Source organism: Amycolatopsis sp. NPDC034160 (assembly GCF_055575355.1).
Map to the genome: position 1 here is coordinate 109,478 of NZ_JBVISU010000018.1, position 54,455 is coordinate 163,932.

Consider the following 54,455-nt stretch of genomic DNA (forward strand, 5'->3'; position numbering starts at 1 on the left):
GTTGCGCTTGGGGAGGGTGGGTGGGGGGTGGGGTTTGGGTCAAACCCCCGACCCCCCCCCCACGACCACCCTGACCCACCCCTCACCGGAAGCCTCAGACGCCACGTTTGCCTCACCCCCCAATAACCCTCATTGCCACTCACGAGCCGGGAGACCGAAGGATGCCTTCCGCGAGGCCCGGCGCAACGTCGCGAGTACGGCGGGCCCCAGCACCAGGATCGCCACCGCGTTGGTGATCGCCCGCCCGGTATCCCATCCGGCCGTCGAAGTCAGCAGCGTGAACACGGCGAACCGGTGCAGATTCTCCAGCACCGGGGCGCCGGGCACGTAGGAGATGTGGCCGTCGTGGTACGGCACTTCGGCGGCGGTGATGAACGGCCAGAACCACAGGTTCATCAAGAATCCGAACACATACGCGACGAAGATCCCGTAGCCGACCAGCATCGCGATCTCGGCCTTGCCGGTGACACGGCGCGGCAGCAGTCCCGCGCCCATCCCGATCCACGCCGAGCACATCATCTGGAACGGCAACCACGGCCCGACGCCGGCGGTCAGCAACGCGGAAGCGAACATCGACGTACAGCCCAGCACGAAACCGAATCCGGGCCCGAGCACCCGCCCTGCCAGCACCAGGATGAAGAACACGGTCTCGATCCCCGCGGTCCCCGCCCCCAGTGGACGCAACGCCGCGTTCACCGCCGAAAGCACCCCGAGCATCGCGAGGGCCTTGGAATCCATGCCCCCTTCGGACATCTCGGCCAGCACGATGACGATCAGGACCGGGAGGAGCCCGATGAACACGAACGGCGCGTCCGTGCTGTGCTGCGTCGCCTGCGGTTCGACGCGGACCAGGAGCGGCCACAGGAACATCATCGATCCCGCGAGCGACGCGAGCGCGAGCACCAGCGCCGAGCGCGGCCCCAGCCGGACCGCGGGCGCGGTGGTCACCCGACCTCCTGTGCGAGCGCCGAGCGGACGTCGTCGACGGTGAGCCACGGTTCGCCGAGGATCTTGGCGACCTGCGTCGCGAACGCCGGCGAGCCGCCCAGCACCTCGGCGGTCGGGCCGTCGGAGACGATCTCTCCTTCCGCCATCACGACGACGCGCCGCGCGACCGTCGCGACGAACTCGACGTCGTGCGTGGCCACGACGACCGCTTTGCCCTCGGCGGTCAGTGACGCGATCATCTGCGCCAGCGCGGCTTTCGCCGTGTAGTCGAGGCCTCGGGTGGGTTCGTCCAGCAGCATGATCCGGGGCGCGGCCGACAACTGCACCGCGAGCACGAGCGCGAGCCGTTGCCCCTCCGAGAGGTCGCGCGGATGCGAGTCGGGATCGATCCCCGGAGCGAGCCTGTCGAGCAGCGCGCGGCAACAACCCGGTTCCGCCCCCGATTCCGCGTCGGCGGCCTCGCATTCGGCGGCGACGGTCTGCAGGTAGAGCAGGTTGCTCGCGGTCTGCGGCACCATTCCGACGAGTGCGCGGGCCGCCGAGCTGCTCAACGTCTTCGGATCCTTGCCCTCGACGGTGACCTTGCCGCCCTGCCGTGGGCCCGAGCCCTGTACCGCCCACAGCAGCGACGACTTGCCGGATCCGTTGCGGCCCATCATCGCCAGCACCTCGCCCGCCCGCAGGGCGAGATCGATCTCCCGCACCGCGACCTTCGGCCCGTACCGGACCACGATCCCGGACGCGGCGAGCACCTCCTCGCCCTCACTCGCGGTCCGGACCGGCGGAGTCCCCAGTGACAGCGAGGAAGCGCGTCGGCGGGCATCGCGCACCGTCATCGGCAGCGGATCCCATCCCGCCATTCGTCCTAATTGGACGATGGGCGGCGCGATGGGCATGTCCCTCAGCACCTCGGGCGGCGGGCCGTCCACCACTCCCCCGGTACCCGGAAGGTAGATCATCCGGTCCGCGAACGGGATGACGCGTTCCATGCGGTGTTCGGCCATCAGCACCGTCGTGCCGAGGTCCTCGACCAGCCTGGCCAGCGTCGCCAGCACCTCCTCGGCCGCGGTCGGGTCCAGCGCGGACGTCGGTTCGTCCAGCACGAGCACCTTCGGATGGGTGGTGAGCACCGAGCCGATCGCCACTCGCTGCTGCTGCCCGCCGGACAGGGTCCGCAACGCGCGCCTGCGCAGTTCCGCGATGCCGAGGAGGTCCAGCGTCTCCTCGACGCGGCGGCGCATCACCTGCGGATCGAGGCCGAGCTGTTCCATGCCGTACGCCAATTCGTCCTCGACGGTGTCGGTGACGAAGCCCGCGAGCGGGTCCTGTCCGACCACGCCGACCAGATGAGCGAACTCGCGTGGCGGCCGCGACCTCGTCGTGACGCCGTCGACGGACACCGTGCCTTCGAGATGGCCGCCGGTGAAATGCGGGACGAGGCCGTTGATCGTGCCGAGCAGCGTCGATTTGCCCGCCCCGGTCTGGCCGGCGAAGAGCACGAGTTCGCCCTCACCGATGGACAGCGTCACGTCGGACAGCACCGGTTCGGAGCGGCCGCGGTAAGTGAAGGAGACCTGATTCAGTTCGATCATGCGTGCACTTCTTCTTCGAGCGCGGCGTACGGAGGTTCGGGGACCGGGGTGAGGAAGGCGGGCAGCACTCCGGCCAGTACCCCGAACAACGGCCCCCACGACAGCGACGGCCAGGACAGGTGGAGCAGCGACGGGTTGAGGTCCATCGGGTTCACGCTGGAGGTCATGAACAGGACGCCCGCGACCCCGATTCCGCTCGCGGCGACGACGAGTTCCGCCAGGTGCCAGCGATCGGTCCGGTAGCAGGTGCGCTGGACCCGTTTGCCCGCGGACCAGAATCCGGCGAGCCCGATCACCACGCCGGCGGAAAGCACCGGTGCGGCCAGGAATCTGGGGGTCGAGCCGTCCAAAGTGGCGTAAACGCCGACGCAGACCCCGAGCAGGCCGACGATCATCAGCGTGCCGGTCAGCAGCCGGGCGCGCGCTTCGAGCGTCCCCGCCCGTCCGTAGCCGCGCGAGTCCATCGAGGCGGCGAGCTGCAGCGAGCGGGACAGCGCGTCCTCCAGGACCGGGATCAGAACGGCGTGCAAGGCCTTCATCTTCTTGCCCGAACCGCCCCGCAGTTTGCGGGCACGCCGGACCCGCAGCACGCTCTCGGCCAGCTGCGGGAACACCGACAGCGCGACGATCACCGCGGTACCCACCTCGTACAACGCGGGCGGCATCGCCTTGAGCAGGCGTTTCGGGTTCGCCAGCGCGTTGGCCGCGCCGAGGCAGATCACCATCGCGGCCAGCCGCATCCCGTCGTAGAGCCCGCCCAGCAACGATTCCGCGGAAACGTCGCCGAACAGCCGGATACCCGCCGCCCACGCGGGCAGCGGGATTTCGGGCAGCCGCAGGATGATCGTGGAGCCTTCGGCACCGCCGAACACCAACCGGAAGAACACCCGGACCGCCACGATGATCGCGCCGAGGTAGAGGTAGAGCCGGAACGCCAAGGCCCACGGAGCCTCGGTGCGCCGGGCCACGACGACGTATCCCGCGACCGCCACAATGGTCAGCAGCAGCCACGGATTCGTCGTCCTGGCCGCCGCGACGGCGAGGCCCAGCGCCCACACCCACCAGGCGGCCGGATGCAGGTCGCGCGGCAGGAAGTACGACGTCATCAGTTTCCCTGTGCGCGTTTACGGCTGCGTGCCACCAGGAATCCGGCCACGCACAACGCCAGGACGGCCGCGACCGCCGCCCAGGGTGCCCAGTCGCTCGCACCGGATTCGTGGTCGATCATCGCGGTGACGTCCTCGGCGTTCTCCCCACCGGTGAACGCGACGTTGCCCGAAGGGTCGTTCGCCTTCGGCCGCGCCGACGCGCTCGGACGCGGCTTGGGCGGCGGCAGCGCGCCGGCACTTTGCCCCGCGGCAGGCGGCTCGCCCGCACCCTGGCCCGCGGTCGGTTGTTCCCCTTGGCCCGGCTCCTGCCCGTTTCCGGCCTGCGGCCGTTGGCCCTGCCGTTCGGCGGGATCACCGGTGGCCGGCTTCGCCTCCTCAGGTGGCGCGCAGGGCTGGCTCTCGGTACCCGGTCGCACCGCGGAGATCCGCGGGACCGGGTTGTTCGCCGTGGTGGCGTTCAGCGAGAATGACCAGCCCTCGAACCCGCCGGGGATGAAGTCACGGTTCTTCACCCCCCATTGGCTGTAGTCCCACGCGCAGTTGTTCGAAGCTTGCCAATAGGACCAGTACGCCCCGACGGGAGGCGTGTCGACGCACATCTCGCGGTACTGCTCGCGCCCGGCGACCGGAAGCTGCTCGGTCGCGGACGGCCGGTTCTCGATCCGGCAGACGAACGACTCACCCCAGCGCTGCACACCGGCGATCTGGAAACCCGCGCCCTTGAGCGCGTCCAGCCCGGTGCCGCGGGTGGGCTGGGGATTGCAGCGCACGATGGTCGTGCCGCCGAGCTGCTGGAAGTCGACGACCACGGTGACCCCGGTGCCGTCCTTGCAGAAGCCGGGATGCCCCTTGCCCTGGTCGATCGCGTGCGCGGACGGCGAAGTGGCGACGATCAGGAAGATCGCCGCCACCGCACCGAAGATACTCCTCATTGGACGGTGCGAGCCGGGTTCGACGGCGTGACCCCGGGCGGCGGGTTGGTCGAAGAGGACTTGTTCAGCGAGAACGACCAGCCTTCGAAGCCGCCGGGAACGACGGTGCGGTTGAGCGCGCCCTGGCTGCTGTAGGTCCATGCGGAACCGGAACCGTCGGCGTACCAGTAACCCCAGTACGCGACCGGCGACGGGGTGAGCACGCACGCTTCCTTGTAGTTCGGGTTGGTCGAGAGCGGAAGGGTTTCCGTCGCGGCCGGGCGGCCCTCCAGGCGGCAGACGAAACCGAGGCCCCACTTCGCGGTGCCGGCGACGGCGATTCCCGCGTCCTGCAAGGCTTTGATGCCGGTGCGGGCGGTGCCGGGGCTGGCGTTGGGCGAGCAGCGCGTGATCGTCGGCGCGGCGGTGCCGCCGTTGCCGTCCAGTTCCTGGAAGTCGACGACGACGGTGACCCCGGTGCGGGCGTCGGCGCCGGTGCAGACCCCGTTGTAGCCCTTGGCCGGGTCGACCGCCTGCGCGGTCGCGGGTACGGCGATCGTCAGTCCGATGAGGACGGACGTGACGGCGAGCAGTTTTCTCATGACGAGACCCCCTTGGTCTTGATGAATCGGCGAAGCAGGAAAATTAAGGCGATCGCCGCGAGCAGCAGCGATCCGGCCAGTCCGGTCAGGCCCCACATCAGCCAGGACGGCCAGGCGGGCTGAGCGGTGGCTTGCAACTGTGTGCCGGAAGCGGCGTCGGCTTCCGAAAGCGGCAGCCGGAGCGCGGGCGACAACGGCGAATCGGCGGCGGTGAGCCACGACCGGCCCGCGACACCCGGCGCGGCGGCCAGGCTCGTCGCAAAATCGGTGAATCCGCCGTCGGCCTGTACGAGCTTGGCCAGCGAACGCGCGGTGCCGCTCGCGTCCAGCCCCGCCACTTGCCGGGCGGCGGCCACCGAAGCGCTGAGCGCGACGTCCGGTTGCCCCGCCTCGCCGGTCACCAATCCCTCGCCGGTCGGCCGGACGCCGAGCGCCTTCACCGCGGAGACCACGGCCGACACGCGCCGCTCGGACCAGCCGTCCGGTCGTTTCGTGGCGGGTGCGGCGTCGGTGAACGGCCGGGCGGCCAGCGCCGTGACCGCCGAGGCCGTCGCGTCGAGATCGCCGGAGCCGCACTCGATGGTGTCGAGGTGCTTCGGGAACGTGCCGTCGGCGCACTGGCGTGAAAGGAGCAGTTCGACCGCGGCACCGGGATCGGCGGCGGTGGCGAGGAGGGCCCACGTGTGGCGTTCGACCGTCTCGTCCGCGTCGGCGAAGGAACCGGTATCGGTGAATGTGCCGTCCTCGCTACGGAGTTTCACCAGCTCGGCCCGCAACTGAAGCGCGAGGTCGGCCGACTTCGCGAACTCGGCGACGAGCACGAGCTTCGCGAGCGGTTCGGCGTAGGACGCCCCACCTTGTTCATACGGTGCGCCGTGCGCGTAGGCCTGCACGGCTTCCGGCGTGAGCAGGAATCGCGACGCGCGAACGACCGCGTCCGGCTGCTCGTCCAGTGCCCGCAACGCGAGTACGAGATCCGCGGTGGCGTCGTAATCGACGTAGGTCTTGCCGTCCTCGGTGACCTCGACGTGGTCGCCGCCGGTCAGGTGGTTCGCCAGGTAGGCGCCCAGCCGGGCGGCGGGTGTCGCCGCGGACGGCGAGACCACCGTGCCTGGGGCCGCCTTCAGCACGGTGGTCTTCTTCGGTGCCGACGTGCTGTTCTTTTGCGCGCGTGCGGTTTTCGGCTTGGCCATCGGCGGTGTGACGGTGATCGTGGCCGGTTCCGCCACGCTGCTCGCCGGCGGCGGCCCGGCGCCCTTCGCCAGCGCGTAGAACCCGGTCTGCGCCAGCCCGAGCGAGGCCTGGGCGCCGGAGCGGATCCACGTGTCGAGCCCGCTGATCCCGGTGGTGCGCGCGGCTTCGTAAGCCGCCGGATCGTAAGCGATCGCGCCGAGATCGCGGGCGAGGGAGTTCCCGGCGTCGGCCGCGGCGGTCGCCTGCGCGGACTTGAGGAAACGCACCCCGCGGTCCACCGCCGCATCCGCGCCGCCGGCGTCGGCGAGCGCTTGGACGATCAGGCCGGTGCTGTTGGTGTTCGGGGCTTCAGTGCCGACGCCGCCACCCCAGCCGCCGTCCGCGCTTTGGTGCGCGGTGAGCCAGGAGACGGTTCTGGCGATCGGCCCGTCGAGCCCGGTCGCACCCGCCTTCCGCGCGGCCACCAGTGCCGACAGCGCGAGTCCGGTGGCGTCGCCGTCCGGCGAGGACTGGTCGAACGGCTTGCCCTCGTCACAGGTCGAGATCTTGAAGCCACCCGGCTTGACGTGGTCGCCGACCTCGGTCGTCTTGACTTCGCCGAAGAACACGCGGAAGTAGCCCTCGGAACACTGCTGGGTCAGCAGTTTGTCGATGGCGAGCCGATCGTTCTCACCCGCCGCCGCGAGCCCGATGACACCGAGCGCCTGCGCGAACATGTTGGCGTTGTTGGTCACGGCGTCGGCCAGAGCGGGGTCTTTCGAGTAATCGCTGACCCGGCCCTTGTCGGGGCCCTTGCGCATGATCGCGGCCTTGGTCTCGGCGACCATGTCGTGGCCGTCGAAGTTTCGCGGGTCGCGGCCGGAGATCTGGGCGGCGACCAGCGTTTTCGCCACCGCGCCGCCGACGATGACCGCGTCGTACCCGGCACCGGGGACCAACCCGTCCCAGGTGAAGAAGTCGGTGGCGTGTCCCTGGTCGTCGAGGAACTTCACGATCGGTTCGGCGCGCGTCCCTTCGCCCGACGCGTACATCGCGAACAGCACGTCGAGCATCAGCCCGTGGTCGGGCAACGCCCCGCCGTGGGGATCGTCCAGGGTGCCGTCCGGCTTCAGTTTCGTCGCGAGCCAGCGGGAATTCGCCTGCGCCGCGTCACGGTCGCTCGCGGCCGTCGCCGTGCCCGTGAGCAGCGCGGCGACCAGGCCGACGCTGACGGCGAAGGACAAGGCGGCCAGATATCCGCGGCGCATGTACTCCTCCTTTGCGGGCACGAAGGAGGACAGGCGCGGACGCCGCGGTCACCCCTGTTTATCGCGACAGTGGTTCGGACTTCTGGTCGTTCATCCGCCCGTTCGGTATCCCGGCTCGCCCCGGTTAAGGGGCCCACGGTTGCGCGACAGCGCCGGATTTCGACCGGCTTCCCCGTCACGGGCGGCGGTGTTGAGTTGTCGAGCCCGCCGAGGTTAACACCCGATCACCGGCGGCAGGCACCGCTGACCAGGTCGTTGCCAGGATCACATCGCCGCTCGCGCCCGGCGGTACCGCGGGACCCCGCGAGGATGAGACTCTTCGGATCGTCCGATTCAGCGCGGTCGTGGGGGAAGTCCGGTGAGAGTCCGGCGCTGTCCCGCAACGGTATGCCTTCCCGGCGAGCCCGGTCACCCACGTCGCGCGGTGTCACCACCGACTCCTGTCGTGGAAATGCGGGAAAGGGTTCTCATGAGACGTTTGGTCCTCGCCGTCGCCATGCTGTGCGGCATCGGGCTGGTCGCCGCTCCGGCGGCCGCGGCCACCCAGAACAAGGCGGACGCCGCCGCGGGCTGGCTCGCCAGGCAGCTGATCGACGGGGAACGGTTCGAAGCCGACTTCGGCGGCCAGAAGTTCCCCGACCAGGGCCTGACGATCGACGCCGTCTTCGCGTTCGCCGCCGCCGGGGTGTCGGACACGAACGCGGGCAAGGCGATCGCGTGGCTGGCGAAGCCGGAGATCACCACCGGCTACATCGGAAGCGGCAACGAGGCGTACGCGGGCGCGCACGCCAAACTGATGCTCGCCGCGCAGATCCGGGGCGAGAACCCGGCGTCGTTCGGCGGCGCCGACCTGAAGGCGGGGCTGCTCTCGCTGCTCACGCCGTCCGGCCGGTTCTCCGACCGGTCCGGATTCGGTGACTACTCCAACGCTCTTTCGCAGTCGCTCGCGTTGCTCGCGCTAGACCGCACTCCCGGCGGTGCTCCAGCGTCCGCCGTCACCTTCCTCGCGGGCGCGCAATGCGCGGACGGCGGTTTCCCGCAGAACTTCGGCGAGGAGACGTGCACGAGCGACGTCGACGCGACCGCGACGGTCGTGCAGGCGTTGCGCGCCACCGGTGACGCGGTGAACGCCGCCGAAGGCACCGCGTGGCTGGTCACCAAGCAGCACGCGAACGGCGGTTTCGGCTTCGGCACCAACGCGCCCAACGCCAACAGCACCGGCCTCGCCGCCCAAGCGCTGGCGGGTCACCGTCCCGCCGCCGCGGTCAAGGCCCGCGAATTCCTGCGTTCGCTGCAGATCGGCTGCACCGGCGCGGCGGCGGACCGCGGCGCGATCGCCTACGACGCCACCGGCCTGAACCCGTCGACCGCCCCGCGCGCGACCGCGCAGGCGATCCTCGGCCTGGCGAGGGTTCCGTTGAGCGACCTGCACGGCGACGGCCGTCCGCAGGCGCCGGTGCTCGCCTGCCCCCGCGTTTAGTCCTCTAAATGCGGTGAACGCGCAGCCCACCTCCCGCATCTAGAGGACTAAACGCGGCAGGTGGGGCCCGTGCGGCCCTGATTCTGGGAGCCAACCGGGCTTCAGTGTCCACAAAGGACACATAGTGGCGACTGGATGCCCGATTGGCATCACTTTGTCCGATTCCACGCGGGGTCGTGAGTGATAATGAGGGTTAGAAGACCCAAATCACTCACGACCCCACCGCGAAACCGCGCAAACCGCCTGAAACGGGCGTCAAAGTCGCGAGAAGTGTCTCTTATGGACAGTCAAGAGCCGGCTGATCCTCGCCGGGTGTGACGAGGTGGCGACGGTGAAGGAATCGGGACGTCGAGTGTCCCGATTCCTTCACCGTCGATCTCGGCATCCGCTGAACCGTCACCCTCGCGCAGGTCAGGGTAGGGAAGGAGGCCTTCACGGAGACGAGACGGCATGCCTACCCTCGCATTTAGTCCTCTAAATGCGGTGAACGCGCAGCCCACCTCCCGCGTTTAGTCCTCTAAATGCGCGGGTCACGCGTCGGTGACGCGGCGCGCGAGTTCCACGCGTGAGCGCACGCCCAGCGCGGTGAAGATGTTGCGCAGGTGGTGATCGACGGTCCGGTGGCTGATCACCAGCCGCCGCGCGATCTCCTTGTTCGTCTCCCCCGCCGCGACCAGCCGGGTGATGGCGTCTTGCTGCGGGGTGAGCCCAGCGAGCGATCGGTGCGGCGTGGAGACGGTCTCGCCGGTCGCCCGCAGCCCGGCGCGGGCCCGTTCGGCGAACCGGGTCGCGCCGACGCTTTCGAAGCCGCGCAAGGCATCGCGGAACTGATCGCGCGCGTCCCGGGTCCGCCGGTGACGGCGCAGCGACGTGGCATACGCGAAGCGGGTCCTGGCGAGCTCCACCGCACCGCCTGCCCGACGGTGAGCTTCGATGGCCCGCTGAAATTGTTGTTCTCCCACGGCGGGGTCCGTCGCGGTCAGCGCGTGACATCGGTGGCTCAGCGCGAGCCAGCAGGGTTCCGCGCCGGCCAGCGTCCACTGGTCGAACACCGCCAGCGCCGTGAGCGCACGTTCGGGCCGCCCGGCGAGCACGGCGGCTTCGACCAGTTGCGGGGTGGCGAGCACGCGAATCACCGGCTGGTCGCCGGAAACCCCCGACGCGAGGTCTTCGAGCCTGCTCAGCGCGTCGTCCGGCCGGTCGTCCGCGAGGTCGAGGCAGGCGTTCGCCCACGCGGCGACGGCGGCGGGCCTGCCGAGACCGCGTTCGGCGATCCCCTCGGTGGCCTCGTCCAGTTCGGGGGCCCGTTCACCCAGGAGCGCGGCGGCGAGCCCGAGCAGGGTGAGGTGCTCCATCCGCAGGTTGTGCGGCGCGAGCAGGCCCTCACGCGACGCCGCCCGTGCGCACGGGATGCGGTCGAGCGCGATGGCCGAAAGCGAGAGGTAGATCAGCGCCCACGGCAGTTCCGCGTGCCGTCTGCCGAGCCGCGCGCGGCTCACGGCCGCCGCCGCGTACTCGTGGGCTCGTTCGGCGTGTCCACGCGCGAAGGCGGCTTCGGCGGCCCAGACGGCTCCGGCGACGTCGTCGTCGGCCATCCCCCTGCGGACGGCGTCATCCAACGGCTCGACGGCGTCGTCGTGACGGCCCGCGTAGACCGAAGTGAGACCGCTGAAATGCGAGAAGGCCAGCCCCTCTCCGGCGGGGACCGTCCGCGCCAGTTTCCGGTACCCGCTCAGGTCGCCGCCGAGCCGCCGTGCCTCGCCCGCCATCAGGAGTGCCTCGGCCGGATCGGGCAGCAGTTCCGCCGCCGTGCCCAGTTCATGGGTGGCGACCGCGGGATCGCCGTCGCGCAGTTCGATCTCTCCGTGCAGCAACGCCACGGCGCCCGGTTCGGCGTCGACCCGCGACAGCAACAGCCGTGCCCAGCCCGGCCTGCCCGCCTGCCAGGCGGCGTCGGCGGCGGCCAGCAACCTGGTCGCCCGCACCCGTGGGTCGGCGGTCAAGGCGGCGGCGCGTTCGAGCTGACGCGCCGAAGCCGCGTGATCCGCCGCGGGTGCGGCGGCGAGCGCGTCGGCGAGGGGCACGGACGGCGCGTCGGTCGCCATCGCGCGGTGCCAGAGCACCTCCGGCCCTTCACCGTCGGAAGCCAGCCGCGCGTGCGCCGCCCGGCGATCCGCCGGTGACGCCGCCGCGGACCACGTCGCTTGAGTCACCACGCTCGCCGCGGAATCCAGGAAACCGGCCAAGAACCGGACGCGTTCGCCCGAGGGCATCGCGTCCAGCCGGGCCGCGTAACCCGCCAGCCGTTCCCGCAGGACCGGCGACACCGGCTCCCGGCCCGCGGCCTGCGCCGGGGTGAGCTGCGCCGCCAACGCGACCAGGTCCGCCGGGTTCCCGCCGCCCAGTTCGACCAGCTGCGGACGCACCCCGCCGGGCACGCCTCGGTCGCGCAGCAGCAGATCCGCCGCTTCATCGGTCAGCGGGGCCAGTTCCACGCACTCGAACTCGTCGGATCCGGACCGTGACGCGAGCACCATCCCGACCGAGGATCCGGCCAGCCTCCGGGCCGCGAAACCCAACGCCGCCAAGGACTCCGCGTCGACCCATTGCGCGTCGTCCACCCAGCAGATCGCCGGTTCCGGAAGCTCGCTCAGCCGCCGATACGCTTCCTCGCCGCCGGAGACCGCGGCCCCGAAGAGGCGGTGCAGCGCCCCGAACGGCAGCGACCGCTCCGCCCGCATCCCCCGCACGCCGAGCAGGCGGACACCGGACGCGCCACGCAGCTCAGTGAGCAGCGCCGATTTGCCGAGGCCTTCCGCGCCGCGGACCAGCACGGCCTGCCCGGCGACCGACCGCAGCCCACCGAAGAGGTCGTCCCTGCCCCGCAGCGGGTACACGACGTCCCGGACGGGCATCGGCGCCTCCTCGAAATCCCCCTCGATGAAACACCAGGCGCAAGTGTTTCACAAGGTCTTCACGGGAAGGTCTTTCACGGGATCTTGCTCGGCACCCGGCCTTCCACGAGTGCGCCGAGCAGCGTCGACGCCGCGTCGAGATCGGGTGTCCGTGCCGCGAGGACGTCCGAATACAGGAACGCCTCCCCCAGCCGGACGATCGCGTAGCAGAGGCTGTCCAGGCTGACCGCGGGCACGAATCCGCCGTCGTCGACGTCGCGGCGCAGCAGGTCGACGTGCGCCGCGATCACCCTCGGCTGGACCCGCCCGTGCGGGTCGGTGAGCAGCCGGATCGCCAGCACCGGCTCGTCGTCGAGGAAGCGCCGGAACCCGGTGCTCGCCGCCAGTGCCGACCGGTAGTCGCGCATGATCGCGAGACAGCGCAGTTCACCCGCCGCATTGCGCACCACATCGCCCTCTTCGCGCTCCCAGGTGCGCACGGCGGCCGTCAGGGTGCGCTCGGACAGGTAATAGAGGGCATCACCCAGCAGGTCTTCCCGGTTGCCGACGCGACGGAACAGGGTGCTGCGCGAGATGCCAAGGTCTTGGGCGAAGGCGGAGGTGTCGACGCGGAGTCCGCGGTCGATCCACCGCGCCGCCGTGCGGACTATGTCCTCGGCTGAGGGATTCACGATCGCCGATCGTACGGGCGGTGAGCCCGGCGGGCGTGGCCGCGGACGAAGACTGGCGATTTCACCGATGCAGCCCCCGGTGCCCGTTTGCCACAGTCCATCACCACGGACTGTGTTCAATGGCGAACGGAGAGGGCACTATGCGTAATACGACCCGGATCCTTTGTGGACTGGCGACGGTCGCCGCGCTCGCTATCGCTCCAACGGCGCACGCGGCCGACAACCCCTACGAGCGGGGGCCGGCCCCGACGGAAAGCAGCATCGAAGCCTCCCGCGGCTCGTTCGCGGTGTCCGAGGTTTCGGTCTCCCGCGTTTCCGTCACCGGTTTCGGCGGCGGCACCATCTACTACCCGACCAGCACCGCGCAGGGCACCTTCGGCGCTGTCGCCGTCTCGCCGGGCTACACCGCGAGCCAGTCGAGCATCGCGTGGATCGGCCCGCGGCTGGCGTCGCAAGGTTTCGTCGTGTTCACCATCGACACCAACTCGATCTACGACCAGCCCGAGAGCCGGGGCAACCAGCTACTGGCCGCCCTCGACTACCTGACCCAGCGCAGCACCGTCCGCTCGCGCATCGACAACACCCGCCTCGCGGTCGCGGGGCACTCGATGGGCGGCGGCGGCTCGCTCGAGGCGGCACAGGATCGGCCGTCGCTGCAGGCGGCCGTCCCGCTCGCGCCGTGGAACACGCAGAAGTCGTGGTCCTCGCTGCGGGTGCCGACGTTCATCATCGGCGGTGAATCCGACAGCGTCGCACCGGTGTCTTCGCATTCGATCCCGTTCTACACCAGCATTCCCGCCTCGGCGGAGAAGGCGTACATGGAACTGGACAACGCGAGCCACTTCTTCCCGAACACCTCGAACACGACCATGGCCAAGTACACGATCTCGTGGCTGAAGCGGTTCGTGGACAACGACACCCGCTACGAGCAGTTCCTCTGCCCGGCGCCGGACGACCGCACGATCAGCGACTACCGGGACACCTGCCCGCACGCCTGAAAAACGTCAGGTCCCGGCGCGTCCGCGCCGGGACCTGATCTCCATCCCCGTCCCCTTCCGCCGTTGGGAGCTCCTGCGTGACCCTGTCGACCTTCGAGATGTCCGGCGTATCGGTGACCTTCGGCGGTCTCGTCGCGCTGTCCGGCGTCTCCCTGACCGTCGCCCCGGGCCGGGTGCTCGGCGTGATCGGCCCGAACGGGGCGGGTAAGACCACACTGTTCAACGTCGCGTGCGGTTTCGTCCGGCCGGACACCGGCACGCTGACCTGGCGCGGCACGGAACTGCACCGGCTGCGCCCGCATCACCTCGCCGGCCTCGGCATCGCCCGCAGCCTGCAGGAACTCGGCCTGTTCGACCGGATGACGGTGCTGGACAACGTCCTGGTGGGCGCGGACAGGCACGCGAAGGCGGGCTTCTGGTCGTCACTGCTGGGCCTGCCGCGCCGGACGCGGGACGAGAAGGCGCTGACCGAGCGGGCGATGGCGTATCTCGACGACTTCGACATCGCCGACGTCGCCCACCGCTACCCCGCGAGCCTCCCCTACCCGGTCCGCAAACGGGTCGCCCTCGCGCGGGCGCTGGTCGGCGAACCGGATCTGCTGCTGCTCGACGAACCGGCGGGCGGGCTCTCGGCCGCCGAGATCGCCGACGTCGGAAAGCTGGTGCGCGGCTTGACCGAACGCATGTCGGTGATGCTCGTGGAACACCACATGGATCTCGTGATGGGAGTGTGCGACGAGATCGTCGTACTGGACTTCGGCAAGGTGATCGCCCACGGCACGCCTTCGGAGATCCGCGCGAACCCGGCGGTGCAGGCGGCCTACCTCGGCGAGGAGGTGGCCGGTGCTGACCGTTGAGCACCTCTCGGCGAGCTACGGCCCGGTCCGGGCGCTCGACTCCGTGAGCCTGTCCGTCGCGCCCGGCGAGATCACCGCGGTGCTCGGCGCGAACGGCGCCGGCAAAACCACCTTGCTGCGCACCATTTCCGGTCTCGTCCGGCCCTCGGGCGGCCGGGTCACCCTGGCGGGCCGCGACCTGACCGAAGTGTCCACTGAGGACCTTCCCGAGCTCGGGCTGGCGCATGTGCCCGAAGGTCGCGGCGTGCTGGCCGAACTGACCGTCGAGGAGAACCTGCGGCTGGGCTCGCTGGGGGCGCGCTACCGCGCGACGGCGGCCGATCTGCGCCGCGTCTACGACCTGTTCCCGGTGCTCGCCGACCGCAAGAACGGGCTCGCGCACGTCCTTTCCGGCGGGGAACGGCAGATGCTGGTGATCGGCCGCGCGCTGCTGTCCCGGCCGAAGGTGCTCCTGCTGGACGAGCCGTCGCTGGGCCTCGCGCCGCGGATCGTGGCGCAGATCTTCGAGCTGCTGCGCGGTCTCGTCCTCGACGGGCTGGCCGTCGTGCTGGTCGAGCAGAACGCGCGCAGCGCGCTGTCCATCGCCGACCACGGCGTCGTGCTCAACCTCGGCCAGGTCGTCGTCCGGCGGGACGCGGCCGCGCTCGTCTCGGACGACGGCCTGCGGCACGCCTACCTCGGATTCTGAAAGGGAGCTTCGTGCAGCAACTGCTGACCACCGCGCTCACCGGCCTGACGCTCGGCGTGGTCTACGCCGCGTTCGCCCTGGCGCTGGTGCTGATCTGGCGCGCGACGCGGATCGTGAACTTCGCGCAGGCGCCGATGGCGATGATCACCACCTATATCGCGCTGGTGCTGATCGACGCCGGCTGGTCGTACTGGCTCGGTTTCGCCGTCGCTCTGCTTTCGGGACTGGTGCTCGGCGCGGTGGTGGAACGGTTCGTGGTCCGGTTCGTCTCCGGCAAGGCCGAGATCAACGCCGTGATCCTGACGCTCGGGTTGTTCATCGTGCTGCACGCGCTGGCGGCACTGATTTTCGGCTCGCGGTACCGCTCGTTTCCCGCGCCGTTCGGGCTCACCGGTTTCCAGGTCGGTGGCACGACGATCGCGCTCACCGGGTTCGGTGTGTTCACCATCGTCGCCGTCGCGGTGGTGCTGACGGGATTGGTGCTGTTGTTCCGCGGTACCGATCTGGGCCTGCGGATGCGCGCGGCGGCGTTCGACCAGGAGGTGGCGCGGCTGCTCGGCGTGCGGGTCGGGCGGATGCTCACGCTCGGCTGGGCGCTCGCCGCGCTCGCCGGTTCCCTGGCGGGACTGCTGATCGCGGGCGGCGGCCTCGTCCATCCGTCCTATATGGACGGTGTAGTGGTGTACGGGTTCGTCGCGGCGGTACTCGGCGGCCTGGACAGCCCGGTCGGCGCGGTGGTCGGCGGGATCGTGCTGGGCCTGTCACTGAGCCTGGTCAGCGGTTACGTCGGCTCGGAACTGGTGCCGCTCGCCGCGCTGGCGATCCTCATGGTGGTGCTGTTGCTCAAACCCGGCGGCCTGTTCGCCAGTGTCCGGGAACGGAGGGTCTGACGTGCTGCGCAGACATCTGCTCCTCGCGCTCGCCGCGCTGGTCGTCGTGGTGCTCGTCCTGGAGACCACCGGCCCGTTCCTCAACGCGCAGTTGACCGCGATGGCGTACTTCGCGATCGCGGCCGGCGGTCTGACCGTCCTGACGGGACTGAACGGGCAACTGTCACTCGGCCACGGCGCGCTCATGGCGGTCGGCGCTTATGCGACCGCGCTGCTGCTGAAGCCGGCGGCCTTGCCACTGCCCGTGATCCTCCTCCTCGCGGTGGTGGTCACCCTGGCCGTCGGCGCGCTGGTCGGCGTCGCCGCGGCCCGGTTGCACGGACCGTATCTCGCCGGTGCCACGCTCGCGCTCGCCGTCGCCGTGCCCGGGATCCCCTTGTTCTTCGGCGAAACACTCGGTGGCGACCAAGGACTCTCCGTCCGGATGCCGGAGATCCCCGCCTGGCTGGCGGACGCCGTGTTCTTCGTCACCGGCCAGGACCTCACGCCGATCCGGTACCTCGCCTACCTTTCCTGGCTCGCCGTGATCATCGTGTTCGTCCTGCTGGCGAATCTCTCCCGCAGCCGCGTCGGCCGCAACTGGCGGGCGGTGCGCGACGAGGACGTCGCCGCCGAACTGGCCGGGATCGACCTCGGCCGCACCCGGGTGGGCGCCTTCGTGGTCAGCGCGGGCTGCGCGGGGCTCGCCGGGGCGCTGATGGCGTTGTCGGCGCGGCTCGCGGCGCCGAGCGGGTTCGCGCTGACGTTGTCGCTGTCGCTGGTGTCCGCCGTGGTGCTCGGCGGTCTGGGGACGCTCACCGGCGCGCTCGCGGGGGCGGCGCTCTTGACGTTCCTGCCGCCGCTGGTGACCGGCACGGGAACGGACCTCGGCCTGTCCGACGTCCAGGCCGCGCATCTGGCGCCGTTGATCTACGGCCTGGTCACCGTCCTGATCGTGCTGCTCGCACCGGCCGGCCTCACCGGCGGGCTGCGGAAACTCATCAACCGGAGGCGAAGTACATGAAACGCTGGTACCAGGCCGTGGCCGTGCTCCTGGCCGTCACGGTCACCGCCGCTTGCGGGGCGGGCGGCAGACCCGAGGGCGAACAGAAGGGCTCGACCGTCGGCGTCACCGACACCACCATCAAGATCGGCGCCCATTTCCCGCTGACCGGCGTCGCCGCGCCGGGCTACAGCGAGATCCCGAGTGGCCACCAGGCCTACTACGACTACGTGAACGCGAACGGCGGGATCAACGGCCGCAAGATCGAGTTCGTCGTCAAGGACGACGGGTACAACCCGACGAACACCAGCGCGGTCACCAACGAACTGGTGCTCAAGGACGAGATCTTCGCGATGGTCGGCGGTCTCGGCACACCGACGCACAGCGCCGTCGTCGACTTCCTGAACAACTCGAAGGTCCCGGACCTGTTCGTGTCGTCAGGATCGCTGCGGTGGGGCGACGACCCCAAGAAGGCGCCGTTCACCTTCGGCTGGCAGCCGGACTACGAGATCGAAGGCAAGATCATCGGCGACTGGGTCCGGAAGAACCTGCCGAACGCCAAGGTCGGCCTGTTCGTCCAGGACGACGACTTCGGCCGCGACGGCGAGAAGGGCGCGCGCCGCTACCTCGACAAGCAGATCGTGGAGGTCGCGAAATACTCGCCGGGCAACACCGACATCGCACCGCAGATCGCGAAGCTCAAGGCAGCGGGCGTGGATCTGGTGCTGGGCTTCAATGTCCCGTCCTACACCGCGCTGTCGCAGCTGGCGTCGTTGAAGATCGGTTTCAAGCCGAAGTGGTTCTACAGCAACGTCGGCTCCGACCCGGCACTGGTCGGTTCCCTGCTCGCGCGGTTCTCCGAAGGCAAGGTGACCAACGGCGCGTCGCTCATCGACGGCGTCCTCACCACCGAGTACCTGCCGGGCGTCGACGCTCCCGGCAACGCGTGGACCAAGCTGTGGCAGAAGGTCTGGGGCGCGCACGGCAAGGGCGGCGACCTGACGAACTACCGGATCTACGGGATGGCGCAGGCGTACACCTTCGTCCAGGCGTTGCAGGCGGCCGGACGGGACCTGACCCGCGAGCGGGTCGTCGAGGCGATCCAGCAGTCCGGCAAGACGTTCGAAGGTCCGGGCCTGGCGCCGTTCCGCTACACCGCGGACAGCCACATGGGCATCTCCGGCATGTCGGTGGTCGAACTCCAGGGCGGTGTCGGCAAGGACCTGACGCCGGTTCTCGTGACGGACATCGGTGACGCCCCGATCGAGGCGAACGACTCGGCGGCCAACGATTCGCCGCCGCCGAACGGGATTCCGGAGGCGAAGGCGGGTAAGTAACCGAGAGGGCGCCGACCGTACTCCGGTCGGCGCCTTTTCGCGCGCACCCTTGATCAACTTTTGCCGCCCGATTCTCGCCAGGGTAAAATCGGCCCATCCGTTGGGCCTCAGCGGTTTCTCAGGCGTGCCGGAGGGCCGCCAGCTTGCTGTCGCCGGAGGAAGGAGTAGCCCGCGATGGCGCGCCGCGTACCCTTCGCCGATCATCTGGACACACTCGCCACTACGGTGGCCGCACTGACCAGCGCGCTGGAAAACGAATCGGACGAGACGGTGGTCCTGAACTCCGTCTGCGCCGAGGCGGTGGGGATGATACCGGAGGCCGACATGGCCAGTATCACGGTCATCCGCGGCGAGGAGGCCGAAACGGCCGCGGGGACGGACCCTCGCGCGTTCGCCGTCGACCGCGTCCAGTACGACCTCGGCGACGGTCCCTGCCTGCGCGCCGCGCGCACCGGCCGGATCGTCCGGCTCTCCGTGGAGAACGATCGTGAGGCATGGCCGCGCTTCATCGCCTCCGCTGAGGAAGCCGGTGTCGGCAGCTACCTCTCCGCTCCTCTCGATGTCGACGAGAACCTGACCGGGGCCTTGAACCTCTTCGGCTTCGGCAGCGAAGGTTTCGAGGACGACGACTCGCACCTGCTCCGGCTCTACACCACGGTCGTCGCTTTCGGACTGAGGACCAGGCGCAAGTACCAGGACGCGCACACCGTCACCCGCCAGCTCGAGTCCGCCATCCACAGCCGGGCGGTGATCGAACAGGCCAAGGGCATCCTGATGGCGGCGCACCGGATCACCGCGGAAGAAGCCTTCCAGCGCCTCATCACCGAGTCCCAGCACACCAACACGAAACTCCACGACGTCGCGGTCAGGTTCGTCCGGGACACCTCCGCCGGTGGCTCCCGGTTCCGTTGACAACGGCCCGTGACGACACTGGATGACCCGCACCGTACGCGATGGCGAAGGCCGAATTCGCTCGTGAGTGCGACAGGGTGAGCCCGGTGCGCGATGATGGGACCTCGAGGCAGTGATTACGACCGGGTTCTCATCACGGAGGTTGCGGGCGGTGGACGGTCGGCGCCAGGAACGGCTGTGGCGACTCGTCACCGAACGGGTCTCTGACCGGGGCTCCGGAGATGGCTGGGTCGGTGTGGTCTGCACAATCGCCGTCGAAGTACTCACCATCGACGGTGCCGCGATCTCCCTGCGCGTGCGCGATCACGAGCAGGAGCTGATCGCCGCGGACGGCTATTGGGCGGCCTCGCTGGAGGAACTGCAGTACACCGTCGGTGAAGGTCCCGGTGCCGAAGCCTACGCATCCGGTGGCCCCGTGCTGGTCAGCGACCTCACTGTCGACGAACAACGCTGGCCGGGCTTCGCGGACGCCGCCGCCGAGTACGGCCTCCACGCGGCGTTCGCCTTCCCCCTGCAGGTCGGTGCGATCCTGCTGGGCACGCTGGACCTCTATCGTCGCGCGCCCGGTCCGTTGCCCACGGAGGAACTGAGAGACGGCCTCGCACTGGCCTCTCTCGCGACGACCGCGTTGCTGACCGACAGCGGCGGTAAGGGGCACCGGTACGCGCGATGGGCACAGCCCGACGTCGTCGGCTACTACGACGAAGTGAACGTGGCGACCGGGATGCTCGCCACCGAACTGAAGATCAGCCTCGAAGACGCCCTGCTGCGGCTCCGTGCCCACGCCTTCAGCAATCGGCGCCCGGTGACCGAGGTCGCCAAGGCGGTGCTCGACCGCCAGCTGCGGTTCGACTCGACCCAAGAATGAGAGCCGACCGGCCGCCGTCACTCCGTGGCCGTATGCTGACGGGGTGAACAGCCCGGCCACGGACCAGTTCGGCGACACGGTCGCGGAGATCACTGCTTTGCTGGTGGCCCGTCATGACGGGCTCACCGTGTCGCGAGCCGTCGTCGACGCCTGCGTCGGTGGCCTCGGCGTGGAAGCCGCCGGAATACTGGTGCGTGATCCTGGCGGCGGCTTCGAGGTTCTCTGTTCCTCCGACGAACGCTCCCGGTTCACCGAACTGATGCAGGCCCTCGTCCGCGAAGGGCCTTGCCTCGCTTGCATCGGCGAGAACGCCGTCGTCAGCAGTTCCGATTTCGCAACCGAATCCCGGTGGCCGAAGTTCACGACCGCCGCGATGGGCGAAGGATTCCACGCGGCGCACGCGTTTCCGCTCCGCTTGACCGACCACGCCATCGGCGGGCTCAATCTCTTCCACTCCGCACCGGCCACCCTGTCTTCGAGGCAGCGGCACCAGGCACAGGCACTCGCCGACCTCGCGGTGCTCGGCCTCACCCAGGAACGCGACCAGCGGCGAGTGGAACGGCTCGCGGAGATCACCCTGAGGACGATGAACGACCGGGCGCGGATCGGCCAGGCGGTGGGCATCATCGCCGCGACACTGGCGATCACCCCGGAAGCCGCGCGCTCGGCCTTGGCCGCGTACAGCGCCCGGACCGGGCGGACGCCGACGGCGCTCGCGGGAGACATCACCGACGGAACGATCGCGGCGGAAACCTTGCGGGACACGACCTCGCTCTAACGACGCGAAGGTGACTTTCGCATCGTCGGAACGAGGCGGCTCTCTTCAGCCCGCGGGCAGGACGCGGCCCCGGACCTCGCCGAACCCGATCCTCGCGCCGTCCGCGCCCGGCGCGGAGCCGGTGATCACGACCTCGTCGCCGTCCAGCAGGAAGGTGCGCTCCTCCCCCTTGACCGTGAGCGGTTCCTTGCCGCCCCAGGACAATTCGAGGAACGCGCCGCGCTGGTGCTTCTCCGGCCCGGAAATCGTTCCGGAGCCGTACAGGTCTCCCGTGCGCGCTGAGGCGCCGTTGATCGTCAGATGCGCCAGCATCTGGGCGGGCGACCAGTACATCTCGCGGAACGGCGGGCGGGCGACCTCCTCGCCGTTCCATTCGACGACCAGGTCGATGTCGAGGCCCCACGGGGCGCTTTCCCGCAGGTACGGCAGCGGTTCCGGATCCGTCTGGCCAGGCAGCGGGATCCGCGCGGCCTCCAACGCCAGGATCGGCACCACCCAAGGGGAAATCGACGTCGCGAAGCTCTTTCCGAGATGCGGGCCCAGCGGAACGTATTCCCACGCCTGGATGTCGCGGGCCGACCAGTCGTTGAGGAGGACGACACCGAAAACGTGCCGGGAGAAGGCATCCGGGGTGATCGGGGTGTTCAGCGGGGTTCCCGTGCCGACGACGAAACCCAGTTCCGCTTCGATGTCGAGCCGCGTGCTCGGCCCGAACACCGGCGACGCGTCGGCCGGGGCCTTGCGCTGACCGCTCGGGCGCACGATGTCCGTGCCGGAGACCAGGACCGTGCCGGACCGCCCGTGGTAACCGACCGGGAGGTGCTTCCAGTTGGGCAGCAACGGTTCCGCGTCGGGGCGGAAGAGCCTGCCGACGTTCGACGCGTGATGTTCGGAGGCGTAGAAGTCGACGTAGTCCGCGACTTCGAACGGCAGGTGCACCCTCACCTGTCCGACCGGATACACCGCGCCGTCGGGGATTTCCCCGGAGACCAGCTCGCGGATCCGTTCCCGGACCGCCACCCAGCGGTCGTATCCCTGTGCCATGAACGGGTTCAGCGACGGCGCGGCGAACACGTCGTCACCGAGCGCCGCCGCCAGGTCGAGGACCGAGTCCCCGACGCGGACGCCGACACGCGGGGAATCACCGCCGGCGGAGAACACGCCATAGGGCAGGTTGCCGATACCGAACAGGGAGCCGGCGGGGATGTCGATCGTGGTCATGCCTCTCCTCGGGGCGTCGCGAGCAGGCCGAGGCCGGTCAGCTCGGTCAGGGGGTCGGTGATACTGCAGGTGCCGAAGGACGTGAACGCCGCGCGGGCGGCGGAGACGCGATCCGCGTCCAGCGCCTCGAGCCGTGCGGCGACGACAGCGCCGTCTCGTTCGGCGAGCAGGGCTTCGGGATCGCCATCGGCATGGAGGACGGCGTCGGTGGCGAGCAACAGGTTCAGGAACCCGTGCTGCTCGAAGCCGGTTTCCGGGTCGGTGTTGCGAAGCGCGTGGTGCAGCCCGGCGGTGGCCTTGAACGGGACACCGGCTTCGACCGCCGCCCGGACCGCGGCGGCGAGTTCGGCCTCGTCGGGGTACAGCTCGGCGCGGACGCCGCCGGTGCGGAACTTCGCGCGGTGGCCGGTGCCGGAAAGGGCCCTCAGCAACGGGATCCGCCGGTCGTCACGCGGGATCTCGACGAACACCGGGGCGGTGGCGCCGCCGATCGCGGCGAGCACCTCGGCCGGCCCCAGCCCGTCCGGAACGGCGATCTCCAGGGCGTCGAGTTCGACCGGCAGGTCGGCGACGGCTTCGAGTACGCCGTCGAGCCGCGCGGGTCCGCCGGGCAGGGTCACCGAGACCCGCAGCGGGGCCGCCCGGTCTCCCAGCACTTCGGCGAGGTCGCCGAGCGCGGTGGCGGCGATGACGAGCGGGCCGACGAGGTCGGCGTACCAGGCGGAGACGTGGTCGTCGTGCGCGGCGACGGCGTCCGGCAACGGGGCCAGCCCCGGCGGGAACACCGCGGCGTCGTCGCACAACCCGGCGAAGAGCGCGGGAATCCGTCCGCCGTCCACCATGGTCTCCTCCTCGCCGATTTAGTTCACACTTTGACTACCCTTCGGGCAGCGTAGTCCGGACTTCCTCGCGACGGGAAGGCCTAGTTACGGCTGCGGGTGCCGAACTCGGCGCGACTCGTGATCAGCTTGCCCAGCAGCATCACGAGGATGCGCTGTTCGGTCTCGGTCAACGCGTTCGTCCAGCCGAATTCGCGCTCGTTGTGCTCGCGGAAGACCGAGACCATCTCCTCGTGCCCCACGTCGGTCAGCGACAGCTGCACCGAACGGCCGTCGCGCTCGTCCGGGACCCGATGCAGCATCCCCTCCGCGACCAGCGTCTTGACCAGATTCGACACCGCCGCCCGGCTCATCCCGGTCAACCGGGCCGCGCTCGTCGGTTCGAGCGGCCCGGCGAGCCAGACGACGAACAGCAGCCGGAACGCCGACCACGACCGGCCGCGTGGCCGGTGCACCGCGGCTTCGAGATCGTAAGTCACCAGGTCAGAGGCGCGATTGAGGGTCAGCAGCACCTCGGTCGCCAACTGGTGACGGAAGCCGTACTCCTGCGCGAGCCGCCGGTTGGCCAGCGCCACGAACGACCAGAAGTCCAGTCCGGCCGCGTCCACGTCTTCCATCGCCGAACACTAACCCGGTACTGCGAAAATGGTCAAAGTCGAAAGTAGCTGGGTCAAGTCTCGCGAGTGGTAATGACGGTTAGAACCGTCATTACCACTCACGAGGACCCAGAGATAACTACACCCGAGCCGCCAATCTGTGGATGTTCCTCCATGGCGAACCTCCTGCCGACCCCTGTTTGCTAGTGACATGAGCAGAACGCAAGTCCCACCGGGCACCGCCAAGGCCGTCCGGGTCGCCGCCGGAGACCTCGTCCGGGTGATCGACGTCGAAGGGGGCCAGGTCGGCGACGTGTTCGCGTTCACCGACGCCGGCACGGGAGCCGGACTGACCGAGCATCACAGCGCCGCCCACACCCGTGTCGCGACCGACAGGCTGTTCCCCGCCGTCGGCGAGCCCTTCGTGACCGATCGGCGCCGTCCCATCCTGACCCTGGTCGAGGACACCTCCCCCGGCGAGCACGACATGCTGATCCCGGCCTGCGACCCGGCACGGTACGCCGCGCTGGGGGCGCCGGGTCACCGATCCTGCGCGGTGAACCTGCGGGAGGCGCTCGACGGGATCGGCCTGAGCTTCGCGGGCCCGACTCCCCAGCCGATCAACGTCTTCATGCGCGTCCCCGTCGGCGAGGACGGGCGGTTGCGCTGGCTCACCGCGTCGTCGCGGCAGGGCGACGCGGTGACGCTGCGGGCCGAAGTGGACTGCGTCGTCGTGGTCTCCGCCTGCCCGCAGGACCTCGTCCAGATCAGCGACGCCCGCCTCTCCCCGCTCGCCATCGAAACCGTCCACAATGGAGGAAACCTGTCATGACCACCACCGTCGACCACGCCCACCCCGCACTGGCGCCGATCACGCTCGGCGGCCTCGCCCTGCGCAACCGCTATGCCGTCGCGCCCATGTCCCGCGTCTCCGCGCGGCCCGACGGCACGCCGACCGGCGAAATGGCCGACTACTACGCCGAATTCGCTCGTGGCGGCTTCGGCCTCGTGTTCAGCGAGGGCACCTATCCCGACACGGCGGCCAGCCAGGGGTACCTCAACCAGCCGGGGCTCGCGCGTGACGAACATGTCGCGGGCTGGCGTGTGGTCACCGCCGGAGTCCGCGCGGCGGGTGGGCGGATGATCGCCCAGCTCATGCACGCGGGAGCGATTTCGCAGGGCAATCCGCATCAGGAGCACACCGTCGGTCCTTCGGCCGTCAAGCCGCGCGGGAAGATGATGAGCGCGTACGGCGGTTCCGGGCCGTGGGGCGTTCCCCGGGAGCTGACCACGGCCGAGATCGACGACGTCGTCGACGGCTTCGCCGCCGCGGCCGAGCGCGCCCGCCAAGCCGGGTTCGACGGCGTCGAGGTGCACGCGGCCAACGGTTACCTGCTCGACCAGTTCCTCACCGACTACACCAATCAGCGCACCGACGAATACGGCGGACCGGTCGCCAACCGGATCCGGCTGACCGCCCGGGTCGTGTCCGCCGTCGCGGAAGCCGTCCCGGATCTGCTGACCGGGGTACGGCTGTCGCAGACGAAGGTCAACGACTTCACCTACCGCTGGCCCGGCGGCCGCGACGACGCCGAGGTGATCTTCGCGGCGGTCGCCGAGGCGGGCGCGGACTTCCTGCACATCGCCAGCGAGGGGCGGAACTGGCTGGAGACCGCGAAGCTGGCCGATGGCGGCACCGTCACCTCCCTGGCCCGTCAGGTCACCGGTCTGCCGGTGATCGCCAACGGCGGGATGCACGACCTCACCCAGGCGCACGAGGTCCTCGCCGGCGCGCACGCCGACCTGCTTTCCCTCGGGCACGGCGCGCTGGCCAACCCGGATCTGCCCGCCCGCGTCGCCGCGGCGGAACCGCTCGCCGAATTCGACCGCGCGATGGTCACCCCGACCGTCACGGTGGCGAACGCGCGCCGGTGGCGGGAGAGTCGGCAGGCGTGACGGAATCAAGCTGGCACGGCGGCGCGGCCGCGGTGGCGACCCTGACCTTCGACGTGGACGCGGAGTCCCCGATCCTCGCGCGAGGGCGGGGCTACGCAGATCACCTCTCGACCATGTCCCATCAGGCGTACGGGCCCCGGGTCGGGGTGCCGCGCATCCTCGACCTCCTCGACGAACTGAGTGTGCCGGCGACGTTCTTCGTACCGGGCTGGGTCGCCGAACAGCGGCCCGGCCTGGCCGCCGCGATCGTGGAACGCGGGCACGAGGTGGCCCACCACTCCTACAGCCACCGGCCGCCGACGACGTTGTCCGCCGCCGAACAGCGGGCCGATTTCGAGCGCGGCATGGCGGTCTTCGCGAGTCAGGGCATCGAGGTCAGCGGGCATCGCGCGGCGGGCTGGGAGTCCACTTGGGACACTCCGGGCCTGGTGGCCGAACACGGTCTGAGCTACGACTCGTCGTTGATGGCCGACGACCGCCCCTACCTGATCGAGACCGGGGCGGGCCGGATCGCCGAGCTGCCGGTGCATTGGTCGCTCGACGACTGGGAACAGTACGCGTTCCTACCCGCGCCGCAGATCGGTTCGATCATCGCGTCACCGGTGCGGGTGCTGGAGATGTGGCGCGCGGAACTGGACGCGATGCGCCGCCATCGGTGTCTGTTCAACCTGTGTCTCCACCCGTTCCTGTCGGGCAGGCCGGGACGGCTGGCCGCGGTACGGGCGCTCATCGAGTTCGGCCTCGGGCTCGGCGACGTCCGGTTCGCGCGGTGCCGGGACGTGGCGGCCGCGGCGCTGGCCGATCCGGCCCTGCCCGCCGAACCCTTGCGGCGGCTGGAAGCCGACCCGGCGGTCTACCCGGACTGAGTCGCCTCCAGCGCCAGGAACAGGTCGACCCGGTCGGCGGTCCGCCCGACGTCCCGGCCGGTCAGCTCGGTGACCTTCGCCAGCCGGTTGCGCAAGGTGTTGACGTGCACGTACAGGGCGGCGGCGGTGGCCGCCCACTGGCCGTCGTGGTCGAGGAACGCCCGCAGCGTCGTCTCCAGCGCGCCGTCGCGGGCGCGGTCGTGCTCGCGCAGCGGACCGAGCAGGGCGTCGGCGAAGGTCCGCCGCCACTGCTCGTCGTGCGATTCCAGCAGCAGCCGATAGCTACCGAGTTCGGCGAAGCTCGCCGCCACCGGGCCGCCGCGCCTGCCACGGAGCACGCGGCAGGCTTCGCGGCTGCGCGACAACGGCGTGCGCAAATCGGCCGCGCCGGAGACGGGATCGGCCAGCCCGACGACCACGCGCCCGCCGCCGAGCCGGTGTGACACCGCCGCCGCCAGCCGGGGCGCGAAGGTGGCGGGCGACCGGGTGCCCGGTCGCCAGGACAGCACCGCCACGATGTCCCGGCTGCCCGCCGCCACCACCGCGGGCAGCCCGTCCGCCAGCAGGAAATCCGTCACGGCCTCCGCCATCCCCGGCCGGGTCGCGGCGTCGTCGTCGCCCGCGAACGCCAGCGCGAACACCGCGAGGGGCCCGTCCGGGTCGACCCCGAACGCCCGCAGCCTGCCGGGCACCTCCGCGACCCGCTGCGCGCCGGAAAGCACCATGTCCAGCAGCTCGACGGCGAACCGCATCTCGATGGCCTGCACCGCCTGGTGCCGGGCCACCTCCAGGCTGAGGTAACGGGCGGTCTGCTCCAGCGCGTCCCGCTCCCCCTGCGTCAGCTCGGCCACGGGACGAAGACAGAGCAGCGCGGCGTCGGCGTCACCGATCGCGCCGACCGGGAACAACGCCGCCCGCGTCCCCGCACCCAGGTCCACCTCCAGCGGAGGCGGATGCCCTGCCAAGGCCTCCGCCGCGGCGCGTAGCTGCCCGGCGTCCAGCCCGGCACCGGCCGACGCCAGCTCCCGGCCCATCCGGTCCACGACCGCCAGCGGCAGCTCGTGCTCCGCGCGCAGGACCGCCAACACCCCGGAAGCGCCGTCGCCCCTAGACAACGCCGAGGTCAGCTCATCGCCTCGGCGCACCAGCGACATCAGTGCGTTCTGCCTGCCCTTGGCCTGGATCGCCGCCGCGGCGCGGGTGACCGCCGTGAACGGCACCGCCACCGAAATCTCCAGCAGCGGCAGCCCGGCCACACGGCACGCCTCGGCGAGCGCCGGAGGGGTGTCGGGCTGCTCGACGCGCAGCCCGAAGATGATCCCCGCCGCTCCCGCGCGGACCACCCGCGCGACGAAGTCCGCCGGATCGACGCCGTCCAGCCACAGGCCGTTGGTCAGCACGACCTCGCGCTCACGCACGTACGGCCCGGGATCGGGCAGCTCGGTGTTGTGCACCCACAGCACCTGCCCGGTCAGCGCCCCGTCGCGGCCGGGCACGACCACCCGGAGTTCGAGGTCCGGATCCGCGACCAGGGCCGCCAAGGTCAGCATGGCTGGGAATATATCCAGCCTTCTCCGGCCCTTATGGACGATCGGCCATTTCATCGGTTTTTCATGACCACTGGTTAGCGTCCCCTCGAAGACCCTTCAGGATTCGAGGAGACCGACTGTGACCGCAGTTCCCCACACGATCGCCGAGCGCTACACCCTGCTCGAGAAGCTGGGCGGCGAGGGAACGGCCGTGCTGTGGCGTGCCGAGGACGGACCCGACGGCCGCCAGGTCGCGATCAGGGAACTGCCGCTGCCCACGATCGACGAGCCCGCCCGCGCGACGCTCGTGGAGCGGCTCCGGCGTGCGGCCGGCGTGGTGGTGAACCATCCGTCGGTGCTGCCCGTCCACGACGTCGTCGCCGACGACCGGACAGCGTTCCTCGTGACGGACCTGGTGGAAGCACGGACCCTGGAAGACCTGACCTCTTCGGGCCCGTTGCCGCCGCGCTTCGTGGCCGCGATCGGCGGGCAGGTGCTCGGCGCGCTCGCCGCCGCGCATACGGCGGGCGTCGTGCACGGGGACGTGCGGCCCGCGAACATCCTGGTCGGTCCCGACGGCGCGGTGAAGCTGACCGGCTTCGGGATCGCCACGGTCCTCGACCCGTCAGGCACACCGGCCTTCCTCGCCCCGGAAACGATCGCGGGGCATGGCGGCACCCCGCACGCCGATCTCTGGTCGCTCGGCGTGACCCTCCTCAGCGCGAGCGAAGGCGGGAATCCGTTCCAGCGGATGAATGTCGCGGCCACGCTGTACGCCGTCGTCAACGAGCAGCCGCCCTTCCACCGGACGTACGGGGCTCTCGCGGACGCCATCCGCGGGCTGCTGGTGAAATCGCCACAGGCGCGCATGCTGCCGGATCAGGCGCTTCCGCTGTTGGCCCAGGCCACCAGCGGAGTCGAGTCCCCGGCGCCCCAGCGGCCAGGGCTGACCCCGCCCTCCGTGTTCGCGATCCTGGCCGGCGTGGCGAGCATGCTGTTCGGTTTCTTCGTGCTGGCCGACGCGATGATGATCCACCACGCGTACTACCTGTTCGACCTGCTCTGGCCACCGGTGCTGCTGGCTCGCGTCGGCATCGTCGTGGCCGGTGTGCTCTGGGTGGTCGGTGGCGGGCTCTTGTTCGCCAGGGTCCGGCCCGGACAGGCCGTGCTCACCACCGCCGGCGCGCTGACCGTGCTCGCCGTGGTGCTGCTCGACGTCTCCCACGAACGGGAGCACTTCGCCCTCACCCTGGAACCGGGTCTCACCCTCGATCGCATCGCCGTGATCCTGGCCGTCGCCTTGACCATCACCGTCTGGTTCGTCCCGGCCCGGCGGTCCACAGTGGAGCGTCCTGCTGTGGGCTGATCCGCTCACAGCAGAGAAACCGGCGGACGGCGCGGCTCCGGCGGCATGGTCGGGGCATGAGCGATCACGAGAAACAACCACTCTTCGACCACCGGCTCCGGGAACGGTTCTTCAGCCAGCGTGTGCTCGTCCTCGACGGCGTGCTCGACGACGACAACGGGACGGTGCTCACCACGCAGCTGCTGTCGCTGGCCGCCGAAGATCCCCGCAAGGACATCGCGTTGTGGATCCACTCCCCCGGCGGATCGGTCCCCTCGATGTTGGCCATTCGCGACGTGATGCGGCTCGTGCCGTGCGACGTCGCCACCCTCGCGCTGGGACTGGCGTGCAGTGCCGGGCAGTTCCTGCTGTCCGCGGGCACCCCGGGCAAACGGTTCGCCCTGCCGCACGCGCGGATCTTGATGCACCAGGGCTCGGCGGGCATCGGCGGTTCGGCCGTCGAAGTGGAGGTACAGGCGGACGATCTGCGCTACACGCGCGACACCGTGCTCGGCCTCATCGCGGAGGACACCGGCCAGCCCATCGACCGGATCTTCGCCGATTCCCTGCACGATCGCTGGTTCACCACCGAACAAGCGCGCGAGTACGGCTTCATCGACCACATCGTCGAAAGTCTCGACCAGGTCGTTCCCGTCCGCACCCACAGGCTCGGCCTCGGCTCGGAAAGGGGTGTCGGCGCATGAGCACCTACACCATCCCCAACGTCATCTCCCGCAGCCCCGCCGGCGAGCGGATCATGGACGTCTACTCGCATCTGCTGTCGGAGCGGATCATCTATCTCGGCACGGCGATCGACTCCGGCGTGGCGAACGCGTTGATCACCCAGCTGCTCTACCTGGAGGCCGACAACCCGGAGCAGGAGATCAACCTCTACATCAACTCCGAGGGCGGCGACCCGTCGGCGATGCTCGCGCTGTACGACACCATGCGCTTCATCAAGGCGCCGGTGGCGACGACCTGTGTCGGCCAGGCCGTCGCGGCGGGCGCGATCCTGCTGGCCGCGGGCGAGGCGGGGCACCGGTTCGTGCTGCCGCATACCCGCGTGGTGCTGCACCAGCCCGCGGCGCAGGGGCGCGGCACGATCCCCGACCTCATCCTCCAGGCCGACGAGGTCGTGCGCGTGCGGACGCAGCTCGAGGAGATCCTTTCCGTGCACACCGGTCGCGCCGTCGCGGACCTCCGGCACGACACCGACCGGGACCGCGTGTTCGACGCGGCGGGTGCCGTCGCCTACGGGCTCGCGGACCGCGTCCTCGATCAGCGGAGCTGAGGGCTCAGGCGGCCAGGAGCACGGGTCCCGCCGGACGGCGGCCGACCGCGAGACCCGTGCCGCGGCGGCGCCGGACCGTGCCCGCGATGCCGACGAGCAGATCCGCCAGGTCGACCCCGAGCGCGCCGGCGACCGCGGCGATCATCTCGCTGGAAGGCTCTTTGCGGCCGCGCTCGATTTCCGACAGGTACTGCGGGGAGATCCCGGCGCGCTCCGCGACGTCGACGAGGCGGCCACCCTGCTCCTCCCTGGCCGCGCGCAGGCTCTGGCCGAGCACGTCACGCCACAGCGGTTCCGGCTCGTGGGTTTCGGTCGAAGCACGCTTCTGGTGGAAAGGGAGGATGTCCGCCATACGGTCATCGTGACAGCGGAACGGCGGCCGAGCGCGCTGTTCCGCTCAAGGCGAACGAGAGCCCCGGAACGCCCGCCGATAGACACCCGGTGCCATCCCGGTTCGTGCCCGGAACCGGCGGCGGAGGTTGACCGCCGACCTTCACACCTTCTCCAGTACGCAGACAAGGTCGTGAGTGGCGATTCGGGTTATCGAGGATTAAGGCGAAGTTGTCGTGGTCGGCGCCTCTGCGTTGCGCGTTCCCCTCGAAGCCGACGCCCGCCCTCATGTCCCCAATGCCGCATTGGAGACATCAGACCGCGACGCGAGCCGACGTCGCGCGCAACACGCCACGTTCGCCTTACCCCTCAATAGAACCCGAATCGCCACTCACGACCAGCCCAGCCGTCTCCGTCAAGGAATCCCCCGTTCGCGAAATCTTCCCCGGGATCCGTATTCGTCCACTGTGGACAGGCGTGAACGGGGCGCGCGCCACTATCCGGCCGGGACCTTCCTGCACGCTCCAGCCGGTTCGTGGCATGTTCCCGCGTCACCGGGAAAGGAACGCCAGACAGGCCAGGACTCGTTTCCAGGTAAGGGATTCTGCTATTTTGTCGTGATCGGGCAAGCTGTCATCGGTATAAAAATTGGCCCGCGCCCGGATAAGTGAACACTGGGCGTCGGCGCCCGAACGGATCGCCGCGTCGAGCCAGCCCGGGAGCGCGGCCGTCGCCGCGAATCACCCGGACAACGTCCACCGACGCGTAATCGAACCGCGAGCCCTCGACGTAGAGGTCGGCCGCGGAACCGAGCGAAACGCCCAGGCCGATCGCGCGGCAGCGAAGGATTCGACGCGGCGCGCCGTCAGCTCGCGGATCGCCGCGTTGGACAGGTCGACGCCCTCGAAGACGACGTCGGACAGCGTCAACCGGTCCAGCCGGGCGTTCGCCAGGTTCACGTCCGAGACGAGGGAGTGCACGATCTCCCCTCCACCGCGGACGCCGTCCTGGTCACCGCCGTCGAGATGGACGGAGTCGAAATCGAAGTCGCCCTCGAACAAGGTGGTCTCGCGCTCGAGCCCGTCACGCTCGACCGAGGGACGCCGTACCTTGACGCCGTCGAACTCGCGGGACTCCATGGGCCGGACCGTGCCGCAGTGACCTGCCGGTCACACGAAAAAGGGCCCGCCCTCGGGCGGACCCTCATCGGTCACTCTCTCAGTCCCGAACGCCCTTCACGGCGTCCTTGATCTTCTCCCCGGCCTGCTTCACGTTGGCCTTGCCCTGCTCGGCCTTGCCTTCGGCCTGCCACTGCTCGTTGTCCGTGGCGTTCCCGACGGCTTCCTTGGCTTTGCCTTTGAGTTCTTCAGCCTTGTTCTCGGCTTTGTCGTTCATCGGGCCTCCGTTCGTTGTCGTCCGGTGCCTACGGGTACCCCTCAAGCCGGATCCGAAACGGTCTCGGGGTGGGTGAGTTCGGCCCACACGGTCTTGCCGTCGTCGCGGACTTCCTGCCCCCACGCCGAGGAGCAGGCATCGATCAGGGCGAGGCCACGTCCACCGTCCTCCGACGGTGGACGTGGGGCGGCGGGCGTCCTTTCGGCGTCGTCGACATCGATACGCACGAGCCCGGGTGACCGCGTCAACCGCACCCGCCGCGGCGATTTGCCGTGCCGCAACGCGTTGGAAACCAGTTCGTCCAGCACGAGGATGGTGTCCGCCATGGCCTCTTCGGTGAGGTGGGCGAGTCCAGCCCGCGCCCAAGCGCGCACTCGCGCGGACTCGGTGACGTCGGTGCCGACGTCCAGCGTCAGGCTCTCGACCTGGCCACCGGTCCGCGCGGCTTGCTCGGTGGACACGGGGGACCTCCATGTTCTCCTTGACCCGTCGGGAGGGTCACACCGATCTAGTACCCCGGACACGGCGATCCTTAACTTCCTGCCTTCATCGCTCGCTCCCTGTATGGCCGCAGGGGTAGACCGTCTTCGCGGCGAGAGCTTCGCACGAGGGACAATTGTTCACCGGTCGCTCGCGACGACCCCAGAAGGGATGGGTGGCGCCGCAGAGCGCGGTGACCGGGTCGCCGCGGCCGGGACCGGGGTTGCAGACAGGGCAGTAGGCGTGCGCCGCGCGCTCGATTCCGGCGGTCATCCTTCTCCCTCCGTCCAGGGTCCAAGCCGTCAGCCTCATGGTCTCACGCCTGGCGTCCGGTGGGGCGGATTCGCCGAACTCGCCACCGGCTCGCTCGCCCCGTCCCGAATCGTCCGCAAGGGCTTGACCAGGACGAAAGCCGCACCGCAGCAGATGATCGCCGAGGCGAAAACCACTCCGGGCAGAACGCCGACCACCGTGCCGACGAGGCCGCCGGCGACCCCACCGAGGGTCCCGGTACCGAACACCACCGAAAGCGCGGTCCCGTTCACCCGCCCCATCATCTCCGGCGGGGTGATCCGCTGGACCAGGCTGAGCACGACGATGCTGAAGACCGAGTCGGCGAATCCGACGAGGAACTGGCTCACGATCAAGGTGGTCAGCGCCGCACCTGGCCCACCGACGGGCAGGATGAGGAAGCCCAGGCCGGTCACGAGGATCGACATCGCCAGTGTCCGGCCGAGCGTGAGGCCGCGGACGATCGCCCCGGTCGACACCGCCCCCAGGATGAGCCCGGCCGTGCCGATCGCGAACGCGAGACCGACGGCTCCCGGGCTCAGTTTTCCGTGTTCGTAGGCGAAGACCAGCACCAGTGTGTTAGCCATCGCCAAACCCAGATTCACCGTAGTGCTCGCGAACATCAGGTTGCGCAGCCGCACGTCGGACAGCAACACCGCGAGGCCCTCCTTGGCCTCGCTGAGTGCCGAACGCGGCTCGTCCGGCTTGATCGCGACCGGCTCGCGGTGACGCATCAGCGTCAGGGACACCAGCGAGGCGAGGAACGACAGCGCGTTGGCCAGGATCGCCAGTGCGGTGCCGAGGAGCTGCATCAACCCGCCCGCGGCGGCCGCGCCACCGACCTCGGCCACCGCCCGGGAGGTCTGCAGCCGTTCGTTGCCCGCGACGATCCCCCGCGGTCCGGCGAGGATCGGCAGATAGGACTGCGCGGCGACTTCGAAGAACACCGTCAGCACCCCCACGACTCCGGCCACGACGAACAAGTGGCCGAGCGTGAGCGCGTCGAACAGGTACGCGACCGGAACGGACCCCATCGCCACCAGCCTGCCGATGTCGGCGAGGATCATCGTCCGCCGCTTCGACACCCGGTCGACCCACACCCCCGCCACCGAACCGAGCAGCACGAACGGCACGAAGCGCAGCGTGGCCAGCAGGCCGACGTCCCACGCGGTTCCGCCGAGGCTGAGCAAGGCGACGGTCGGCAGGGCGATCCGCGACACCTTGTCCCCGAACGCGCTGATCGTCTGACCGATCCACAACCGCCGGAAGTCGCCGGGAAACGCGAACGGTGAAGGCATGAAAGTCCAATCGGAGAAGGGAAATCAGCCTAAGATCCAATAGACGTCATAGCCGGGTCGGTTATTCGAACTCGAGGGAGCGGAAATGCCCCAGCGGCTGGTCGGTTCCGGGGGAATCGCGGGGATGACCCAGTTGCACCAGGCGGCGCCCCTGGTCGAGCGGCAGCACGCGATCATCGAACTGCTGCGGGTGCGGGCGCCGCGCCGGGTGGCCGGTGCGGACCTCGCGACGGCGACCGGGGTGAGCCTGCGGACCGTGGAGCGCGACATCACCCGGCTGCGCGAGGTGGGCGTTCCCATCACCATCCACCGCGGACCTCGCGGTGGATACGGCATCGACGCCCGGTCCGCGCTGCCGCCGATTTCGCTGACGCCCGGTGAGGCTTCCGCGCTGATCGCGTCGCTGGTCGCCGTCGGCCCGTACACCTCGGCGGTGGCGCAGTCCGCGCTGGGCAAGGTCCTCGGGGCGCTCACCGATGGCGCCGTCCCCCGTTAGTGGGTCGCCGTGGCCCCTGAATGGCCGATGCGTCCCTACGGCATCCGGTCCTATCGTTCGGACGCATGGCAAGTGACTTGCAACGGCGCAAGATTTCGGGGGTCTTCGCCGCGATGGACGTCGACGGTGACGGTTTCCTTCAGGAGCAAGACTTTCAGGCCCTCGCCGAGCGCTGGGCGCGGCTGCGTGGCCCGGGCGACGAGCGACGGCTGACCGGCATCATGCTGAGCTGGTGGTCGACGTTGCTGGCCGCCTCGGACCTCGACCGCGACGACAAGGTCTCCCTCGACGAGGTGCTGCTGGTGGTGGACAAGCTGCCGGACACGCCGGAGGCCGTGACCGCGACGGCCGATGCCATGTTCGAAGCGATCGACGAGAACGGGGACGACCTGATCTCCGCGACGGAGTACCGCCGGATGATCGAGGCCTGGAGCGGCCGTCCCACCGACACCGACACCACGTTCCCGCTGCTGGACTCCGACGGCGACGGCAGGCTGTCGCGGACCGAGTTCGCCGCGCTGTGGCTGGAATTCTGGGCGGGCGACGACGCTGACGCGCCGGGGACCCTCGTGTTCGGACCGCTCGCCGTGTCGTGAGCGGCGAACCGGGCTATCGCGGCTAAGGCAAACGTGGCGTGTCGTGAAAGGGCCCGTTCGCCGGGGTGTCGAGCGGAGCGAAGGCGTAACTCGCGTGCTCAGAGACGGGACTCGCGTGTTTGGATACCGCACTCGGGTGTTACGCCTCCAAGCACACGAGATCCGTCTTCGAGCACGCGAGTGCCGTGCCACGTCACCCAAGCCCCATCCCACCCGAACGCGCCACATTTGCCTCACCCCTCAATAACCGTCATCACCACTCACGAGACTCGCGCGCCGGGTGTGCAGGAAGGTTCGCTCGGTGTCGTTGGTGACCAAGGCGATCGCCTCTTCGTAAGCGGCGACGGCGTCGGCGGTCCGGCCGAGGCGGGCGAGCAGGTCCGCCCGAGTGGCGGGCAGCAGGTGGTAGTCCGGAAGGTCAAGCTCGTCGACGGCCGACAGCGCCGCCGCCGGACCGTGCACCTCGGCGACGGCGACCGCGCGGTTGAGCGCGACGACCGGCGACGGGCTGAAGTGCAGGAGCTGGTCGTAGAGCGCGAGCACCTGCGCCCAGTCGGTCGCCTGCCCGTCCGTGTGGACCGCGTTGATCGCGGCCTGGATCTGGTACGGCCCCGGCCGGTCACGGCGCAGACATCGGCGCACCAGGTCGTGCCCCTGGGCGATCAGTTCCCGGTTCCACAGTGACCGGTCCTGCTCCGCGAGCACGACCAGCTCCCCGGAAGGTCCTACCCGCGCGGGACGGCGGGCTTCAGTCAGCAGGAGCAGTGCCAGCAGGCCGGTCACCTCCGGCTCGTCGGGCATCAGCTCGGCGAGCGCCCTGGCGAGACGGACCGCCTCCAGGCACAGGTCCGTCCGCAGCAGCTCCCCCGACGTCGACGTGTAGCCCTCGTTGAAAACGAGGTAGAGCACGGTGAGGACGGAGACCAGCCGCTCGGGGAGTTCGGCGTCTCCCGGCACCCGGTACGGAATGCCCGCGTCGCGGATCTTCTTCTTCGCGCGGACGATCCGCTGGGCGACGGTCACCTCCGGGACGAGGTACGCCCGCGCGATCTCCGCCACCTCCAGCCCGCCGATCAGGCGCAGGGTGAGCGCGGTCCGCGCGAGCGGCGAAAGCGCCGGATGGCAGCAGGTGAAGATCATGCGGAGCTGGTCGTCGCGCACCGGTCCCACCTCCTCCGGCTCGTCGGATTGGCTCAGCAGCAACGCTTGCGCGTGCCGGGCTTCCCTGGTGGACTCCCGCCGGAGCCGGTCGATCGCCCGGTTGCGGGCGGTGGTCACGATCCACGCGCCGGGATTCGGCGGCGCCTCGTCCCATTTCTGGACGGCCACCGCGAACGCGTCCTGCACGGCTTCCTCGGCGAGCCCGATGTCGCCGAGGAAACGCGTCAGCGTGGCCACGCAACGGCCGTACTCCGCCCGGTAAACGCTGTCCAGATCCATCAGCGCCGGCGTGACCCGTCGTCGAACGGGCGGACCTCGATCGGCTGCCCGCAGGCCAATGCGCACTTCTCGGCCCACGCCAGCGCCTGGTCGAGGTCTTCGACCTGGATCACCCAGAACCCGCCGAGCTGTTCCTTCGTCTCGGCGAACGGGCCGTCGGTGATCGCGGTCTGTCCGTTGGCGGGGCGGACGACCGTGGAGGCGTCCGAGTGCTGCAGGCCGCCGACGAACACCCAGGAACCGGCGGCCTTCATCTCGTCGGTGACCTTGCCCGTCCTGGCCATCATCGCCCGCACCTCCTCCTCGGGCTCCGGCGGCGCGCTTTCGTCGAACTGGACGGCGAGCAGGTACTGCCTCATGGCGGGCTCCCTCATGGGATCGGCGTGCTCAGGCGGACAGACGGCGGGCGATGACCGGGATGACGATCGCGGCCGCGACCACATGAGTCAACATCAGCAGCAGTTCGGTGACCGTGGACGCGTCCGCGAGCACATCCCGCACCAGCACCAGGGGCAGCGCGGCCGCGGTCGCCACGGCGGCGGCGACCGCGGCGGTCGAATCGCCGACGAGCAGGGATTTCGCGGGACGGTGGTGACGATGGAACCCGAAGAAATCTCCCCCGCCGAGCCGGGCTCACTCCACGGTGACGGATTTCGCGAGGTTCCGCGGCTTGTCGATGTCGTGGCCGAGAATCAGCGCGGCGTGGTAGGCCAGCAGCTGCAGCGGGATCGTGAGCAGGATCGGGTCGAGTTCCGGCTCCGAACGCGGGACCACGAACCGCGGCACGTCGAGTTCGCCGAAGTCCACGTCGTCGTGCGTGATCGCCAGTACCGGACCCTTGCGGGCCTTGATCTGCTGCACCGCGGCGAGGTTCCGGTCGGCGAGGTCGTCGAACGGCACGATGGCGACCGTCGGCACCGAGTCGTCGATCAGCGCGAGCGGTCCGTGCTTGAGTTCCGAGGTCTGGTAGGCCTCGGCGTGCCGGTACGAGATCTCCTTGAACTTCTGCGCGCCTTCCCGCGCCACCGGGAATCCCCGGACCCGGCCGACGAAGAACAGGCTCCGCGCGTCCGCGCACGTCTTGGCGTGCCCGGCGATCTCCGCCTCCGCCGCCACGATCTCCGCGACCTGCCGGGGCAGGGCCCGGATCGCCGCGACGATCCGCTGTCCGTCCGCGTTGGACAGATCGCGGACCCGGCCCAGCGCCAGCGCGATCATCGCGAACCCGACGGCCATGTTGGTGAGCGCCTTGGTCGAGGCGACCGCGATCTCGGGACCGGCGTGCAGGTACAGACCACCCTCGCAGGCCCGCGCGATGGTCGAGCCGACGACGTTGACCAGACCGACCACCCGGCCGCCCTTGCGCTTGACCTCTTCGACGGCGAAGGCGGTGTCCGCGGTCTCGCCGGACTGACTGACCGCGATGTAGAGGGTGTCCGCTTCGATGATGGGGTTGCGGTAACGGAATTCCGACGCGGCCTCGGCGTCGGCCGGGACCCGCGCCAGCTCCTCGATCATGGTCGCGCCGATCTGGCCCGCGTAATACGCCGAGCCACAACCGAGGATTTTCACCCTGGCGAACCCGCGCAGGTCACGAGGGGTCAGGTTCAGACCGTCCAAACGGGACACCCCGAACCGGTCGTCGAGACGGCCGCGGATCATCCGCTCCAAGGATTCCGACTGCTCCTGGATCTCCTTGTACATGTAATGCCGGTGCCCGGCCAGATCGAGGTCGTCGGCCTTGATGTCGATCGCGGTCGCGGCCTTGCCGGTGTCGCTTTCGTCGACGGTGAAGGTGCGGTAACCCGTGGCCGAGACGCTGGCGAACTCGCCGTCGTCGAGATGCACGACCTGCGAGGTGTGGCGGACCAGCGCGGACAGGTCGCTGGCCACGAACATCTCCCGGTCACCGACACCGATGATCAACGGCGAACCGTTCCGCGCGACCACGACGCGGTCGGGGTGCTCGGTGTCGGTCACTGCGATCGCGTAAGTACCGGTGATCCGGGAAACGGCTTCGACGACCGCGTCTTCGAGGGTCTTCGCGTCCGACCGCGCGATGAGATGGGCGAGCACCTCGGTGTCGGTCTCGGAGGTCAGCTTCACCCCGGCGTGGGCGAGTTGCTCGCGCAGGCTGACGGCGTTGTCGATGATCCCGTTGTGCACCACGGAGATCCGGCCGTCCTCGGAGACGTGCGGATGCGCGTTCGCCTCCGTCGCCGGACCGTGCGTCGCCCACCTCGTATGCCCGATGCCGACCTTGCCCGCGAGCCGCTTGGGCAGGGCCGCGGTCAGATTCCGCACGCGCCCCACGATCCGGTGCACCTGGGCGCCTTTGCCGCCCAGTACCGAGATCCCGGCCGAGTCGTAGCCGCGATACTCCAGCCGCGTCAGCCCCTCGATCAGGATCGGGGCGGCGTTCTGGCCGCCGATGTAGCCGACGATTCCGCACATGACGAGTCAACCTCACAAAGAAGAACGGACGGTTTCCCGCGCAGGCCCAGGCCTCGCGGCGTGCTCCGTCAGCCGTAGACGATGCGGCGTAGCTGCCGCTCGGACAGATCGGGAGGCGCGACGAGCCGACGGCCCAGTTCCTCGGCGATCAGCGGGAAGATCTCGGGGTTCTTCCTGCCCTCCGACTGCAACTGGGTGTGCCTCGTCCGGACGTACTGCTCGACCGGTTGCCGGTAGAACGCCAGGACGTCCTCGACGACGCGCGCGGCGATGGCCGTCGACAGCCCCGTCGACAAGGCCACCTGCTCGACGAGCTCCGCGTCCTCCACGGTCCCCATCATGCACAGCGGGATGTCGAAACGCTAGTTCTTGCCCGAAATCGGGCAAGAACTAGCGAGTTAGCAATCGGACGGCGCGACGTAGCAGGCAGTGAGGGCAGTCGCGCGGTCGCGCAGGGCGGTACGCAACGACTCCGGAGCGAGAGCCTCCGCGCTCGTGGCGAGCTGCCACAGCGCCCATTCGGCGTGCCGCGCGTCCTGGAAGGTCACCTCCAGCCGTAGCCGGCCGTCCGCGTCGACCTCTTCGGACCGGACGGCCAGCGCGGTGTCCAGCAACTCCTCCCGCCGCCTCGGGTCGATCCGGACCAGCACGGCGATCTGGTCGCCGCCGGTCCGGAACCGCGTGCCGCGCTCCCGCCAGGCCCGGTCCAGATCGATCCGGTCCGGCCGCTCCGCGGGTTCGTCGAGTTCCTCGGCTGCCGAGACCCGGGACAGCCGGTAGGTGCGATCCGCGCCGGATCTCGTGGCCAGCAAGTAGCCCTGCTCGCGCACGGTGACCATGCCGATCGGGTCGACGGTGCGCCACTGCGGCGCCTGACCTGTTGCCGCGTAACGGATACGCAGCTTGTGCCCGGCGAACACCGCGCGCCGGATCTCGCCAACGATGGCGTCGGGCACCTCCTCGGCGGCCACGCGACGCGTGAGCAGGTCTGTCGCCGGGTCGATGAGCAACCGTTCGGCCACGCCGGCCGCGGTGTCACGATGGCTTTCGGGGAGCGCGTCGACCACCTTGAGCATGGCCGAAGCGAGCGCCGAGCCGAGGCCGAACGCCTGCGCGCCACGCCTCGATCCGGCGATCAGCAGGGCGAGGGCCTCGTCGTGCGTCAGCCCGGTGAGTTCGGTCTGGAAACCGGGCAGCAACGCGAACCCGCCGTGCCTGCCGCGTTCGGCGTACACCGGCACACCCGCCACGGACAGCGCCTCGATGTCGCGCAGCACGGTGCGGGTGGAGACCTCCAGCTCGCGGGACAGCGTGGCGGCGGACAGCCGGCCGCGCTGGCGCAACAGCAGGACCAGCGAAACCAACCGGTCGGCACGCATCCGGAAACCCTAGCGGAATACACGACACAGGATGTCGTGATTCGTTGGGAGGCTTCCACCGCAGCTGAAAACGAATGGAGCAGAAGTGGCAATGGAACGAACGGCGGTCAACCCGTGGCCGTGGTCGGTGGCGATGGGCTACCACCAGGGCGAGATCGTCACCGGGCAGACCCGGACCCTGTACTGCGCCGGGCAGACCGCGATGAGCGGCGAAGGTGAACCCCGGCACGACGGGGACATGGCGGCGCAGCTGGCGCTGAGCCTCGACAACTTGGAGGCCGTTCTCGGCGAGGCGGGCATGGGCCTGGGCAACCTCGTCCGGCTCAGCGTCTACACCACCGACGTCGATCTGCTTTTCCAGCACTACGGCGTGCTGGCGGCGCGGCTGGGCGCCGCCGGGGTGGCACCGACCACCACGATGCTCGGGGTGACCCGGCTGGCGATCCCGTCCCTGATGGTGGAACTCGAGGGGACCGCCGTCGCGTGAGGTGACGTCGCCAGGTCGTGAGTGGCGATTCGGGTTCTAACGAACCGTCTCTTAGGTACCTACTCGTGGCGTGCGGCCTTGCGTGAAGTACGTGATGGCCCCCTTCCTTGCGCCTGGCGCAAGGAAGGGGGCCTTCATGTACTGGGGAAGGTGTGAAGGTCGAGTTTCCTCGGCTGAGCCGAGGGAAGGGGGGCTTCACGCGCCACTGTTGTGACCGGTGGTGCTGCTGAGGCTCGTGATGGCCTTCCGGGACCGAGTGAAGGAACTTTGAGGGACTCTGGGTGCCTCAAGGAGTCCTTCACGAACCGGCCGCTACCGGACTCACCCGCGGTAGGTACCTAGAACACTCTTGGTTCTAACCCGAATCGCCACTCACGACCTCCGCGACCTACGACCCAAGTCGCTCAGGCCCGGATCGCCCGCACCAGACCGGTGACCAGATTCGCCCGCTCCACCATCGCATCGACCAGCAGGTATTCATGGTCCGCGTGGGCACCGCCCCCGACAGCGCCCAGACCGTCGAGGGTCGGGATGCCGAGCGCGGCCGTCAAGTTGCCGTCACTGCCACCACCGACCGCGACGCCGTCGACTCCGGGCAACAGTCCTTTGGCCACGGCGAACAGGCCCGCGGCGGCCGATTCGGGCATCGGGGGCCGGTGGATCCCACCCAGCACCGTGATCTCCGCGCCGTCGAGACGCGGGGACAGCGCGGCGAACGCCGCCTCGACGCGTTCCTTTTCGGCGGCGGACTCGACGCGGGCGTCCACGACGACGGTCGCCTCGGCGGGGACGACGTTGCTCGCGGTCCCCGCGCTCGCCACCGTCGGGGTGACGGTCGTGCCGCTTTCGGGCCTGCCGATCGCCACGATGTCCAGCACCTGGTACGCGGCTTCGGTCAGCGCGTTCACCCCGGCTTCGGGTTCGAGGCCGGCATGCGAGGCCCGCCCTTTGACGACGACCTGGAACGTGCCGCAGCCCTTGCGGCCGATCTTGAGGCCTCCCCCGTCGGCCGCGCCTTCGAACACGAGCACCGCGCCGCACGCGCGCGCCCGTTCCTCGATGAGCGCCCTGGACTCGTGCGAGCCCGTTTCCTCGTCGGCTGTCACCAGGATCTCGACGCCGGTCAGGTCGTCGAGCGCCGCCAGGCCGTGGATCGCCTGCACCAGTCCACCGAGCATGTCGAACACCCCGGGTCCGGTCACGCGCCCGTCGGCCACCGCGAACGGGCGGCGTTCCAGCGTCCCGATCGGGAACACGGTGTCGTGGTGCCCGAGGATCAGCACCCGGGGCGCACCCCCGCCGGACCACCGGACATGGGGCCCCGCGGCACTTTCCACCAGGGTCGCCGTTCCGCCGAGGCGCTTCCCGACCAGGGCGGCCACCGCTTCGGCAGACGCCGTCAAGGCCTCGATGTCCCCCGAGGGGGACTCGATTTCGACAAGCGTCCTGAGGTCTTCGATCATCGCGTCGACAGTCACTTGAACACCATAGGATCGAAAGATGCTCGAGAACCTGCTCGTCCCGGAGACCAGGGCCGGGTGATCCGCTCGTTGGTCGCGGAGGCGCTCGACATGGTGACGCTGCGCGGCCTCCACAACCTGCGGCTCGAATGCGCAAGAAAGTCCAGTTTTCGACCTTAGACGGTTGCCGTCCGCCGCCGGACTGCGCATGCTGTGCGCCAACCCGGCGTGGTGGGGGTGCCCATGTACCAGCAACGCAAGGAACCCGGCACGGCGAGCACGGTCAGGTCCGGTCCTTTCTCCCGCGCGCTTTCCGAAGCGGTGGATCATCGCGGACTGGCCTTGTCCCGCATCCGGGCGCATCTGGCGGCGCGCGGTGTTTCCGTGGCCGAGTCGACGTTGAGCTATTGGCGGCGCGGACTCCGGCATCCGTCGACGCCACGCTCGCTCGACGTCGTTCGCGCGCTCGAAGCGGTGCTGGGCCTCGCCCCGGACAGCCTGGTCGTCCTGATCGGCCCGCAACGCCGTCCCGGTGAAGGCGACCGCAGGCCATCGCTGACGGAACTGCGGCAGAGCTGGTCCGAAACCTGCACCCTGCTGGACGAGCTGAGCGAATCCCCCGGTGCGGCGGTGAACGCGAAGCTCGATGTCGTGACCGTCGTCGACGTGCTGACCATGACCGTGCAAGGGCGGATCGCGGAGATCGCCTCGACCATGGTGGTGCGGGCGCGGGAATCCGGCGCGGACGGCTTCGTGGTGACCCACCAGGACGAACCCGGTACCGACATGGAGGCCACCACGGTCTTCGCCGCCGACGGCTGCCGGAAAGGCAGAGTGCGCCGAAGCACCTCGTCGCCGGGCATGGTGTTCGAGCTCCTTTTCGATCGCGGCTTGGCCGAAGGGGAAACGCATACCTTCGCGTTCACCCTGCGGCTGGCCGCGTCCATTCGTTCGACGTGCTTTCACCGGACAGTGCGGTCTCGTATGTCGGCCTACCTGCTTCGCTTGCGTTTCGACGCAGACGCGATTCCGGCCAGATGCGTCAAAACCGTACGCGAACGGGAAGAACTGGCCCCCGTGGTCAGCGAGCCGCTGCACCCGGGCCCGGGTGCTTCGGTCAGCGCCTACTTCGAGGGTCTCGACGTCGGGATCGCGGGGATCGATCTCATCTGGGAGTGAGCCGGCGCTTCCGGCGCACCACGAACACCACCGCTCCCACCACGACGACACCGGCGACGATCAGGCCGACCACGAGCGCGAGCGGCGGGCCGCTTTCCACGGGCGCGGAACCCGCTTGCGCGAAGCCGATCCCCCGATTGCGCTGATAGTCCGATCCCGGCAGCTTGTCCGCGTAGCGGCCGTGGACCGCCCGCTGGTATTCGGGAAGCGAGACGAACTCACCCACCGGCGACTGCGGCAGACTCGCCCGCAGGAGCACCACGCCGTCCGGCCCCAGTTCGTACCAGCCGTTGATCTGGGGCTCGTTGAGCAGAACCGAACCGGGACGCAGCCGCGCGCTCAGGGTCTCTTCGTCGTTCCCGGAGAACACACCCGCCGCGACCCATGTTCCCTGACTGTCCGGCATCGCCTGCAGCGTCGCCTTCTGACCGGAATCCGCAGTGGCCGTGACGGCGACGGATCTCAGTACGCCCGCCGGTGCGTCGGCGATGCCCCTGACGAAGTCGGGATTGAGGGTGTAGACCGGGAAACCCTTGTCCGCCATCGTGATCTGTCGTGGTTCGAGGTGGTGGACCTGCCGGAAGTTCGATCTCGCGAGACCGATCGCGTTCGGCTGCCCGGCGACGCGCACGGCGGCCGCGAGCTCGTCGGCCGAGGGCGGGACGACTCCCTCGCTCGCCGCGGCGGGCAGTGTGGCGGGCAGGAGCATCGCGACGGCCACCACGAGACAACCGGAGAACTTCCGGCAGATCCTGTTCATGACCGCGGCTCAGCCCTTCCGGATGTTGACGATGGTGTCGTTCCAGCGGAACTGGCCGTTGCTCCGGTACTGGTTGTAGTTCCAGGTCTGGTAGCGCTGATACGTCGGCCACGGGTCGCCGACCATGATCGACTGGTTCGTCGTGTCATAGCCGTAGATCACTTCGGCATGGCCGCCACCCGAAGTCCAGTAGATCCCCGTCAGGTTCAGGATTCCGGAGTCGATCTGGCTGACGACCGAGGTGAAGCCGATGGGACCGCCCGCGTCCTGGGCGGAGAAACCCGTGCCACGGAAGCCGCGGATGATCTCGGGGATCTGGGCAGGCTGGTTCGGGCAGTACCCGGCCGAGGTTCCCTTGCCCGCGGCGCAGAACTGGGCCTGGCTGGCGCCTCCGCCCATCGCCTGTTCGATGCTCGAACCGTCCGCGGCCCAGCACCACTGGTTGTACTGCTGCACCTGCTGGGTGTAGTTCAGCTGTTTGGAGGCGGCAGACGCGGCGACCGTGGTCGCGGTCCCCGCCACCGGCGTGACTTCGCGGACCTGAGTGTGCGTCTGGGTCTGGATCAGCCCGCTGGGCCGGTCGCCTGCGCCGTCGGGCTGCGCGAGGGCGGTGGCGGGCACCATGCTCAGCGCGAAGACGGCGGCTCCGGTCGCCAGCGCGGCCCTCGATAGTCTCTTCACGGCTGTCTCCTTCGACACGGGGATGGGGAGATCACCGTGCGCCGTCCCGATTCCGGGGACAACGGCCTCGTCGGGCGCCAGGGAAACGCTGTGATCGTTCACAGAACCCGGATCGCCACGCGGGCCAGGAAGATCGTGGTTCGCGGCTGACGAGACGCGGCCTCCGCGCAAGATTCACGACCCGTTCACAAGGGCTGTGAATCCGGCACGGCGCCGGGGTTCAGGACTTCGGTGGTTCAGGACTTCGGTGTCGCGAGCGTCGTGGGCCGGGTGCGGCCCCGCAAGGTGACGTCCTCGGTCGCCTTCCAATGCGCGGCCTCGGCTTCGGACGCCGACTCGATCGCCGTCCACGAAGCGAGCAACCGGGCTTCGACGTTCTTCGCCAGTTCGGTCAGCCGGGCGGCTTCGTTGACCGGGTCGCCGATCACCGTGTACTCGAACCGCCGCGGGTCGCCGACGTTCCCGGCCACCACCTCGCCGGTCGCCACCCCGATCCCGGCCGGGCATTCCGGCACCTCCGCCGCCAGCCTGCGCCCGATCGCGCGGCCGGTGGACAACGCGAGCGACGCGTGGTCCGCCAAGCGCACCGGCGCGCCGAAGATCGCGAGCGCGGCGTCACCGACGAACTTGTTGACCAGCCCGTGGTTGCGGTCCACCTCGTCGACCACCACCGCGAAGAACCGGTTGAGCAGTCCGACGACCTCTTCGGGCGGGCGACTCGCGGCCAGCGTGGTCGAGCCGATCAGATCGACGAACAGCACCGACACCGTCCGCACCGTGCCGCCGAGTTCGGCCGACGTGCGCATCGCCTCGATCGCGACCTCCTCGCCGACGTGCCTGCCGAACAGGTCGCGCAAACGTTCGCGTTCGGCCAGTCCGGCGGCCATCCCGTTGAAGCCCGCTTGCAGCAGGCCGAGTTCGGTGCCGTCGTAGACCGGGATCTCCACGGCGAAGTCACCGGCCCGCACCCGGCCCAGCGCGTGCTGCACCGACCGGATCGGGTTCACCACGGAGCGAGCGGTGAACACGGTCACCAGCAGGCCGAAACACAGCACCACCATGCCGAGCGCGATGACGGAGACCGCGAGCTTCGTCGTCGACACGTCACCGCGCACCCAGGCCAGCACCGCCGTGACCACCAGCCCGGCCACCGGCACCCCGGTGCCGAGGCACCAGAACAGCAGCATCCGCAGGTTCACCCCACCGCTGAGCGGCCGCGCGGGCGCAGTGCCCGCCAAGGCCAAGGCGGCGTACGGCCGCAGGATGAACTCGCCCGCCAGATAGGCGATCGCGCAGACGACCACGCCGGCGAACGCGACGACGAGCAGTTCGGTCAGCACGACCTTCGGCTGCACCAGCGCCGCCAGCACACCGAACACCGCGGTCGCGACACCCCACAGCACCGCTTGGACCAGCGTGAGCCGCAACGGGACCCGCAGGCTCGCGACGCGCTCCGCGTCGGTCGGCGTCCGGCCGTCGGCCGCCCAGCGCAACGTCCGCAGCGCGCCGCGGGTGCCCCACAGCGCGCCGACGACGACCGCGGAGACCACGTACACGGGCACCGTGATCGCGGTGACCCGGACCAGCTCGCCGGACATGCCGGGAGCGGGCATGAGCAGGGCGGCCAGCCCCACCACGACCAGCGCGCCGATGACGTTGGTCGCGATCAGCGTCCCGGTGAGCAGACCCTGGACGCGGCGGCGCAACACGGCCACGTCCTGGTACAGCGGGCCGAGCAGCCACGAGCCGAACGGCCCTTGCCCGCGCTCCTGAGCAGAGGAGTCCTTGACTGGTCGCACCTGATCCCGCCGTTCACCCGGTTTGAGTGAACGAATGTACACCGAAATCCCTCGCCGCCCGCGTTTAGTCCTCTGGACGCGGTACTTGCAGGACACAAAGACCGCATTCAGAGGACTAAACGCGGGCGGCGCCGGACCCGATGATGACCAGCCAGGCCACTTCGGGGTCAGGGTCAGCGGCAGTTCGTTCACCTCGGCGTCCACATCGGACAGACCGCGGCCACGGCACGGCCGACGTGGCGGCCCGCCGTCGCCATCGCCCCCTCGCGCCAGCTGGTGGACACGACCCGGCCGCCGGGACGCGCCCGGCTGATCAGCCGTTCGGTTCCGGCCGTCATGTCGGGAAGAAGAAGATGCCGAGCGCGGACTGCACACGACGTCGTACTCGTCGATCATCGGACCGGAAAGGTCGATCGCGTCGACCACGCCGCCGTCACCGACCGCGCGCGGCCGCCCAAGGCACGCTGGGTGCCTATCTTGCGAGAAGAAGAAATGGCGTGAAGATGACCGTTTTCACACCCGCGGTCGCATATCGTGCGAACCCGCCTACGACGGACGGAGGCCGCAGGAGCGCCCATCCAGCAGGCGAACCGCGAGCCGGTCTCGCCCTAGCGTGGTAATCATGAGGAAAACATTGCTCGGCCTGATCGGCGCGGCCACCATCATGGGCACGCTCACCAGTCCGGCTTCCGCGAGTGCGCTGGAGACCAGGGAATTCGTCGGCCACGGGTCGAGCGACTTCGGCCTCGCGCTCTTCTATGCCCGCCAGGACGCCAAAGATCAGGCGGAGCGAGCCGGTTTCTCGGACTGCGACGAATACTTCAAGCTCGTCATCTCGCCGTACGACGCGACGGTGTTCTGGCGCTGCACTCGCTGACCGGTCCGGCTGGTCGTGAGTGATAAGGACGGTTATTGAGGGGTAAGGCGAACGTGGCGTGTTGCGCGCGACGTCGGCTCGCGTCGCGGTCTGATGTCTCCAATGCCGCATCGGGGACATGAGGGCGGGCGTCGGCTTCGAGGGGAACGCGCAACGCGGACGTGCCGACCACGACAACTTTGCCTTACCCCTCAAGAGAACGACCCAAATCACTCACGACCGGCCGGCGCCGAGGACAACACGGCGGAAAGCGCCGCGGTGCCATCGAAAAGGGCTCGCGAGCGGGCCGTGATGGCGTCGTCCCTGGCGGCCAGCGCGGCGGCGACGTCCTCCAGCCGCCGGGATCGCCGTAGTTCCGGCATCAGCGCCCGCAGGGGCTCGACGCGGTATCCGGCCAGCCGCAGCTGGTGCACGATCCGCGCGTCCCGCACCTGCGCCGGGGTGTACCGCCGCGTTCCCCGCGAGTCGCGGCCGGGAACGACGAGCCGTTCCGCGTCCCAGTGCCGCAGCGTCGAGGGGCGCAGGCCGAGCGCTGTCGCGAGTTCGGAGACGCTCATCGCGTCGGAACCGCGTACGTCGTCGATCGGCTCGCCGGAGATCACCCGGACGGCTTCCCTGGCCTCCCGCAGCTCCGCGCGCTCGGTGGCGAGCGCGGCGTGGGCCGCGTCGAGGAGGGCCAGTACCCGCGCGATCGGTTCCCGATGCGCGGCGCGGACGATCTTCCTGGCCTCGACCGGCCCCACTCCGGCGGCGAGCGCGCGGTAGGCCAGCGCGGCCCGGAGATGGATCTCCCCGTAGCTCCGGTAGCCAGAGGACGTCCGCGCCGCCGGCGGGAGCACGCCGTCACGCTCCAGGTTGCGCACCTGCTGGACGGAATACCCCACCCGGCGCGCGATCGCCGCGGTACGTATTCCCGCCGAGTTGAGACTTGACACCTTCGCTCCATGGACAACGACCTTGAACCCTCCACAAGCACTTTAATGTGAAGCTTGAGCACATGAGCATCGACGAGATCATCGGCTTCGTTTCTGGCCTCGACGGCGTCCTGACCCTCACACCCGCGCCCGGCGACGACTGGCCGGAGCTCAGCTGGGGAGACGCGTTCTTCTACTACTCCCCCGACGGTGTCGTCCCGACGAACGTCCAGCCTTTCGCGACGGTGGTGACCAAGAACTATCCCGGCGACGAGGCGTCGCGCCTCGACCGGCCAGACACCTTCCGCGTGAACATCCACGCCGGGAAGGAGGAGTTCATCCGGCGGCTCGGCCGCTCGCCCCGGGAAGCGGGTGAAACCGAGGCCGACGTCGTCGACACTGTGCTCGCCCACCCCGTCTACGGAACCGCGGGCTGGCTGGCCGTGGTCAACCCCGGCCCGAAGACCGACGTGGCGACCGGGGAACTGCTTGACACCGCCTACAGGCTGGCCCGTACCCGCTTCGAACGAAAGGCGGAATCCTCGCGCGAGTGAGCGCCACGGTGTTCGCCTGTCTAGCGAGCCTGTCGCCGAAGCGAAATGTCCAGCGTCCGCAGCAGTTCCCCCGCCCGGCCACCGCCGCCCGGGGCGTCCGGATACCGCGTCAGGACGTCCACCACGACCGGACCGGCGAGCGCCCTCGCCTTCTCGAGGTAGCGGGAGCCGGCAGCCGGATCGCCGTCCGCGTCGAGTTCGAAGGCGCGGGCGGCGTCGGCGGCGGCTCCCAGGATGTGCAGGACCTGCGTCGCCTTCGCCAGTGGGTGCAGGTACGCGGACGCTCCCGCGTGACCGGCGGCGCGGGCCGCCTCGAACGCGGCTTCACGACCCTCTTCACGAGCCATCCGCGCCGCCCGGTGCGCGGCCAAAGCGGTCACCCGCAACGCCTTCGTTCGCTTGCCGCCGGCAGCGAACAGCCGTGCCTCGTCGAGTACGGCACGCGGGCGTGGATCCTCCGGGAAGTCACGCTCGAAAAGCACCAAGGCAGGCTTCGCGCAAGCGACAGCGAAGGCCGTGACCTCGCGCAACTCCGCGAGGTCGAGTTCGATCGTCAGGTTTCCGTCCGTCGTCATTTCCTCGACTGTATCGTTGAACCGCCGGTTGGCACCTTCCAGCGACAATGGCAGGACAGTGGGGCGAAACCTTCAAAACCGCGAGCGGCTACGGCCGGTCGATCTGGCGCGCGAGCACGGGTTGTCCACGCAGGCGGTCCGCAACTACGAAGCGGACGGCATCCTCCCCGCCGCCGAACGCGGCCCCCACGGATACCGTGCCTACACGCCGTTGCACGCGTTAGCCCTCCGCGCGTTCCTCGCGCTCGTCCCCGGACACGGCCACGCGACGGCGACAGCGATCATGGAGGCGGTCAACCGGGGCGCGATCGAAGACGCGCTCCGGCTCATCGACGAGAGTCACGCCCAGCTGCTCGACGACCGTCGCACCCTCCAAGCCGCCACCGCCGCGCTCCGGGATCTCGAACCCGTGCCGCAGGAACGCGGCGACCTGTTCGTCGGGCCGCTGGCCGGGAAACTCGGCATCCGGCCCGCCACCCTGCGCAAATGGGAACGCGCCGGTCTCCTGAAGCCGGAGCGCGATCCGCGGACGGGCTACCGCGTCTACAGCGCGGCCGACGTGCGCGACGCCAAGCTGACCCGCCAGCTCAGGCGCGGCGGCTACCCGCTGGAGCGGATCGCGCCGCTGATCGAGCAGGTCCGCTCGGCAGGCGGTGTCGTGCCACTCGAATCGGCGCTGCGCGACTGGCACGACCGCCTCGCGGCCAGGGGCCGCGCCCTGCTCGCCGGCGCCGCCGCACTGGACGCCTACCTCGAATCGCGGCTGACACTTTTCGGACAATGACACTTTCGCGCAAAGCGAATGCACGAAGCAATTTCCGCATACGAAAGTAGGGCGCCGATCATGGAACCTACTTTCGGCGCTACGACGCGCTAGCCGGACGCTCGTAATGTGCGTCACGTCGAGATGAACCGCCCGGTCCCTGCCATTTCCGAATATCCGGCGGTTCGTCGTACCCTCCTTTAGCGAAGGAAATTCGCATGCGAATTCGCGGACCCGTCATGCTCACTCTCTTGAGCGTCTGCGCCGGAATCGGTGCCCTCGCCGTCCCGGCGACCGCCGCTCCCACGCAGCCGTCCAGCGCCTACGACCAGACGATGCTCGAGACCCTCGCCGCGACCTTGCGGATCAGCCCACTCCAGGCCGCGCAGAAGCTGGACCACGAGAAGAACCTGATCTCGTCGCTCGAAAACATCAGAGCACGCGGCCTCCGCACCGACGGCGCGTACTTCGACGACGCGGGCGCACTCGTGGTCAACGCCGCCGACGCCGGATCCGCGCAGGCGCTCCGCTCCGCCGGTCTCACGCCGCGCACCGCCGTCCGCGGGGAAAAGGCGCTGGACGCCTTGTCGGCCCGCGTCGGCGACGTCATCGGCGCCGACGTCACCCAGGTGCAGTCCTGGGGCCCGGAACTCGCGGCGGACCAGGTCGTCGTCACCGTGGCGCCCGACGCCGGCAGCGCCCTCGTCCGGCGGCTTTCGGCGCTGTCCGGGGTGACCGTCCGAACCGGAATCGCCAACGGCAACACCACCCAAGCCGACGTCATCCCCGGCCAGATCATGGATCTCGACCCCGGCACGAACTGTTCACTCGGCTTCCCCGGCACCACCAGTGACGGCGACAACGTGCTGCTCACCGCCGGACACTGCGTCGAGGGCAACCCCGACATCCTCAACCGCGACGGCGTCCACATCGGCCGTGGCGTCGCCACCGAGTTCCCGTCGGCCGACATGGGCCTGATGGACATCGACGACGAGGACACCGGCCGGGGCTACGTCGACACCCGCAAGGGCACCACGGTCCGGATCACCGGCAGCTCGAAGGCGCCGGTCGGCACGACGCTGTGCAAGGCGGGCAACACCACCGGCTGGACCTGCGGCAAGATCTCCGCGTACAACCAGACTGTCCGCTACAGCGGTGAAAGCGTCGCCACCTCGGGGCTGGCCAAGTCGACCGTCTGCACCGAAGGCGGTGACAGTGGCGGCGCCTACATCGCGGGCAACACCGCGCAGGGGATGACCTCCGGCGGCCCCAACGACGGGCACGACTGCGGTTACAACCAGGGCTCCAACGCCACCGGTTCGTACTCGTATTACCAGCCCGTCGTGGACGCGGCGAACAACTACGGGGTCACGCTGACCCGGTCCTGACGCACACCGCGCGATGGCGGGGAGCGGCCGCTCCCCGCCATCGTCGTCGTCTTCAGCGCCCGGTCCAGCCGCCTTCTTCTTCGGCGGCCGCGACATCGGAATCCGCGACCGCCGTATGCGCGAGCGCGGCGACCGTCTCCTCCAGTCCCCGCTGAACCTCCTGGTCGTCGGCGTCGCGGACGCTGTGCAGGGTCACCGTCAGCCGAGACGACGCGGGCCCGGCGTCCTCGATCGCCAGCTCCCCCTGGTAGTCGTGTGGCCCCTGGGCGCCCCAGCGCAGTGAGCGACTCTTTTCGTCGACCTTCAGCCACGCCTCCCCCTCGACGTGCTCACCATGGACATCGGCTTCGACGTGGACGGCGTCGCCGCCCTCGGGTTCGGCCTGGCTCATTTGCGGGAAATAGCGCGGCAGATTGCGCGGTTCGCGCAGGAAGGCGAACAACTCGGCGGCCGGCATATCGATCGTGGCGGTATGGCTGTAGTCGGTCATGTCCACGCATACCCCTTGCCCAGCGGGCGAAACTCACCCGGGTCGGCTCAACCCTTCAGAAAACCGATCAATTCAGCGGTCACGAAATCCGGATTCTCTTCGGCGAGCCAATGTCCCGCCCGGGGCACCTCGACCGCGCGGACGAGGTTGGCGACGCGGGGTGCCAGTGTGGCCTTCTGTGGTTCGAGCAGTCCTTCGGCGGTCATCAGCAGGGTCGGGGTGGTGATCGGTTTCGCGCCGACGTTGGCGGTCACATCCTGGCCGAGCGTGCGGTAGAGCTCGAATCCTCCGTGCAGCACCTCGGGTCTGCCGTAGGTGCGGGCGTACTCGCCGATCTCGGCTTCGTCGAAGGGCGACGGCGCTCCCGGCCCGCCGAAAGCCGTCCCCGAGTACGCGACCTGAGGATAGAACAGCGAAAGGTATTCGCGGACGTCGTCATTGACGACGGCTTCGGGAACCGTTTTCTGCGAGTGGAAGGCGATGTGCCAGCTCAGGTTCCGATAGGCCGTCGCGTCGAGCGCGGGTCCCGGCAACGGCAGATCGAGATAGGCGAGGCGGGTCAGGTCGCCGGGGAACTGCGCGGCGTACTGGAAGGCGACCGCGGCACCGAGATCGTGCCCGACGATCCGCGCTTCGCGCAGGCCGAGCCGTCCAGCGACGAGACCGTGCACGTAGCGGGCGAGGGTGGCCTTGTCGTAACTCGGTGGCGCGCCGGTGCTGTCGCCGAGGCCGGGCAAGTCGAGGGCGTACACCGTGAAGTGCTCGGCCAGCGCGGGCATGACCCGGTGCCAGCCGTACCAGGTCTGCGGCCAGCCGTGCAGCAGGACGAGCGGTGCTCCCTTTCCGCCGGTGACGTAGTGCATCTTCACGCCGTCGACGTCGGCGAACTCATGGCGGAACCGCTGCGCGAAAGCCGCGTCGCCGCGGGTGATGTGCTCGTAGGCGGGCGAAGAATCGGCAGCCGTTCCGCACGCCGCCGTCATCAGGATGAGGGCGGCGCCGAACGCGGCGGCGGTCCGCCGGAAGGTCCGGTGAAGCATGGGGTGGTTCTCCGTTTCGGTGTTCAGCGTCCGGTGGAGCCGTCGATCAGCTCTCGCAGGATGTCGGCGTGTCCCGCCTGCCGCGTGGTTTCCTCGATCAGGTGGGTCAGCGTCCATCGCCGCGACGCCGAACGTGGGCCGGCTTCGGCGAGGTCGTCCCAGGACGCGATCTCGGCCCTCGTCTCGGCGATGGTTTCCCGGTAGGCGGCGAGAATCGTCGCTGTCGTGGCGTCGGGGGCCGGGTGAAACGTCGCTTTTCAGTCGGTGCAGCGCTCGCCGAGCAGCCAATGCCGTTCCACTGCGGTCAGATGGCTGAGCAGGCCGAGCAGGTTCGTCCCCGACGGCACGCCGGGGACTCGCGCCTGGGCTTCCGGCACCCCTTCGGTTTTGGCCGCGACGGAGGCGCGCAGATAGTCGAGGAAGCCCGCGAGGACGTCTTTCTCGCTGGTGCCCGTCGCGGGCGGGCCGGTGTCGCGGTTGCGCCTGGCGCTCATCGCGAGGGCTCCGAAATCCGCCGGAGCATCAGGACATGGTCGACGACGGTCGCGGTCCGGCCGCCTGGACCGGTGGCGCGCCGTTCCGCGACCTCCGCGCGGTCGATCGACCACACCGCCGGATCGAGGGCCAGGTCCGCGGCCACTTCCCGCGGAGTGGGGTAACGGAGGTCCGGATCCTGGTTCCACGACCACGGCGCGGTGGAGCCGTGA

Annotated in this window: 57 protein-coding genes, 1 pseudogene and 2 riboswitches (1 of these 60 cut by a window edge); of the genes and pseudogenes, 24 read left to right on the plus strand and 34 right to left on the minus strand. The window is 69.6% G+C overall.

Annotated features, from left to right (window positions below):
* Positions 1 to 129 precede the first annotated feature (129 nt).
* Genes ACZ54P_RS30025 through ACZ54P_RS30050 form a run of 6 tightly spaced genes read right to left on the minus strand, consistent with a single transcriptional unit; the run spans position 130 to position 7,603 of the window.
* Positions 130 to 948, minus strand: coding sequence for an ECF transporter S component (locus ACZ54P_RS30025; protein WP_465464943.1), 819 nt, complete (start codon positions 946 to 948; stop codon positions 130 to 132).
* Positions 945 to 2,540, minus strand: coding sequence for an ABC transporter ATP-binding protein (locus tag ACZ54P_RS30030; RefSeq protein WP_465464944.1), 1,596 nt, complete (start codon positions 2,538 to 2,540; stop codon positions 945 to 947). The genes ACZ54P_RS30025 and ACZ54P_RS30030 overlap by 4 nt, the downstream gene beginning before the upstream one ends.
* Entirely contained in the window at positions 2,537 to 3,646 is a 1,110-nt protein-coding gene (locus tag ACZ54P_RS30035) for an energy-coupling factor transporter transmembrane component T (protein WP_465464945.1), read from the minus strand. The genes ACZ54P_RS30030 and ACZ54P_RS30035 overlap by 4 nt, the downstream gene beginning before the upstream one ends.
* Positions 3,646 to 4,560, minus strand: a complete 915-nt coding sequence (locus ACZ54P_RS30040; protein WP_465464946.1) for an ABC transporter substrate-binding protein — start codon at positions 4,558 to 4,560, stop codon at positions 3,646 to 3,648. Before ACZ54P_RS30040 ends, ACZ54P_RS30035 begins: the two co-directional genes overlap by 1 nt.
* A gap of 17 nt (positions 4,561 to 4,577) precedes the next feature.
* Positions 4,578 to 5,162 (minus strand): flagellar hook-length control protein FliK, encoded by a 585-nt coding sequence (locus ACZ54P_RS30045; protein WP_465464947.1) that lies wholly within the window; start codon positions 5,160 to 5,162, stop codon positions 4,578 to 4,580.
* Positions 5,159 to 7,603 (minus strand): hypothetical protein, encoded by a 2,445-nt coding sequence (locus tag ACZ54P_RS30050; protein ID WP_465464948.1) that lies wholly within the window; start codon positions 7,601 to 7,603, stop codon positions 5,159 to 5,161. The genes ACZ54P_RS30045 and ACZ54P_RS30050 overlap by 4 nt, the downstream gene beginning before the upstream one ends.
* Before the next feature lie 82 nt (positions 7,604 to 7,685).
* Positions 7,686 to 7,801: riboswitch (cobalamin riboswitch) on the minus strand.
* 109 nt (positions 7,802 to 7,910) lie between these two features.
* Positions 7,911 to 8,037: riboswitch (cobalamin riboswitch) on the plus strand.
* Between the two features lie 35 nt (positions 8,038 to 8,072).
* On the opposite strand from ACZ54P_RS30050, the gene ACZ54P_RS30055 reads away from it, so the two are divergent.
* Entirely contained in the window at positions 8,073 to 9,083 is a 1,011-nt protein-coding gene (locus ACZ54P_RS30055) for a peptidase (protein ID WP_465464949.1), read from the plus strand.
* A gap of 530 nt (positions 9,084 to 9,613) precedes the next feature.
* Here the strand turns inward: ACZ54P_RS30055 and ACZ54P_RS30060 are convergent.
* A complete protein-coding gene (locus tag ACZ54P_RS30060; protein ID WP_465464950.1) occupies positions 9,614 to 11,998 on the minus strand; it encodes a LuxR C-terminal-related transcriptional regulator in 2,385 nt (794 codons plus the stop codon).
* Positions 11,999 to 12,072: 74 nt separating this feature from the next.
* The gene (locus ACZ54P_RS30065; RefSeq protein WP_465464951.1) at positions 12,073 to 12,669 is read right to left on the minus strand and encodes a QsdR family transcriptional regulator; all 597 of its coding nucleotides are present in this window, start codon (positions 12,667 to 12,669) and stop codon (positions 12,073 to 12,075) included.
* 140 nt (positions 12,670 to 12,809) lie between these two features.
* Between ACZ54P_RS30065 and bdeA the strand changes: the two genes are divergently transcribed.
* The 9 genes from bdeA to ACZ54P_RS30110 all read left to right on the plus strand — a co-directional run bounded on the left by bdeA (position 12,810) and on the right by ACZ54P_RS30110 (position 20,979).
* On the plus strand, positions 12,810 to 13,667 hold the full coding sequence (gene bdeA / locus ACZ54P_RS30070) for a bis(hydroxyethyl) terephthalate hydrolase (protein ID WP_465464952.1): 858 nt from the start codon (positions 12,810 to 12,812) through the stop codon (positions 13,665 to 13,667).
* Between the two features lie 98 nt (positions 13,668 to 13,765).
* Complete coding sequence (locus ACZ54P_RS30075; RefSeq protein WP_465465004.1) at positions 13,766 to 14,524, plus strand: ABC transporter ATP-binding protein; 759 nt, start codon at positions 13,766 to 13,768, stop codon at positions 14,522 to 14,524.
* Positions 14,511 to 15,212: an ABC transporter ATP-binding protein gene (locus ACZ54P_RS30080; protein ID WP_465464953.1), complete on the plus strand. Its 702-nt coding sequence runs from the start codon at positions 14,511 to 14,513 to the stop codon at positions 15,210 to 15,212. The genes ACZ54P_RS30075 and ACZ54P_RS30080 overlap by 14 nt, the downstream gene beginning before the upstream one ends.
* Positions 15,213 to 15,223: 11 nt before the next feature.
* On the plus strand, positions 15,224 to 16,102 hold the full coding sequence (locus ACZ54P_RS30085) for a branched-chain amino acid ABC transporter permease (protein WP_465464954.1): 879 nt from the start codon (positions 15,224 to 15,226) through the stop codon (positions 16,100 to 16,102).
* 1 nt (position 16,103) lies between these two features.
* The gene (locus ACZ54P_RS30090) at positions 16,104 to 17,105 is read left to right on the plus strand and encodes a branched-chain amino acid ABC transporter permease (RefSeq protein WP_465464955.1); all 1,002 of its coding nucleotides are present in this window, start codon (positions 16,104 to 16,106) and stop codon (positions 17,103 to 17,105) included.
* Positions 17,102 to 18,421 carry an ABC transporter substrate-binding protein gene (locus ACZ54P_RS30095; protein WP_465464956.1) on the plus strand — a complete coding sequence of 440 codons (1,320 nt, stop codon included), beginning with the start codon at positions 17,102 to 17,104 and terminating at the stop codon, positions 18,419 to 18,421. Before ACZ54P_RS30090 ends, ACZ54P_RS30095 begins: the two co-directional genes overlap by 4 nt.
* 174 nt (positions 18,422 to 18,595) lie before the next feature.
* Positions 18,596 to 19,333: an ANTAR domain-containing protein gene (locus ACZ54P_RS30100; protein WP_465464957.1), complete on the plus strand. Its 738-nt coding sequence runs from the start codon at positions 18,596 to 18,598 to the stop codon at positions 19,331 to 19,333.
* Between the two features lie 151 nt (positions 19,334 to 19,484).
* Complete coding sequence (locus ACZ54P_RS30105) at positions 19,485 to 20,201, plus strand: GAF and ANTAR domain-containing protein (RefSeq protein ID WP_465464958.1); 717 nt, start codon at positions 19,485 to 19,487, stop codon at positions 20,199 to 20,201.
* A 43-nt stretch (positions 20,202 to 20,244) separates the two neighbouring features.
* Positions 20,245 to 20,979 (plus strand): GAF and ANTAR domain-containing protein, encoded by a 735-nt coding sequence (locus tag ACZ54P_RS30110; protein WP_465464959.1) that lies wholly within the window; start codon positions 20,245 to 20,247, stop codon positions 20,977 to 20,979.
* A 45-nt stretch (positions 20,980 to 21,024) separates the two neighbouring features.
* Here ACZ54P_RS30110 and fahA read toward each other — a convergent pair whose 3' ends face one another.
* The 3 genes from fahA to ACZ54P_RS30125 all read right to left on the minus strand — a co-directional run bounded on the left by fahA (position 21,025) and on the right by ACZ54P_RS30125 (position 23,656).
* Positions 21,025 to 22,200 (minus strand): fumarylacetoacetase, encoded by a 1,176-nt coding sequence (gene fahA, locus ACZ54P_RS30115; protein ID WP_465464960.1) that lies wholly within the window; start codon positions 22,198 to 22,200, stop codon positions 21,025 to 21,027.
* Positions 22,197 to 23,042 carry a hypothetical protein gene (locus ACZ54P_RS30120; protein ID WP_465464961.1) on the minus strand — a complete coding sequence of 282 codons (846 nt, stop codon included), beginning with the start codon at positions 23,040 to 23,042 and terminating at the stop codon, positions 22,197 to 22,199. Before ACZ54P_RS30120 ends, fahA begins: the two co-directional genes overlap by 4 nt.
* Positions 23,043 to 23,122: 80 nt before the next feature.
* Complete coding sequence (locus ACZ54P_RS30125) at positions 23,123 to 23,656, minus strand: MarR family winged helix-turn-helix transcriptional regulator (protein WP_465464962.1); 534 nt, start codon at positions 23,654 to 23,656, stop codon at positions 23,123 to 23,125.
* 190 nt (positions 23,657 to 23,846) lie between these two features.
* Here ACZ54P_RS30125 and ACZ54P_RS30130 point away from each other — a divergent pair, with 190 nt between their 5' ends.
* The 3 genes from ACZ54P_RS30130 to ACZ54P_RS30140 are packed head-to-tail and all read left to right on the plus strand — an operon-like array spanning position 23,847 to position 26,457.
* Positions 23,847 to 24,467 (plus strand): DUF1989 domain-containing protein, encoded by a 621-nt coding sequence (locus tag ACZ54P_RS30130; RefSeq protein ID WP_465464963.1) that lies wholly within the window; start codon positions 23,847 to 23,849, stop codon positions 24,465 to 24,467.
* The gene (locus tag ACZ54P_RS30135; RefSeq protein WP_465464964.1) at positions 24,464 to 25,591 is read left to right on the plus strand and encodes an oxidoreductase; all 1,128 of its coding nucleotides are present in this window, start codon (positions 24,464 to 24,466) and stop codon (positions 25,589 to 25,591) included. Before ACZ54P_RS30130 ends, ACZ54P_RS30135 begins: the two co-directional genes overlap by 4 nt.
* Complete coding sequence (locus ACZ54P_RS30140) at positions 25,588 to 26,457, plus strand: polysaccharide deacetylase family protein (RefSeq protein ID WP_465464965.1); 870 nt, start codon at positions 25,588 to 25,590, stop codon at positions 26,455 to 26,457. The genes ACZ54P_RS30135 and ACZ54P_RS30140 overlap by 4 nt, the downstream gene beginning before the upstream one ends.
* On the opposite strand, the gene ACZ54P_RS30145 is transcribed toward ACZ54P_RS30140, so the two are convergent.
* The gene (locus ACZ54P_RS30145; RefSeq protein WP_465464966.1) at positions 26,445 to 28,007 is read right to left on the minus strand and encodes a PucR family transcriptional regulator; all 1,563 of its coding nucleotides are present in this window, start codon (positions 28,005 to 28,007) and stop codon (positions 26,445 to 26,447) included. The two genes, ACZ54P_RS30140 and ACZ54P_RS30145, sit on opposite strands and share 13 nt — an antisense overlap.
* 118 nt (positions 28,008 to 28,125) lie before the next feature.
* Between ACZ54P_RS30145 and ACZ54P_RS30150 the strand changes: the two genes are divergently transcribed.
* Genes ACZ54P_RS30150 through ACZ54P_RS30160 form a run of 3 tightly spaced genes read left to right on the plus strand, consistent with a single transcriptional unit; the run spans position 28,126 to position 30,622 of the window.
* A complete protein-coding gene (locus tag ACZ54P_RS30150; RefSeq protein ID WP_465464967.1) occupies positions 28,126 to 29,352 on the plus strand; it encodes a serine/threonine-protein kinase in 1,227 nt (408 codons plus the stop codon).
* A gap of 56 nt (positions 29,353 to 29,408) precedes the next feature.
* Positions 29,409 to 30,035, plus strand: coding sequence for a ClpP family protease (locus ACZ54P_RS30155; RefSeq protein ID WP_465464968.1), 627 nt, complete (start codon positions 29,409 to 29,411; stop codon positions 30,033 to 30,035).
* Positions 30,032 to 30,622, plus strand: coding sequence for a ClpP family protease (locus ACZ54P_RS30160; protein WP_465464969.1), 591 nt, complete (start codon positions 30,032 to 30,034; stop codon positions 30,620 to 30,622). The genes ACZ54P_RS30155 and ACZ54P_RS30160 overlap by 4 nt, the downstream gene beginning before the upstream one ends.
* 4 nt (positions 30,623 to 30,626) lie before the next feature.
* Here the strand turns inward: ACZ54P_RS30160 and ACZ54P_RS30165 are convergent, their stop codons facing one another.
* The 5 genes from ACZ54P_RS30165 to ACZ54P_RS30185 all read right to left on the minus strand — a co-directional run bounded on the left by ACZ54P_RS30165 (position 30,627) and on the right by ACZ54P_RS30185 (position 34,416).
* A complete protein-coding gene (locus tag ACZ54P_RS30165; RefSeq protein ID WP_465464970.1) occupies positions 30,627 to 30,974 on the minus strand; it encodes a helix-turn-helix domain-containing protein in 348 nt (115 codons plus the stop codon).
* Positions 30,975 to 31,692: 718 nt separating this feature from the next.
* Entirely contained in the window at positions 31,693 to 32,091 is a 399-nt protein-coding gene (locus tag ACZ54P_RS30170) for a pentapeptide repeat-containing protein (protein ID WP_465464971.1), read from the minus strand.
* A gap of 79 nt (positions 32,092 to 32,170) precedes the next feature.
* Positions 32,171 to 32,347, minus strand: a complete 177-nt coding sequence (locus ACZ54P_RS30175; protein ID WP_037313578.1) for a CsbD family protein — start codon at positions 32,345 to 32,347, stop codon at positions 32,171 to 32,173.
* A 41-nt stretch (positions 32,348 to 32,388) separates the two neighbouring features.
* Positions 32,389 to 32,808, minus strand: a complete 420-nt coding sequence (locus ACZ54P_RS30180) for an ATP-binding protein (RefSeq protein WP_465464972.1) — start codon at positions 32,806 to 32,808, stop codon at positions 32,389 to 32,391.
* A 327-nt stretch (positions 32,809 to 33,135) separates the two neighbouring features.
* Positions 33,136 to 34,416: an MFS transporter gene (locus ACZ54P_RS30185; protein WP_465464973.1), complete on the minus strand. Its 1,281-nt coding sequence runs from the start codon at positions 34,414 to 34,416 to the stop codon at positions 33,136 to 33,138.
* Between the two features lie 85 nt (positions 34,417 to 34,501).
* Here ACZ54P_RS30185 and ACZ54P_RS30190 point away from each other — a divergent pair, with 85 nt between their 5' ends.
* The gene (locus ACZ54P_RS30190; protein ID WP_465464974.1) at positions 34,502 to 34,912 is read left to right on the plus strand and encodes a helix-turn-helix transcriptional regulator; all 411 of its coding nucleotides are present in this window, start codon (positions 34,502 to 34,504) and stop codon (positions 34,910 to 34,912) included.
* Between the two features lie 65 nt (positions 34,913 to 34,977).
* The gene (locus ACZ54P_RS30195) at positions 34,978 to 35,508 is read left to right on the plus strand and encodes an EF-hand domain-containing protein (RefSeq protein ID WP_465464975.1); all 531 of its coding nucleotides are present in this window, start codon (positions 34,978 to 34,980) and stop codon (positions 35,506 to 35,508) included.
* A gap of 240 nt (positions 35,509 to 35,748) precedes the next feature.
* On the opposite strand, the gene ACZ54P_RS30200 is transcribed toward ACZ54P_RS30195, so the two are convergent.
* The 6 genes from ACZ54P_RS30200 to ACZ54P_RS30225 all read right to left on the minus strand — a co-directional run bounded on the left by ACZ54P_RS30200 (position 35,749) and on the right by ACZ54P_RS30225 (position 40,781).
* Positions 35,749 to 36,948, minus strand: a complete 1,200-nt coding sequence (locus ACZ54P_RS30200; RefSeq protein WP_465464976.1) for an RNA polymerase sigma factor — start codon at positions 36,946 to 36,948, stop codon at positions 35,749 to 35,751.
* On the minus strand, positions 36,948 to 37,307 hold the full coding sequence (locus ACZ54P_RS30205) for a YciI family protein (RefSeq protein WP_465464977.1): 360 nt from the start codon (positions 37,305 to 37,307) through the stop codon (positions 36,948 to 36,950). The genes ACZ54P_RS30200 and ACZ54P_RS30205 overlap by 1 nt, the downstream gene beginning before the upstream one ends.
* Before the next feature lie 28 nt (positions 37,308 to 37,335).
* The gene (locus ACZ54P_RS30210) at positions 37,336 to 37,482 is read right to left on the minus strand and encodes a DUF6069 family protein (protein ID WP_465464978.1); all 147 of its coding nucleotides are present in this window, start codon (positions 37,480 to 37,482) and stop codon (positions 37,336 to 37,338) included.
* 99 nt (positions 37,483 to 37,581) lie between these two features.
* Complete coding sequence (gene glmS, locus ACZ54P_RS30215) at positions 37,582 to 39,402, minus strand: glutamine--fructose-6-phosphate transaminase (isomerizing) (RefSeq protein WP_465464979.1); 1,821 nt, start codon at positions 39,400 to 39,402, stop codon at positions 37,582 to 37,584.
* A gap of 68 nt (positions 39,403 to 39,470) precedes the next feature.
* The gene (locus ACZ54P_RS30220; protein WP_465464980.1) at positions 39,471 to 39,743 is read right to left on the minus strand and encodes a hypothetical protein; all 273 of its coding nucleotides are present in this window, start codon (positions 39,741 to 39,743) and stop codon (positions 39,471 to 39,473) included.
* 57 nt (positions 39,744 to 39,800) lie between these two features.
* Complete coding sequence (locus tag ACZ54P_RS30225; protein ID WP_465464981.1) at positions 39,801 to 40,781, minus strand: helix-turn-helix transcriptional regulator; 981 nt, start codon at positions 40,779 to 40,781, stop codon at positions 39,801 to 39,803.
* A 91-nt stretch (positions 40,782 to 40,872) separates the two neighbouring features.
* On the opposite strand from ACZ54P_RS30225, the gene ACZ54P_RS30230 reads away from it, so the two are divergent.
* Positions 40,873 to 41,268 (plus strand): RidA family protein, encoded by a 396-nt coding sequence (locus tag ACZ54P_RS30230; protein ID WP_465465005.1) that lies wholly within the window; start codon positions 40,873 to 40,875, stop codon positions 41,266 to 41,268.
* A 404-nt stretch (positions 41,269 to 41,672) separates the two neighbouring features.
* Here the strand turns inward: ACZ54P_RS30230 and ACZ54P_RS30235 are convergent, their stop codons facing one another.
* A complete protein-coding gene (locus tag ACZ54P_RS30235; RefSeq protein ID WP_465464982.1) occupies positions 41,673 to 42,746 on the minus strand; it encodes a M20 family metallopeptidase in 1,074 nt (357 codons plus the stop codon).
* 225 nt (positions 42,747 to 42,971) lie between these two features.
* Here ACZ54P_RS30235 and ACZ54P_RS30240 point away from each other — a divergent pair, with 225 nt between their 5' ends.
* Positions 42,972 to 43,907, plus strand: a complete 936-nt coding sequence (locus ACZ54P_RS30240) for a helix-turn-helix domain-containing protein (protein WP_465464983.1) — start codon at positions 42,972 to 42,974, stop codon at positions 43,905 to 43,907.
* On the opposite strand, the gene ACZ54P_RS30245 is transcribed toward ACZ54P_RS30240, so the two are convergent.
* The 4 genes from ACZ54P_RS30245 to ACZ54P_RS30260 form a co-directional block, all read right to left on the minus strand.
* A complete protein-coding gene (locus tag ACZ54P_RS30245; RefSeq protein WP_465464984.1) occupies positions 43,894 to 44,667 on the minus strand; it encodes a hypothetical protein in 774 nt (257 codons plus the stop codon). The two genes, ACZ54P_RS30240 and ACZ54P_RS30245, sit on opposite strands and share 14 nt — an antisense overlap.
* Positions 44,668 to 44,676: 9 nt before the next feature.
* On the minus strand, positions 44,677 to 45,348 hold the full coding sequence (locus ACZ54P_RS30250; protein ID WP_465464985.1) for a papain-like cysteine protease family protein: 672 nt from the start codon (positions 45,346 to 45,348) through the stop codon (positions 44,677 to 44,679).
* 236 nt (positions 45,349 to 45,584) lie between these two features.
* Entirely contained in the window at positions 45,585 to 47,147 is a 1,563-nt protein-coding gene (locus ACZ54P_RS30255) for an adenylate/guanylate cyclase domain-containing protein (RefSeq protein ID WP_465464986.1), read from the minus strand.
* A 188-nt stretch (positions 47,148 to 47,335) separates the two neighbouring features.
* Positions 47,336 to 47,485, minus strand: coding sequence for a hypothetical protein (locus tag ACZ54P_RS30260; protein ID WP_465464987.1), 150 nt, complete (start codon positions 47,483 to 47,485; stop codon positions 47,336 to 47,338).
* 284 nt (positions 47,486 to 47,769) lie between these two features.
* On the opposite strand from ACZ54P_RS30260, the gene ACZ54P_RS30265 reads away from it, so the two are divergent.
* A complete protein-coding gene (locus ACZ54P_RS30265; RefSeq protein ID WP_465464988.1) occupies positions 47,770 to 48,024 on the plus strand; it encodes a hypothetical protein in 255 nt (84 codons plus the stop codon).
* A 209-nt stretch (positions 48,025 to 48,233) separates the two neighbouring features.
* On the opposite strand, the gene ACZ54P_RS30270 is transcribed toward ACZ54P_RS30265, so the two are convergent.
* Positions 48,234 to 48,959, minus strand: coding sequence for a MerR family transcriptional regulator (locus ACZ54P_RS30270; RefSeq protein ID WP_465464989.1), 726 nt, complete (start codon positions 48,957 to 48,959; stop codon positions 48,234 to 48,236).
* Between the two features lie 62 nt (positions 48,960 to 49,021).
* Here ACZ54P_RS30270 and ACZ54P_RS30275 point away from each other — a divergent pair, with 62 nt between their 5' ends.
* Positions 49,022 to 49,492 (plus strand): DUF6194 family protein, encoded by a 471-nt coding sequence (locus ACZ54P_RS30275; protein ID WP_465464990.1) that lies wholly within the window; start codon positions 49,022 to 49,024, stop codon positions 49,490 to 49,492.
* Positions 49,493 to 49,512: 20 nt separating this feature from the next.
* On the opposite strand, the gene ACZ54P_RS30280 is transcribed toward ACZ54P_RS30275, so the two are convergent.
* Positions 49,513 to 50,067, minus strand: coding sequence for a putative immunity protein (locus tag ACZ54P_RS30280; RefSeq protein WP_465464991.1), 555 nt, complete (start codon positions 50,065 to 50,067; stop codon positions 49,513 to 49,515).
* Between the two features lie 58 nt (positions 50,068 to 50,125).
* Between ACZ54P_RS30280 and ACZ54P_RS30285 the strand changes: the two genes are divergently transcribed.
* A complete protein-coding gene (locus tag ACZ54P_RS30285) occupies positions 50,126 to 50,851 on the plus strand; it encodes a MerR family transcriptional regulator (protein ID WP_465464992.1) in 726 nt (241 codons plus the stop codon).
* Positions 50,852 to 51,048: 197 nt separating this feature from the next.
* Positions 51,049 to 52,218, plus strand: a complete 1,170-nt coding sequence (locus ACZ54P_RS30290) for a S1 family peptidase (RefSeq protein WP_465464993.1) — start codon at positions 51,049 to 51,051, stop codon at positions 52,216 to 52,218.
* A gap of 52 nt (positions 52,219 to 52,270) precedes the next feature.
* Here the strand turns inward: ACZ54P_RS30290 and ACZ54P_RS30295 are convergent, their stop codons facing one another.
* The 4 genes and pseudogenes from ACZ54P_RS30295 to ACZ54P_RS30310 all read right to left on the minus strand — a co-directional run.
* Positions 52,271 to 52,708 (minus strand): SRPBCC family protein, encoded by a 438-nt coding sequence (locus ACZ54P_RS30295; protein ID WP_465464994.1) that lies wholly within the window; start codon positions 52,706 to 52,708, stop codon positions 52,271 to 52,273.
* A gap of 47 nt (positions 52,709 to 52,755) precedes the next feature.
* Positions 52,756 to 53,748: an alpha/beta fold hydrolase gene (locus tag ACZ54P_RS30300; protein WP_465464995.1), complete on the minus strand. Its 993-nt coding sequence runs from the start codon at positions 53,746 to 53,748 to the stop codon at positions 52,756 to 52,758.
* A gap of 23 nt (positions 53,749 to 53,771) precedes the next feature.
* Positions 53,772 to 54,242, minus strand: a pseudogene (locus ACZ54P_RS30305) (DinB family protein).
* Positions 54,239 to 54,455 carry the final stretch of a class I SAM-dependent methyltransferase gene (locus tag ACZ54P_RS30310; RefSeq protein WP_465464996.1) on the minus strand. It continues 404 nt past the right edge of the window, so the window shows 217 of its 621 coding nt (coding positions 405–621); the start codon falls outside the window, past its right edge — the gene reads right to left on this strand; it ends in the stop codon at positions 54,239 to 54,241. The pseudogene ACZ54P_RS30305 and the gene ACZ54P_RS30310 overlap by 4 nt, the downstream one beginning before the upstream one ends.

What these genes read in the sequence shown, in the direction of transcription:
- ACZ54P_RS30030 (WP_465464944.1), bottom strand. Translation starts at nt 2,540, where the DNA reads ATGATCGAACTGAATCAGGTCTCCTTCACTTACCGCGGCCGCTCCGAA.
- ACZ54P_RS30035 (WP_465464945.1), bottom strand. Translation starts at nt 3,646, where the DNA reads ATGACGTCGTACTTCCTGCCGCGCGACCTGCATCCGGCCGCCTGGTGG.
- ACZ54P_RS30045 (WP_465464947.1), bottom strand. Translation starts at nt 5,162, where the DNA reads ATGAGAAAACTGCTCGCCGTCACGTCCGTCCTCATCGGACTGACGATC.
- ACZ54P_RS30050 (WP_465464948.1), bottom strand. Translation starts at nt 7,603, where the DNA reads ATGCGCCGCGGATATCTGGCCGCCTTGTCCTTCGCCGTCAGCGTCGGC.
- ACZ54P_RS30055 (WP_465464949.1), top strand. Translation starts at nt 8,073, where the DNA reads ATGAGACGTTTGGTCCTCGCCGTCGCCATGCTGTGCGGCATCGGGCTG.
- ACZ54P_RS30060 (WP_465464950.1), bottom strand. Translation starts at nt 11,998, where the DNA reads ATGCCCGTCCGGGACGTCGTGTACCCGCTGCGGGGCAGGGACGACCTC.
- bdeA (WP_465464952.1), top strand. Translation starts at nt 12,810, where the DNA reads ATGCGTAATACGACCCGGATCCTTTGTGGACTGGCGACGGTCGCCGCG.
- ACZ54P_RS30075 (WP_465465004.1), top strand. Translation starts at nt 13,766, where the DNA reads ATGTCCGGCGTATCGGTGACCTTCGGCGGTCTCGTCGCGCTGTCCGGC.
- ACZ54P_RS30095 (WP_465464956.1), top strand. Translation starts at nt 17,102, where the DNA reads ATGAAACGCTGGTACCAGGCCGTGGCCGTGCTCCTGGCCGTCACGGTC.
- ACZ54P_RS30100 (WP_465464957.1), top strand. Translation starts at nt 18,596, where the DNA reads ATGGCGCGCCGCGTACCCTTCGCCGATCATCTGGACACACTCGCCACT.
- fahA (WP_465464960.1), bottom strand. Translation starts at nt 22,200, where the DNA reads ATGACCACGATCGACATCCCCGCCGGCTCCCTGTTCGGTATCGGCAAC.
- ACZ54P_RS30120 (WP_465464961.1), bottom strand. Translation starts at nt 23,042, where the DNA reads ATGGTGGACGGCGGACGGATTCCCGCGCTCTTCGCCGGGTTGTGCGAC.
- ACZ54P_RS30125 (WP_465464962.1), bottom strand. Translation starts at nt 23,656, where the DNA reads ATGGAAGACGTGGACGCGGCCGGACTGGACTTCTGGTCGTTCGTGGCG.
- ACZ54P_RS30130 (WP_465464963.1), top strand. Translation starts at nt 23,847, where the DNA reads ATGAGCAGAACGCAAGTCCCACCGGGCACCGCCAAGGCCGTCCGGGTC.
- ACZ54P_RS30135 (WP_465464964.1), top strand. Translation starts at nt 24,464, where the DNA reads ATGACCACCACCGTCGACCACGCCCACCCCGCACTGGCGCCGATCACG.
- ACZ54P_RS30145 (WP_465464966.1), bottom strand. Translation starts at nt 28,007, where the DNA reads ATGCTGACCTTGGCGGCCCTGGTCGCGGATCCGGACCTCGAACTCCGG.
- ACZ54P_RS30155 (WP_465464968.1), top strand. Translation starts at nt 29,409, where the DNA reads ATGAGCGATCACGAGAAACAACCACTCTTCGACCACCGGCTCCGGGAA.
- ACZ54P_RS30160 (WP_465464969.1), top strand. Translation starts at nt 30,032, where the DNA reads ATGAGCACCTACACCATCCCCAACGTCATCTCCCGCAGCCCCGCCGGC.
- ACZ54P_RS30165 (WP_465464970.1), bottom strand. Translation starts at nt 30,974, where the DNA reads ATGGCGGACATCCTCCCTTTCCACCAGAAGCGTGCTTCGACCGAAACC.
- ACZ54P_RS30170 (WP_465464971.1), bottom strand. Translation starts at nt 32,091, where the DNA reads ATGGAGTCCCGCGAGTTCGACGGCGTCAAGGTACGGCGTCCCTCGGTC.
- ACZ54P_RS30175 (WP_037313578.1), bottom strand. Translation starts at nt 32,347, where the DNA reads ATGAACGACAAAGCCGAGAACAAGGCTGAAGAACTCAAAGGCAAAGCC.
- ACZ54P_RS30185 (WP_465464973.1), bottom strand. Translation starts at nt 34,416, where the DNA reads ATGCCTTCACCGTTCGCGTTTCCCGGCGACTTCCGGCGGTTGTGGATC.
- ACZ54P_RS30190 (WP_465464974.1), top strand. Translation starts at nt 34,502, where the DNA reads ATGCCCCAGCGGCTGGTCGGTTCCGGGGGAATCGCGGGGATGACCCAG.
- ACZ54P_RS30195 (WP_465464975.1), top strand. Translation starts at nt 34,978, where the DNA reads ATGGCAAGTGACTTGCAACGGCGCAAGATTTCGGGGGTCTTCGCCGCG.
- ACZ54P_RS30200 (WP_465464976.1), bottom strand. Translation starts at nt 36,948, where the DNA reads ATGGATCTGGACAGCGTTTACCGGGCGGAGTACGGCCGTTGCGTGGCC.
- ACZ54P_RS30205 (WP_465464977.1), bottom strand. Translation starts at nt 37,307, where the DNA reads ATGAGGCAGTACCTGCTCGCCGTCCAGTTCGACGAAAGCGCGCCGCCG.
- glmS (WP_465464979.1), bottom strand. Translation starts at nt 39,402, where the DNA reads ATGTGCGGAATCGTCGGCTACATCGGCGGCCAGAACGCCGCCCCGATC.
- ACZ54P_RS30220 (WP_465464980.1), bottom strand. Translation starts at nt 39,743, where the DNA reads ATGATGGGGACCGTGGAGGACGCGGAGCTCGTCGAGCAGGTGGCCTTG.
- ACZ54P_RS30225 (WP_465464981.1), bottom strand. Translation starts at nt 40,781, where the DNA reads ATGCGTGCCGACCGGTTGGTTTCGCTGGTCCTGCTGTTGCGCCAGCGC.
- ACZ54P_RS30230 (WP_465465005.1), top strand. Translation starts at nt 40,873, where the DNA reads ATGGAACGAACGGCGGTCAACCCGTGGCCGTGGTCGGTGGCGATGGGC.
- ACZ54P_RS30240 (WP_465464983.1), top strand. Translation starts at nt 42,972, where the DNA reads ATGTACCAGCAACGCAAGGAACCCGGCACGGCGAGCACGGTCAGGTCC.
- ACZ54P_RS30245 (WP_465464984.1), bottom strand. Translation starts at nt 44,667, where the DNA reads ATGAACAGGATCTGCCGGAAGTTCTCCGGTTGTCTCGTGGTGGCCGTC.
- ACZ54P_RS30260 (WP_465464987.1), bottom strand. Translation starts at nt 47,485, where the DNA reads ATGACGGCCGGAACCGAACGGCTGATCAGCCGGGCGCGTCCCGGCGGC.
- ACZ54P_RS30265 (WP_465464988.1), top strand. Translation starts at nt 47,770, where the DNA reads ATGAGGAAAACATTGCTCGGCCTGATCGGCGCGGCCACCATCATGGGC.
- ACZ54P_RS30275 (WP_465464990.1), top strand. Translation starts at nt 49,022, where the DNA reads ATGAGCATCGACGAGATCATCGGCTTCGTTTCTGGCCTCGACGGCGTC.
- ACZ54P_RS30280 (WP_465464991.1), bottom strand. Translation starts at nt 50,067, where the DNA reads ATGACGACGGACGGAAACCTGACGATCGAACTCGACCTCGCGGAGTTG.
- ACZ54P_RS30290 (WP_465464993.1), top strand. Translation starts at nt 51,049, where the DNA reads ATGCGAATTCGCGGACCCGTCATGCTCACTCTCTTGAGCGTCTGCGCC.
- ACZ54P_RS30295 (WP_465464994.1), bottom strand. Translation starts at nt 52,708, where the DNA reads ATGACCGACTACAGCCATACCGCCACGATCGATATGCCGGCCGCCGAG.
- ACZ54P_RS30300 (WP_465464995.1), bottom strand. Translation starts at nt 53,748, where the DNA reads ATGCTTCACCGGACCTTCCGGCGGACCGCCGCCGCGTTCGGCGCCGCC.